The following is a 57671-nucleotide window of genomic DNA, read 5'->3' as shown; positions in this document are numbered from 1 at the left end:
GGATATTAAAATGCTGCTGTTCATGCTGGCGACGCCCGTCTTGCTCATGCTTATTTTGGGGACGGCGCTGTCCGGCAGTTTTCAAGCAACCGTGAAGGTGGAACCGATACGTGTTGTTTATAGCTTCAATGGAGCAAGTGGAGAGGTACAACAGAAGTGGGAGGCTTTGCTGCAGGATGGAGCAGCTTCCGGCATCGTCTTCGAGAAGGCAACGGATGGTAGGGAAGCAGACGTTAAAGACGATGTGCAAAACGGACTCTATACCGGTTATGCGACGATCTCTGAGGACGGCATCAGCTATTACGGCAACAGTAGCAGGGCCATGGAGAACGGCATCGTCCAAGGATTATTGACTCCGCTAACAGACCGTTACAAACTGTCGGTCGCCGAGAGCGGTATTTCTAGCTCAGACGGCAATTATGTAGCGGAGACGCCGATCGATACGGGGCTGCAGCCGAGTGGCTTGGACTATTTTGCGGTAGCCGTTACCACGATGATCATTCTGTACAGCGCCTTAACTGCGGGGCAGCTTATCGAGACGGAGCGAAGCGGGCATACCGATATCCGCCTGCTGGCATCTCCTGTGTCGAAGGGTGAAATTTTCGCTGGTAAAATCGCCGGATCGTTTGTGCTGAATGCGATTTTCGTCGTCATTGTCGTATTGCTTAGCAAATATATGTTTGGCGCCAACTGGGGCGGCCATCTGTGGGTTGTTTTCTTGGTCTTATTCAGCGAGATTGTGTTAGCGCTTAGCCTTGGGCTCGCCTTTGGTTACTTACTGAAGGGCAATGTGGCCGGCAGCGTCTTGATGATGATTATTCAAGTAGCGGCTTTCGTAGGCGGAGCGTATACCCCGGTCGAAAATACATCTGGACTCATGTATGCTCTCGCCGCGTATTCGCCGCTGCACTGGTCCAATGAGGCTATCCTGCAAATCATTTATGCGGGTGAGCTTGAGGCTTCGCTTCCAGCTATGCTGCTGAATACAGGCTGCTCGGTCTTGTTGCTTGCACTGGCTATCGTGTTGATGAGAAGGAGGGAGGGTCTGTAATGAAAGAGACGACATGGCTCGTTCGCCGCATGGCGCTAAGTACGGTCAAAAACTACAAAGTCATGCTCTTGTATTTATGTCTGCCGATCTTCGGCATCCTGTTATCCTCATCGATCTATGGCAGTTCCGATCAGGAACCATTAACGCTCGGGGTGGTCAATCTCGATAACGGTCAGGCGGCGTCCACGGATCTGGTTGCCTATATGAGCGAGCTCGATCAGGTAGAAGTGGTGGACATTCAGGCAGATGAGGCAGAAGACCTTTTGCGGGGAGGAGATATCGATACGGCACTGACGCTTCCGGAAGGCTTCGCGGTCAGTTTGCCGACAGGCGAACCGGCGAACGTCTCGCTGGCTTCCGTCAAGGGTTCGCAGGTTGCCCCTTATATCAAGTCGTATGTGAATGCCTACATCGGAAATCTGGCATCGATCGGACTGGCATCGGGAGGCGATCAAACGAAATTTGATGAGTTGTATAAAAGCTTTGTTCAAGCGAATTTTGAACTCTCCGTCGAGAAAGTAGAGGATCGCTCCTTGGAGCATCGCAAGTCTTCGCAAACGGTAGGTTATTTAATCATGCTAATGCTGTTCTCGGCAGTCAATCTGTCGGCGATGATTCTGAAGGAGAAGGAGAACCGGACGTTGTTCCGACTGTTCGCTGCACCGATCACGGGCCGAGCTTATGTAGGGGCCAATGTCATTGTGAACGTCATCGTCATGCTGATCCAGATCCTTGTGACGCTGACGGTGATGACCCGGCTATTCCATATGGAGTCCGGCATCCCGATTGTGCAGCTCTACCTGCTGCTGGGACTGTTCGCCATAGTAGCGGTAGGGCTGTCTTTAACCATTGTGGCCTTCTCTGCAAGCTCGATGGCGGCGAGCGGCATCCAAACGATGGTGATCATTCCGACAAGTCTGCTTGCCGGCTGTTTATTCCCGCTCGCGACCATGCCTTCATTCATGCAGCAGATCGCCCAGTTCTTGCCCCAATACTGGCTGCTAGATACGGTCAGCAAGCTTCAGCAGGGGGAAACAGTATCCGGTCTGGTGCTGAATCTAGCCATTCTAGCCGCATTCGCGCTCGTCCTGTGTTTAACCGCCGCATACAAGTTCGGAAGGAACAAGGAGCTGCATTCGTTTATATAACAGATAAGTTGATATAATTGGGAGCAAAAGAAAGATCGGCGCAGGGATTATCCCTGCGCCGATCTTTTTTATCAGCTATTTAAATTGGAGGAGTAGGAATAGGAGGAAAAGAAGGAATAGGAGGAAAAGAAGGAATAGGGATAGGAGTAGGAGTTGGTATGTAAGCTGCCACAACCGTTTGGCAATATTGCTGTGTGATGCTTACGTCATCCCCGTCGAACAATGCCCCTGATTTAAAGTTAACCCGCACTGTGTCGCCTACTAAAAAATCAGATTGAGGAATTTTAATATCAGCTCTTGGGAAGCCGTCTCCTTCATCAAGCCAGTTAAACGACATTAATTCCAAGTTAAACGGCTGTTCGCCATTTGGTGTAATAACGATGGAATCAATTAAATGACCAATATCTGTAATGGATGTAGTGGCGCTTCCAAGCTCCGTCTGGAACGTAATGGTGAGATCCTCTATATCATTGCCTGCATACAAAGTCGATAGGAAGGCTACATCTACTGCCGATTCCGGCGTTGAAGTAGGCGTCGGTTCAGGTGCTTGTGTCGGCGAAGGCGTCGGGGTAGCCGGCCTGCGCGTAGGCTGTGTCGTTGGTTCCGGCGTAGCCGTTGGCGTTGGAGTCGGCGACTCCGAAGGAGATGGTGTTGGTGTAGGGTTAAGCTTAACGAATTGGTCCTTCGCTTCATAAGCGCCCAGAACAAGCAGATCTCTTGTCGCATTGGTTTTGCCGCCGAAGTTTCCGTCTGCACCGTTTTCCAGAAGTTTCAATTGCAAGGCCAACGCTACATATCCTTTTGCCCAGTCGGACACGGTAGTGTCGTTTACACCTGTAGACTCTTGGGAATCCTTCTTAACTCCAAGGCCTTTGATAAGGAAAGTGGCTAATTGTTCTTTAGTGACTTTACCCGCAGGGTCGAATACACCATTGCCGTATCCTTCCGTAATACCTGCATTCTTGATGGCTTCGATATAAGGCAGAGCATAGCCGCCTGGGCCATCCTCGCTCACGTCCTTGAAGCTGGACTCTGTCAGGTTCGAATCTACCTTAAGATTGAAGATCAGGGCGGCTACCTTGGCGAACTGGGCGCGGTTCATCTCGTCCTTTAATCCAAATGTCCCTTCAGAGACGCCATCAAATACGCCCGCGCTGATCAGCGCGTCGAATTTGGCTTTCGTTGCTGCGTCCAGATCCTTTAGATCGCTGAAATCGGCCGAGGTTTTGGCATCGGCGTTCACATTGCCTATCGGGCTGGCGATCGCCGAGGAGAGCAGAATGGCGATAAGGCCGGCGGACGTCCATAACTTTTTCATAATAGAAAAATTCCTCCCTTTATAATGGATGACTAGATTATCGCTATCATAGCAAATTGAACCTTAACAAATATTGGTCATTAAGCGCGCGAAAAAACCGTAAAACCCTTGATAAATCAGGGTTTTACGGTTCGGGTCGTGTTAAATACCATTATTTTCAAGTCTGTCGAATTTACGAGGATTTCCGTCGAACGAGCCGAATATTGTCAATCCTTCAGAGGTAGAGAAGCGCCTTTACTTCTTCGCTGGGTTCCAGTCTGAAGTCGCGTTTCAGCGTACGCTTGAGCGCATCATACTGTTTCATGGCGGTTATGCGATCGTTGGTCGCCAAATGGGCGCTGATCAGCTTCGCATGAATGGCCTCGTTCCAAGGCGCATGCTTCAATGCCTTCTTTAAAATTTTAATGGCAGGGGGGTAGAGGCGTTCCCTCCAATAGTAATCGTTTATTTTGAGCAAAAAGGTTATGTATTCGTTCTCTAAATTTACCCGTTCCTGTGCGGCCCAGCTGTAATCGTTGTCTGCCAAGTAGCCGCCTGCGTACAGCTTTGCCATGCTTTCGTACACGCCTATATTTCCGCTATCAATAGGATCGGGAGCAGACAGAAATTGAACGAAGCTTAAGTAATCGCTCTCGATTCTATGAACCTCGATTCGGTAAAGCCCGCGGCTATGATGGAGCAGATCTTCGATTCCGGCACTCAGCAGATTTCTGCGCAGATAGTGGACAGTCGTATTGAAATAGGCTGCCGTTTTCCCGGAATTGCTGCCCCACAAGGCGTTCATAATCCGGTCTCTGTCTACGCTCGCGCCGCGGTGGTGAATGAGATAAGCCATTAGCTCTTCGGCTTTGGAGATGCGCCATTTCACTCCCGTACCTTCTCCAGCAACGACCTTGAAGCGTCCGAAGTTTTGGATTTTCACCCTGGGCTGCATCGCCATATTCCTCCTTCATCAATCTCCAACCAGCATGATTGCTTTTGCTTTACTCTGCTTTTCGTTTAGTTTAGCATCACTGCAAATCCTAGCCAAGAGTCAGTTAATATAATCAGCGGTGGTGATTAGCCCAAAGGCATGGTACGCTAACAAATGACAGGATATAATTGGATTATTTTACAACTACATTCGATGTAAAGGGGCTGCTATTGGTCATGCTAGGCAAATGTATAGGCGTGGGCTCGAGCTGCGAGGTGTATGAATGGGGCGGCGAGGAGAAGGTCGTTAAACTGTTCCATACCGGCACGTCAAGGGATGAGGTAGAACTCGAATACCGGAACAGCGCTTCGGCATGGGGCAACGGGCTTCCTGCTGCCCGCCCGTTCGAGCAAGTCGAGTGGGATAACCGACACGGTATCGTATTCGAGAAAGTGGACGGACCGACGTTCGTCAATCGGTTTTTCGAACAGCTGTATGCTTTTCAGGTCATCGATTACGATCATGAGGAAAGCGATTTGCGGAAGTTCGCGAGGGTGCTCCACGACATTCATAAGGAAGGCATCGACGGCGTCGTCACTGAGCAGAAGGAGCATTTGAAGGACATTATTGGCCGGCCTGCATTATTGTCGGATGACGATATAACTTCGCTTCATGCTTATATAGATCAATTGCCGGCGAAACGGCAGTTATGCCATGGCGACACGAACCCCAACAATCTCATTATGAGCGAAGGTGCGCCGGTCATGATCGATTGGATGCATGCCGCGATCGGGAACCCGGCTGCGGATGTTGCCGAAGTGTGCGTGACGATTTTGTATGCGGTGCTGCCGCCGGAAACGCCGCCGGACGTGCTTGCTTTTTTCGAGGATATGAGAGAGACTGCCTGCCGAATATTCGTTGATGAGTACGCCAAGCTTTCGGGTTTGACTGCAGCGGAAATTACGCCTTGGTACGTTCCGTCCGCCGCCCGCCAGCTTGCTTCAGGCGCGTTGTTGGACGATCAAGCGCTTAATCTCGCTAAGATGATTCGTGCTGAGCTTCATATCTTCAGCGGGCAATAACGACAACGAAGAGGGGTCACTAAACGGTGCCCCCTCTTCGTGCTGCGTATTAATGCTGCCGATACCAGCATCGTACCGAGAAGGCCGTGCACGAGTTTATGGATATCGGCGAGGCTGCCCGGCAGCTGGATCGCCGGGCGAAGGCTTTGGGTACGTTGCTGTACAAGCGCGGCGTTCGTTATTCGTTTTTTTATAAATGGCCATTATGAAGGAGGTTACGGCAATCGATATCGCGGAAAGAACAACTCCCTTTAAGCTGTAGCCGGCCAAGCTGATAAGCAATACGATGCAATCAAAGAGAAAGTTGGTTAAGCCCGGATTGATCCCGTATTTGCGATGAAGATAGAGTCCGAGGATATTGGAGCCGCCCAGCGAGGCGCCGTGACGGAACAAGAGGCATACGCCTGATCCAATGAGTACACTTCCGGCTATCGTACCGAACAGGGGAGGTACCGACGGGTAGGGAATGAAAGGGTACGCGGAGGAAAAAACGAAGAGAAGCGCGATAGCGGCTATCGTATGCACCGTGAACTTGCGTCCCATCGCCACATATGAGAACAGCAGGAACGGAGCATTGATCAGCAACAGCAAATAGTGAAACTTCATATGCCACATATGGGCAAGACTCAGGGATAGCCCGGCAGTTCCCCCCGTAAAAAGCCCCGCATGCTTAAGCATAATCAAACCCGCGGCCGTCCATAAACAACCGGTTGCAATTGGAAGCCATTTGCGACCCCGCGCCTTCATTCTGGTCACCATAATCCGTCTCATCTAAGATGCACCGCCTGTTGCTTGTTGTTCCTTTAAGCATACTGAACGGCCTTAGCTCGTTATATAAGTAAATGAATCGAATTCGTGTGAGAATTGGTAACAATGAACGGATTACCCTCATAAAATATGCAAAATGAAGGGTGGTGCGCGGCAATGGACAGATTGGACCGGGAGATGCTTCGAATGCTGCAGGAGGATGGGCGGATGACGGTAAGCGAACTGTCCAAACGGCTGGCGCTTAGTCGCCCGAGCATCTCGGAGCGATTGTTGCGGCTGCAAGAGAAGGGAGTCATTACCGGCTTCCGAGCACAAGTATCGCCGGCCGCAGTCGGAAGGTCGATGCTGCTCATGATTCAGATGAGCGAGCTGAAGGTATCGCCGACCGACTTCGAGAAGCGGATCGCAAGCGACGAGGCGATATTGGAGTGCCACCGCGTAACGGGCACGGTCAGTTATATGATGAAAGCGGCCGTTACGGGCATGGAGTCGTTAACCTTGCTGGTGGAGCGGCTCATGCCGTACGGCAATGTCAACACGTCGGTTATCCTGTCCTCGCCGGTGACGAGCCGTCTGGTTTTGCCGCATGAGGGGTGAATGAAAGCGAAGCTATGAAGCTGTCGCTCTAGTCTTATTTCTTGCGACAATATTACGTTCGATCTTGAACCTTTTCAATGCAAGCCTTGATTGCATCAATAACGAGCTTCGGCTCCGAAAACTGAGGAAAGTGGCCGCTTTTGTCTGCCGAAATATGCGTGCTGGATGGAGAAAATGCCAGAAGCTCAAGCTGATTGTGGAGCCGCTGCTTGCGGACGGCTTCCGGCATCATCGGATTTTGTTTGCCGCCGGTTATGACATATACCGGAACGGCAGGAAAGCGGTCAAGCGCATGAATCTGATCGACCGTTTGTTTCACATAATGAACCTCGTCGTATTTCTTATGCGGTGACAAGAAATCGAACATCGCTAGCAGCTTATTCATCGCCTTGACCGTCTTGCCTTGGTGTTGATCGAGGCTGATATCTCCAGGCGTGCTTGACTCCAGGAAGACAACGCCGGCAACCTCGTCCGGGTATTTCCGTGCATATAAGTTCGCATAGAGTCCGCCTAATGAATGACCTACGAGCACGAACGGAGGCTTCAATCCCGCAAGCTGCAATGCCTCGCGCAAATGCTCGACAATCGTAACTCCGTCTTGGGGATGCTGAGGCTTGTCGCTGCCTGCAACGCCCAAACGGTTATACGAAAATACGGTGGACGCCGCAGAGATGTCTGGCAATATTTTCATCCAGCCTTCAATCGGGCCCGAGCCTCCGTTGATCAGAACGAGAGTCGGTTTGCCATTGCCGCTGATCTGGTATAGCAGCTTACCTTTTGATGTATGTAATTCGGATTTCTTCATGACCAATCTCTCGCACCTCGCCTCGTAAGTAACGTCTTTCTTTCTTTAGTGTTACGTTCTGATCGCGAGTTGGAAACATTTTTATCCAAATTACGTTTATAGGTTTGAAGTCACTACGACGAATAAGGAGAGCCTATGAATAAACGATTGGTGTATACGGCGGTAATTTCGGGTCTGATCGTTGCGCTGTTGGCGCTGCCTGGAATAAATAGAAGCGGACAAGGCCCCGGTGCCGAAGGTGAGCCGGCTACGATGCCGACAAGTATGACGGAGGTTGAGACACCAAAGCCCGATGTTGAGGAAGTGCCGGAAAAGGAGCCCGTGCTTCAACCGGCAGTCGAAATAGATTGGTMAGAAGACGGATTCCGACTTGTCTTAGATGAGCATACATACGTCGACGGGATCGAAGGGCTCATGGTTGCCGATAAAATAGTGCATTTGCTTGCCCGCACGATCTATGCTGAAGGGGATACGGTCAGCAATAAGTATCGATACGATGCAGCAGTTGTTCAGCCTGATGGCCGCGAGCTGCAAACTTTCCCGCTTTATGAAGCCGAATTAACTACGCCGCCTTCACTTATGGCTTTTCGCAAGCTCGACGAACAGCATGTCATGTTCATTCGCCGATCGGAGGCCGGTGGAAGGCTTATTCATGATCTTGCCAGGCTGAACATTACGACGGGAGTAGTCGATGACATTGCTTCTCGGTTCTGGGAGGTCGAAGTGCCGCTTCATGAGCCGGCTGACGACTTCTTGCTAAGCGTCGTTCAACCGGCGAACGGAGCCGGCGGAAAAGTATTGCTGACAAGCTTTAAAGGAAAGACATGGCTTATCGATACGGAATCCGGAAACGTTCAATGGGAGGGAACGCAGCTGTACCCTGCTTACGGGGACATGGGGAGTAAGCCGCTGCGCGGACTTGTTTATCCTTCGCCTGATTTGAAGCGATTCGTGAATCAGGGAGTGGATGAAAACCAAATCCTGGTGACGAATCAATTCCGGATCATTGATGCTGATAATGGAAGCCTATTGCGTTCGTTTGATATTGATAATGCTATGGCTGTCATGGACGACGGGATAGGGTGGAACGGGGAGAGCAGCTATTTCTACTTGGAATATGCGGATCGGGACAAGCCGATGGGCGCAGGCTATGACAATGCCAGCTATGTTTTTGCGCAGCATATTTCGTTTTATAGCCGGGATGGGGAGCTTGTCCGCACGTTGTCTCAGCCGAACGGCTCAGTTGAACGGATGAGTGTATTTAATTGGGTTAACGAGAATCAGCTATTGATTGAAATGTATAAGCCTTACGAGGACCAAGAAGGATCCTGGTTGAAAGGGAGGATCTCCTATAAGCTGTATGATCTTCAGTCCGGGCGTCTGACGCCATACCGAACAACGGATTCGGCTAATCAGTTGGAAAATCCGGAGGCTGTCAGCCTGCATAACGCAATCGTGTACGATTCCAAGGCCTTTGTTATGGCAGATTATAAGCATAAGCGAATATGGGAACCTCAGTTGGAGGGACGGACGTTTCGTTCTAATGGTCAACTATATGCAAAAACCTGGGGAGGCGATCCTCCTGCTTTGTTCCGATGGGATGAGAAAAGACGCGGGCTGGAATGGGTCGCAGACGAGGGGGAATCAACCATCATCGCGCTCCAGGGGGATTGGTCTATTAGTCGGGAGAACAAGGGACATAGCGTCCTATATCAAAAGCTGATTTCCGAAGCCAAGCGCAATGACGATGGCCTGCCGATTGTTCAAACGCCATTCCCGGAGGAAACCGCCGGAGGCGAATGGTGGAAGACGCAAAGCGGCGTCGTTCCCGCCCAGGACGGCGAAACTGCACGCGTTGAGGGCAAGAGCCGATACGGCGACATTACGCTGCAACCGGAAGCAGGGGAAGTGACCTTGAAGATCGGGGAAAGCTACCGGTATTACGGAAACTATGTGGCTTGGTATACCGATTCGAACGGACGGAAGCGGTCGCTGCCAAGCTTGGACGGGCTCTCTCTGCATCAGGAGAAGGCCGTTGGCGAAATGCGCAGTTATTCGCTGGACGGTTATGATGTCGTTATATTCCAGCCGACCCAATACCGGTTCACGAAAGGCTTCGATGGCGGCATTAAGAAAGTGTTTGCTTACGTCATTACGGAGAAAGGGGAAGCTTTCCCGCTGCAATTCCAGTATGCCTCGACTAGCGGTATGACGCGTTCGGACATGATTACGATTCATGATCATGCGGCAATCGAGCTTCGGGATGGCGAGATCATTGTCCAGTCGGCATTGGCCGAAGGTCGATACGAGCTGGCTTGGACGCCTAGTCTGCGCGATCATACGCTCACTTTAACCGGCATGGTCGACAAAACGGCGCAATATACGTATTTGAACACCCTATTGGAACGTTATACGAATTACCTGGAGCAGGCGTTCGGACTAGAAGAAGGGTATACAGCCGAAGAAAAGTTGAACGAAGAACGGTTGCGGGCATTGTTCACGGAAGAGGCATGGAGCAGTCGGGGCTTTGAACAACTGAAGTCGAGGTTCGACTCTGAAGCTGCGGCCGCAGGCAGTTGGTCCCGAGCGTTTGCTTGGAGCCCGATCGATGCGCGGTTCGATGAATCCGGACGTATTCACGCCACCTTCACGATCAACCTATGGTATGCCATCGGTTTGGCTGCTCATCTTGATGCCGTGCTGAGCCTGGATGATGGGGAATGGCGTTTTCAAGACTTTGGAAAGCTGGAAGTGGAGAAGCTGGAGTTTTGGTGAATGCGCCGATTTGAAGTTTTATAGTTGCGGAGCGCGGCCGGGAAGGCCGCGCTCTTTGTTTGTTTTTGCATGTTTAGAACTTTGCGAGGTACGCGTCCAGTTGGTCGAACGTGCTGCCGAAGCCCTGCTGCATCGATTCGAACATGCCTTTATAGAAGGCATGCTCTGCTGGAGCAGCGTTCTGAGGTCCTCCTTGAAGAGTAAGGGTTGTTCTCCCGTCCTGTTCTTCGAAATGTACGATATTCAATATTTCAAGCGGAAACTCCGAGCTGAATGGAGGACGTATGGTATTGCCCTCTGCATCTGCGAAGGTGCTAATGTAAACGAGTTTGTGCGGCGCATCGATTTCTTGATAGATGAACTTGGCCCACATTTGACCGCCGTCAGGAGAGGTCATGCTAAAGTGGAAGATTCCGCCGGGACGAAGATCGAGCGTCTTTACTTCCAGTGCCATGCCTGTCGGTCCCCACCAGTGCTTCAAATGCTCGGACTCCGTCCATACTTTGAATACTAACTCGCGAGGGGCCTTTACCGTACGGGTAATGACGAGTTTTCCTTCTTCGGTGTTCACTTGATTGGCGTTAGCCGAGCGGCTGTCGGTCATGTTCATTCATTCCTCCAAATGTAATCGTAAATGGATGTGTTCCCGGTTGTCGCGGACATTGTCATAGCTTACCCTTAGGGTCTGTGCAACTGAACATCAAGAGTGGATTGCGTTGCTGTATTGCTTGGATTAAATATACTTAAACGAGAATATTCCTGTCAAGGAATATAAAAGCTGAAAATAAAGGATGCGCAGAAGACCTAAGATCTTCTGAGCATCCCATTCAGTGACAATTAGTAAACAACGACTTGTTTAAAAAATAATTTATTCGTTTTTTGGTCTAAATTGTAAATAAAATATACACCGAATCTGTCCTCGAATTCTCCGCCTACAGCATCCACGTAATACATCAAATCTCTGGAGTATGTATATTCTTCATATTCTGAATCTGCGGATAGTTGCTGTTTGTCTGCTTTTGCAACAACATCTTTAGCGATTGGTGTAATGGCGTCGACACCATAGCGGTCATGAAGCCCTTTTACAGTTTCTTGGATATCTCGAATACTGAATTCTGAAGAAGAGTAACCGGATGAATCTTGTTGAATATTATTTTTTATCCAAGTTTCAACGGCAGTTGTATCGCCAGTTTGCAGTGCTTTGCCGTAAAGGCTAATGAAATAAGCCGCTGCTGCTTTGTTATCTTCAAACATTTTAGATGCAGCTGTGCCTGCTTCGTAGAATTTCACTGCGTCTTTTGCGTTGGAAGTGCTTGGCGTCGTCGGAGTCGTCGGAGTCGTCGGAGTCGTCGGAGTCGGAACCGTCGTTCCTTTGCTATAGATTTCAATCGTTTGAGCGGCAGAGTTCCATACGACTGTTGCACCTAATTGTTTGGCTATAAGAGCGGCAGGCACGTAGTTGCTGCCTTCATAATTGAGTGGGGCTTGTCCGTTCAAATTAACGTTTTTGCCGTCTACCGAAATCTTAAGATTAGCATTCTGATAGGCGGTAACTTTCTTCAGTGCTGATGCGGCGAATGCAGTCGTACCTACGGTCATGACGAGGGATGCCGCTGTAATGATAGCTAACGTTTTTTTGCTAAAAGCCAATTTCATTTGTAAAACATCTCCTTTTTCTGTGTTGGCAATCAATCTTTCTCATTTAAATCTAAAATTTAATGATGTTAATACTTTCTAATATGATAATACACTTCCAAGTAAATGGGAAGATCTAATAGATACGGATATTTTATAAAGAATAATTTACCTATAGTTATGTGAGCGATATCAAAACAGCATTGCCGGCCTTTGATTGCAGGAGCAAGCGCTGTTCCTGAGCGACCGATCGGCGGCAAGTGCTTGTAGGAACAGCTCCTCCAAAAAGGTGAAACTTCCTAATAATTGGGTGCGTATTAAAGGCTTGGCACCTAAAACTTGGGAGGGATCAAGTGATAATGAACAAAGTCAAGTACAAGCCTAGAACCGCACTATGGATCAAATCATTTGCTGCAGCCTTATTGATCTTATGTCTGATGACCTCAACCGTCTATGGCGCGGCATCAGAGACGGAAGGCAATAGCCAAACAAAGGAACTGAACGCAGAGAGCGCAGTAGCCTTCCTCGATTCGTTCTTCGCCTCGGAAACAACCAAGCCTCATTACACAGGCGCTTCGGTCGTTGTGGTTAAGGACGGCAAGGTTATTGCCCAGAAGGGCTATGGTGTTTCGGACAAGGAAACGGGAAAGGCTGTTGATCCGGCATCCACTGTTTTCCGCATTGCCTCGGTATCGAAGACGTTTACCGCTGTGGCGGCCATGCAGCTTATTGAACAAGGGAAGCTTAGCTTAACGGATGATATTCTGAAGGTTTTGCCGAACTTAAAGCTTGTTAATCCGTTCAACACCCCTGTCACGATCGAGCAGTTGTTGACGCATACGACGGGATTCGAGATTCGCGATCCTAAACCGGAAGATCTTCATTTCGATTTCAACAAGATCGTCTCTATTGAAGAATATGTACAAGCCAACTTGCCGCCGGTTGTTCGCAAGCCTGGCAGCTCTTATATGTATGATAATTTCGCTTCTCTTCTGCTAGGACTAGTCGTGGAGAAAGCAAGCGGCGTACCTTTCGAAACGTATATGGAGCAAAATATTTTCAAACCGCTGGGCATGAACAATAGCGGCTTCAAGCTTGAAGGCAAACTGAAGGAACAGCTGGCTGCCGGATACAGCGCGGCAGGCCAGAAGGTTGAGCCGTACGCCGTTACGCCAACGATTATGCCGCATGGCGGCATGCTTTCGACTGCCGAAGACGTAGGCAAATTCATGATTGCCTTCCTGAATGGCGGAGCAACGGAATCCAGCCGTATTCTCGCGGAGAACACGGTAGATCAGATGGAAGTGTACCGCTCATCCATTCATCCGCTTCTGCCGGATACGACTTACGGCTTCGAAGCGCCGTTCCAAATTCCGGGGGCGGGAAGCAGCTCCAAGATTATTACGAAAGCTGGCGATCTGACTGATTTCAGCTCTTATTTATTCCTTATTCCGGAGCAGAATACCGGCGTGTTCTTGACGTATAACCAACAAGGCGTTCTGCGCAACCTGTTCTACCCGCAATTCATTCAGACATTTTTCCCGCAATATGCTGCGCCTGCACAGCTGCCGCAGTACTTGCCTGCTTCGGCAGACGAGTTGAACAAGTTCACCGGCTACTATGCGGATCTGCGGATCAGAAGCATAATTTCAGGTCTTAAGTCTGGAGAAGCTGGGCTGACCATTGCCGACGCATTCATCGGACCTCGCCAGCTGAAGCAAGTGGATGCCAACTTGTTTGTCGACGGACTGACAAATCAATTCACCGCCTTCAAGCTGGATGAGAACGGAAACGTTCTCTATATGAAAGAGCCTTATTTGAACCCGCTTGGTTATGCGAGCAAAGGTGTAAAGGCTGCTGGCTTTACGGATGTGACTGCCGAGCATGCGTATGCGGAGCAAATATTTGCTCTTCAGTCGCTTGGTTATTATGCGAACGATGCAAGCATTGCCTTCCAGCCTGAGCGGCAGGTGACTAGAGGGGAATACGTGCAATTTATTTTGGAATCAAGCAATCTGAAAGGAAGCGAAACGACCGAGCTAGCGTTCAACGACTTGACCGGCCATCCTTCGGCAGCTTTCATTCAGACGGCATATGAGCTTGGAATGGTGAAGGGAACCGGCAATGGCAAGTTCGATCCGAACCGTGTCATTACGCGCCAAGAAGCAGCAACTGTGTTATGGGGCTTGTACAGTCTCCAATACCCGCCGCAGCTGTTCGAGAGCGTGAAGCTTGCCGGGAAGACCGACGCTTGGGCAATACCAGCCGTTAAGATGATGGTCGCGCTCGGTATTCATGGACCGGAGGTTAAGCTTAATGCGGACGGAACAGCCGATTTCGGATCCAAGAACGTGCTGAAGAACCAAGAGTTGGCGGCTATTCTATACGCCTTGCTGACACAGCCGACGGATCAGATCGTAACCGCTCTCGCTAATCCAGGCGCGACTGCGAATCTCTTGCCGCAAGCTTCTTAAAGTCTAGCGTCGCGTCGATACATCCAAATAGCATCAAATATTAATGCAGAGCCTGCGATTACGTGAACCGGCAACGGAAGCGATAATGGCAGGCTTTTGTGTTTTTAAAATAAATGTTGTGCAGAATGGTGAGGTATACGAGTAGGTTAGTTAGGTTCATGCTATAATAGAATCCGCTAGTATGATATTCATCATTTGCCAATGGCGATGATTAAGGAGATTAAACGTTGAACAACAATCATATTGATGCTGTAACCGAACTGCCAGAAAACTTCGAGGAGCTTAAGAAAGCGGTCAATCGGACTGCGAGCTGGAGAGACCGTCTGAATGCCGTGAATGAACTCGGCCAATGGGACACGGCGCCTACCATTAAACTATTGCAGCATGTTATGGATGGCGATTCCGTATTCCAAGTGCGCGAGGCGGCATACCGCAAGCTAAAGCAATTGGGTGAAAATGTGCAAATGCCGGCAAAGAGCAAGGGCGAGCTGTATAAGGGACTTAACAAAATTTTGCTGCGCATCAAGAAGAGCCTGCCAGAGGGACATACGTTTGAGGAATTCAAGGAAAAGCTGCAAAAGACGCGTTCGGATATTTACGATACGTACGAGGGCGACAAAGGCGCAGAGTTTGATTCCTGGCTTCAAGCGATTTGGGAAACGCCGGCTAGAAAGTAGCGGCTGCTCATTTCAATAACAGGGGAAATATGCAAAAAGGGAGCGTGGACGTCTGTCCGCGCTCCCTTTTTGCATATTTTTGGTTCGGTTATTCATAAGTTGCCGCGGATTCTTTCACAATTCTTTTATTGGGGGTTGCTACCATGATAGAGAGGGGTACATGGTTACCTGTTTCTACGTTAAAAGTTGGTAGAGGAGAGATTAATAATGAGAAAATCTGCTTTATGTTTAATCATCGCATTAGCAGTCGGTTGGACAACGATATTTCAGGCACAATATGCTTATGCGGACGAGGACGGAGATTATACGTACATCATTGACGGGGGTACTGCCACGATTACGGATTACCCTAGAGGTGCTCCGGTGGACGTTATCATTCCAGACACGCTGGGAGGGGTGCCCGTCAGTGGAATAGGTGAAACAGCGTTTTATATTACCGATCTCACAAGCGTCACTTTCCCGGATAGCTTGACGAGCATCGGAGATGCTGCGTTCGGCTATAACTATCTCACAAGCGTGGAGATCCCGAACGGAGTAACCTATATCGGAATGAGAGCATTCGCGAATAACCAGTTGACCAGCGTTGTCATTCCAGACAGCGTAACGACAATGGAGCAGGAGGCTTTTAGGGATAATCAGCTTGCCAGCGTTGTTCTATCGAAAAGTTTGACAAGCATTAGCGACTTTGCTTTCAGAGGCAATCTGCTTACTAAAATCGTTATACCGGCGAGCGTAACGTCGATTGGCGGCTATTCCTTCCGTTATAACAGCCTGTCGAGCGTAGTCGTGCTGAATCGCTCCACCGCAATTGATCCACTATCGTTTAATAACAATCAAGCCGTACCTGCAAACTTGAAAATATTCGGTTTCGCGGGTTCGCCCGTACAAACCTATGCGATTGGCAAAGGTTTTACCTTTGTAGACGGATCATCTTTGTTCGGCGCTCTGGCAACGGCCAAGCAGTTATTGGAGCACTATGCTCCGGGCACGGCGATAGGAGAAGTGCCTGCGGGCATCTATGATGATCTAGCGGTCGCTCTCAGCGATGCCGAGCAGTTTATTGATGCGATTACCAATGCATCAGCAGCCTCTGATTTGGCTGCTGCCGCTGCCGAACTGAACGCGGTCATTCAGTCATTTAATGGGGCAATCGTTGAGGCGGGGGATGCCGCAGACTTGGTATCGTTGCTGGCGGATGCGGCGCAAATGCTAACCGATCATCCCGTAGGCGCGAACGTAGGCGAGACGACAGTGGCGGCAAGGGACGCTTTCCAAGCAGCTATTGAAGCGGCGCATCTAATCGCTGACGATGCCGAGAACTATACCCAGCTTCAATTGGATACGGCGGTTGCCGATTTGAATGAGGCTATCGCGATTTTTGAAGCCGCTTGGGTGGAATTGGTGCTGGAGGCTCCGACTGCCGGAGTATATGGCATTCATGACAGCCTTCGCTTTACGGTGAGCTACGGATACGGAGTAACCGTGACAGGGACGCCGACCATTCCGATAACCATCGGCAATCACGGTACGACAGTCGTCGTTCAGGCTGCGTATACGGGAACGCGCGATACTGCATTGACGGAGCTAACCTTTGAATACGAAGTGCCTGAGGGTTTCTTGGATGAAGACGGTATTGCTATTGCCGCGCAAATAAATGTTCCAAGCGGAGCGGGTATTACGCGGGCGGGCGGCGTTGCGGCCTCTCTTGCGTATGCAAGCGTGGACGTGAGCGGAATCCGCGTTGTATCGATCGCGCCGACGATTACGCTCGTCAGTGGCGGGGTTGTCGGCAATAAGGTTGGCGTTACGGTAACAGCCGATGTACAAGGGACTGCGACAGGAAACGCGTTGTCCAAGCTGGCTTGGATGAAAGGAAGTCATGGCACAACCGGTTTTGCCGGCGGCGCGGGGACGGATATTTTGACGGTCGGACAATTCCAAGTTTCGGCGAATGGCATCTATACGGTCTACGCTAAGGATGCCGCAGGCAATGAAGCGGTGAAAGAGATTTCCGTTACAGGGATCCAGACACCGTCCCCGGGGTCCGGCGGGAGCGGCTCCGGCAATCCTGATATTGAAATTCCGGCAACGGCAATCATTCTCGTGAACGGCATCCAGACGGAAGTAAGCGTGACGACCGAAATAACCTCCGACAAGCAGTCTGTTATCAAGCTTTCGCTGAAACCGGAGCAGTTAGCCCAATCTTTCGAATCTGGCCGAACGAATATGGTCATTACGGTCAATGGCATCGGCTCGTCCGTACAGGTGAACCTGCCTGTGCCGACGCTGCTGCGACTGCTGAAAGAACGGCCCGATGCCCGCGTTCAAGTGACCGTGAACGGAAATAGTTTGGATATTCCGCTTGCCGCGATCGAACAGCTATCGGCGATAACTACCTTTTCCCTGAGCGTAGCGGAGGCTTCCAATACAGCAAATGATGCTTTACAATCAGCGGTTGACATGCGGGGAGCCACTGCCCTCTTAGATCGCCCGCTTGTATTCGCCTTGGAGGCGGACGGCCGAATCGTGGACGATTGGCAAAGCATTAACGCTCATAAGACGATAAAGCTGACGGCGGCAGTCGACCCTGACAAAGCGACAGTCGTTTGGATGGGTGACGATAAGAAGCTTCATTTTGCGCCAGCGATATTCGCAAGCGACGGGACCGTAACCATTCATTCTCCGTATGAGGGCATGTATACGATTATTCGGTTGGACCGAAAGTTTACTGATCTGCTAGGACACTGGGCTCAAGTCGATATCGAGCGGCTCGCAAACAAGCTGATTGTGGACGGAAGACCGAACGGTTTGTTTGATCCGAACGCTACGATTACCCGGGCGGAGTTCGCTGCACTGCTTGTTCGAGCGCTTGGCTTGCCCGAGACGAGACCAGGGGAGCCCTTCACGGATGTGGATTCCGTGGATTGGTTCGCCGGGGCGGTGGGAGCTGCGAAGCAAGCCGGCTTAATAGGCGGATATGAGGATGGCTCATTCCGGCCGGAAGCGAACATTACCCGGGAGCAAATGGCGGTCATGATCGCCAACGCGCTGTCCTTCGCCGGTCGATCGCCGCAGATGGATAGCGCGATACCGACCTTCAGCGATGCCGCCGATATTTCAATCTGGGCGGCTGAGGCGACGAGACGGTTGGCAGGCTTAGGCATTATCCGCGGCGTTACCGATACGACATTCGTTCCGCAAGCGAATGCCACCCGGGCTCAAAGCGCCGTTATGATTACTCGGATGCTCGTTTACTTGCAATTCATTAATAAATAAAGGAATAGAAGCCCGCGCTGTCCTTTGGATGGCGCGGGCTTCTGTTTATATTCTATTTACCGTATGATCAACTAATTCGTTGTAACGCTTGGATGGGTCTTGCGGATACCGGCCACATATTCATCCAGCTGCTCCGCCGGCTTGAACACCGAGCTGCCATGGCAAACTTCCAATCTGGCAGGGCGCAGCTTGCTTACGATCGTACTGCTATTCAGCACTTCGCTCATATCCGGAGTAAAGAGGGGCTTGCGCAGCTTTCCGTTCTTGGACGAGAACAGGTCGCCTGCAAGCAGCACTTGATCCGCCTCATGAAAGTAGACCGTATGACCGGGGGAGTGTCCGGGCGTGAAGTAAGGCGTTAAGCCGCCGATCGGCTGCAGTTGGCCATGCCCGTTTTCCTGCAGCGCCTGCGTCGCTCCTTTCGGCAAGGTCGTCATTAGCTTCTTGCCCGAGTAGGGGAGCTCGCCCTCGATGAATGGAATTTCTTTGCGATGCGCGAAGACCGGTACATTATGCTTGCTTAGAATTGCCTTGAGCGACCCTACATGGTCCGAATGCCCATGTGTCAGAAGAATCCGTTTGAGAGGACCGGCTTGGAGCTGCTCGATGAATTTCATAATGCCTTTCGCCATTGTCGGGATGCCGGTGTCGATTAAAGTGACTCCATCCTCCTCGACGACAACCCACACCGTTATCGGGATGATTACCCAAGTTCTTAGACTCCACACTTGCTTCGAAATTTGCGTTGCTTTCATTGTTATCATCCTCCAATAGCTAATTTGGATTTAAATCCGATTAACAGAGAGTCGAAGGCTTCCTCGAAAGTGGAGTGAAGGCGCGCCATGATGTCGTCGAGAGGTTCATCGGTCTGCGAGTAAGTGGTGACGATGCCTTGCAGCATATAGAAAAAGATGCGGTTATAGGCTAGCAAACGTTCATCGTTGATTTGCAACTGCAAGCATTGTTGCAGCGTATGCCCGAATTGATTGAATAATTCGAGGCGAATTTTGTTGATGGCGAGCTCCGGCTCTTGATCCACTCGAGTTCCTTTCGTGATGAAAATAACCGAGTACATCGATTTATGCAGCAAGCAGACGCGGATGAAGGCGATGCTAATTTCTTGAAGTCTCGTTTCAGGCGGTAGCTCGCTTTGCGCGGCAATCGATATGAAACGTTCCTTAAGTTCGGTTAAAGGGTTCATGGAGAGCTCGTGCAGAAGCACCTCCTTGTCTTTAAAATAAATATAGATCGTTGTATGAGAGCAGCCAGCCTCCTTGGCGATCTCTCTCATCGTTACAACGTCGTAGCCTCGCTCGGAGAACATCTTGCCTGCAGCGGATAAGATCGCTTGCTTCGTCTCCTCGGAGCGAAGCCGTTGTCTTGTCGTCATGATGGAAAACCTCGTTTCAATGCGAATAAGTAACCGTTGGTTATAATATAACCGACGGTTACTTTAGTGTCAACAAATTCCTTAAAAGTGGTATAATCATCATTAGACGGAACATGAAGACAGAAGGAGAGAGGCTGTTATGGAGCAGAAGCCGGATGGATCATATTACGCGGTCATTTTTACGAGCAAGCGTACGGACGGGGATCAGGGCTATGGACATATGGCTGACCGGATGGAAGAGCTTGCGGGGAAGCAGCCGGGCTTCATTGGAGTCGAGAGCGTAAGAGATGCCGCAGGAGTCGGAATTACCGTTTCTTATTGGGATAGTCTTGAGTCAATCGGCAATTGGAAGAGAAATGAAGCCCATCAGGTTGCCCAGGAGAAGGGCAAGCAGGTTTGGTACGAGCATTACACGGTTCGAATCTGCAAGGTCGAGAGGGAGTACTCGTTCGGATTAGTTTAAATGGATGCACTGACATAGGAGGTAATGATAAATGAGATCAATCCTTTGTATTCCAGAATTAACGTTGGAGCAGCAGGAGATGGTGCGGAGCGCTGCGCCTGGTTTATCGATACAGTTCGGGGAAGCGTCGAAGAGCTTTGATGAGCACGACTACAAGGAAGCGGAAGTTATATTCGGCTGGAATGCGAAGGTGAAGACGGCAGCTTTGCAGGAGGGGACGAAGCTGAGATGGGTGCAGAGCTGGTCTTCGGGCATCGACAGTCTGCCGCTGACGGAGTTGGAGCAGCGCGGTATCTTACTCACCGATGCCAGCGGCGTACATGCAAGATCGGTATCGGAGACGGCTGTCGCCATGATGCTGGGGCTTGCCCGAGGCATTGCAACGGCCGTCCGCAATCAGCATACGGGCTTATGGGAAAGCCCGGCAACGCTGGCGGAGGTGAACGGAGGCGCGGTGGCGATTGTCGGCGCAGGGGAAATCGGCCGAGAGGTTGCCCGTATAGCGCGGGCGTTCGATATGCGCGTGATTGCCGTACGCCGATCGGGAGGCGCGATGGCGGAGGCCGACGTCGTCTACGAGACGGCAAGACTCGATGATGCGCTGAGGGAATCCGATTATGTCGTTAATATTTTACCTCTTACGAACGAGACGGAGCATATATTCAATGCGGAGCGTTTCGCCGTTATGAAGCGCGGCGCATACTTTATTAATGTTGGACGAGGTGGGACGGTACGTACGGAAGATTTGATTGAAGCGCTGAACAAGGGCGTAATTGCGGGTGCCGGCCTCGATGTGTTCGAACAAGAGCCGCTGCCTACGGACCATCCGCTGTGGTCGATGCCGAACGTCATTATAACACCGCATAATGCCGGCGGAATGACCGTGCGCAACACGGAGCGGCTAGTAAAGCTGTTCGTGGACAATCTGAAGATCTATTTATCCGGTGAGTCCGGAAGCTTGCGCAATCTGGTCGATTATAGCAAGAAGTACTAATAGATGAAGGAGGTGTCTCAAAAGCCATTGGCTTGAGGACACCTCCTTCTTTTCAATCGTTACACCGTCGCCGTCGTCTTATATACTTCACGGATCGCGTCTTCGACGTTGGGCTCCTTCACGCTTATATCTTGAATCGGAAGCTTCTGCGACAGCGCGGCGATCAGTTCGGAAGCGGATACGGTTTCCTTCTCGAATTGATACCAAATTTTGAGTCCCTCTTGTTTGATTACGGTGGCGTTAGGGGTGGAGAGATCGTCACACGGCTCTTGAAGCTCTACAACGAGCATGCGGTGCGGCGTCAGCTTGTGGATGATMGAGTCGATGGGCCCGTCCTCGACGATCTTCCCGTTATTCACGACAATGATTCGGCTGCATAGCTGCTCGACGTCGTCGAGGTCATGCGTCGTCAGAATAACCGTTACATTCCGTGTACGATTAATCTCCTTAATGAAATTGCGGATCGCGTGCTTGGCATCGGCATCAAGCCCGATTGTCGGTTCATCCAAAAACAGCACGGATGGAGAATGCAGCATCGCCGCCGCGATATCGCCGCGCATACGCTGGCCAAGCGAAAGCTGGCGAACGGGCGTATTGATGAAGTCCTGCAGCTTAAGAACATCGGTCAGCACGGCGAGATTTTCCTCATAGGCGGCTTGATCGATCTGATAGATTCTCCGCAACAGCTCGAACGATTCGCCAAGCCGCAAATCCCAGTAAAGCTGCGTGCGCTGTCCGAACACGACGCCAAGCTTGCGAACGACGGATTTGCGGTCCGCTTGCGGAGAAATGCCGCATACTTTAATCGTGCCGGCAGTCGGGTGGAGAATACCGGTAAGCATTTTGATGGTCGTACTTTTGCCGGCGCCGTTCGGGCCGATATAGCCGACAATTTCGCCGGGAGCGATAGAGAAGCTAATACCGTTTACGCCGTTAAATTTCGTTTTTTTAGGAAACAGCAAGCTTTTGAGCGAGCCGCGAAGTCCGCTTTCTTTTTTCACGATAATATATTCTTTTACGAGGTTCTTCACTTCAATAACGGCTTCCATTCTCGTAATGTCCCCCTATGAGCCTGCGCTCTCGTAGTTTTTCATGCCGTATCTAAAAATAACGCTCGCGAGCAAGAAGCATGCCAATCCGACCGCAGGCGTCCAAAGCGCAAAGCTAAGCGGTAGTTCAAGACCGCCGTTATCCGTGCCGAGAAACTCGGCAGCGGGGTAGAAGCTGATGAACCCGATCGGAATGACGAAAGTAAATAGCGCTTGCAGAAAATAAGGGTACATGCTGAGCGGGTACATTGTTGCGCGCTCAAGCATGGTAAGGGCAAAGCCTACCATGGAGCCGTTCCGCTTCGTCCAGAAAGCAATCGCGCCCAAGCTGGTGAACAGGGCGGCCCGAATCAGAATACCGCCGATCAGCACAAGAATGAGCTTGCCGACGTTGACCAGCGACCATTCGAAACCGGCTATTTCACAGCCATAGATGAATATAATAACGCCAGGAATGCAATCAATGAGTCCGATAAAGTTCACATAGCTTGCTATGAGCTGGAAGAACACGTTCATTGGCCGCAGCAGCAGACGATCGAAGCCGCCGTTAATGACCATTTGGTCGATACTCCATGTATTGATGAAGAAGACGACGAAGATGCCGTGGCTAATCAGTCCGAGTCCATACAGGAACGTAAGCTGGGGAAAATCCCATCCGTTCAGCGGTTGAAACCGGTCGACGATAATCTTCAGCATCCAAATGCCGGAGAAATATTGAATAGGGATCATAAGCAGCCAGCTGAACAAGAAAAGCGGGTACTCCAGCTGCCGCTGAACGGCCAGGCGAGCGAAGCAGGAAGCGACGGATACATAGTGCTTAATCGAGGAGACCATATCGGGTCATCATCCTCCTTGGATTAATGTTTTTTTCTTCGTGCGCGCCCATCCGGCAGCAAGGAAGAGATAGAGGATAACGACCCACACGCCTTGGACGGTCATAGCGACTAAAGCATCGCCTGCGTTCGTATTGCCGATATAAATGCCGAGCGGTGTCTGGTACGTGTATTGAAAGGGCAAAAACTTCGAGATGGTCTGGACGCTGTCGGGAAAAAACCATAGCGGTATGATGCTGCCGGATAATACGCGAACGATGCTGTCTTTGACCATCCCCATATTGCCGAGCTCCATGACCCAGAACGCGATCAGTCCGACGAGCGCGCTGAGCAGCCACAGAATGGCATAGCTTAGCAGACAGCTCGGGAGAAAGAGGAGGAAGCTTTGGAAGGAAGCGGGCCAAGGGATCCCGAAGAAGATGGAAGCAAATACGATGAGCGGAAGCGCTTTGTTCATGAATGAACTGAGCATATCGCCGATGTCGTCGGCGAGGTAGCAAGCTAGAAGCGGAATGGGGCGATAAAAGTCGGTGACGATCTGTCCTTCTCTTATTTTGTAATAAATCGTGTTCTGTACGTCGCAAACGAAGATGGTCGAGAGTGTAATCGCTAGAATGGTGTAAGTCGTTACATCCTGCAAGCTGAGCGTTTCGACGGCTCCGGTGCCGCCTTTGTAGGCGGTCTGCCATAGGAAAACGGATGCCAGCGTGAGAATGAGGTTGGTGGCTACAGCGGTGAATACTTCAAAACGATAAGTCAGATTGGTAAGAAGCCTCATCTTCGTTATGTACCAATAAGCTTGAAGCATATGAACCCCCTCGAATGCCGCGTAATAAGAAATTATAATGTTAATATATTAATATATGTAAAAGAATTAGGCTACGGATATTTTTATTATAATTATTTGTTATTGATTATTTACCATATAGGCGCCGCAAGTCCCCGATCGTGGGATTTGCGGTTTTTCTTTTTTCTAAGCGGTTCTCTTATTAGCCCATACTTTGTCCTTTCGTGTCGCATAGCATGTCATATCATAAGGACTCCGTTTCGTCAGGAGATGAGCGAAAGAGCAGAGGGGAATAATAATGACGCATTCATTGTTTATTGTTACGGGATTAAGCGGATCTGGAAAAACAACGACCGTACCGGTACTTAGAAGTATGATGGGAGCCGGATTCAATGTGTATGATATGGATTCCATCGTGGTGAAGGGCGACTATCAAGCCGCTTGCAACAACTGGATTAGAATAGCTTATTTTAATAGTTTAAGTGGACACTGTACTGTCTTATTCGGCGTCATCCCCCAAGCGTATAACCTTGAGCTGTGCGATTATTTCCATAGATTCGATTCCGTGCATTATTTGCTTCTGCATTGCAGCAATGCAGAACGGACGAAACGATTAACAGCTCGCAACGTGTGGACGGAAGAAGGCATTACAGCCGCAAACGATTTCGCCAGCAGGATGTTTGAAGAAGCGATGTTATCTTTGCAGCCTATAGTCGATACCACAGATACACCTACGCCGATCGTCGCGTTTCAAATCAAGGAGTGGGTGCTTAAACATTGGGTTGAGCGGAATTAACGCGGTTCATTGGCATCAAAGCAGGTTCATCGTGTAAAATGGTCATTCTACAGCTATAATTGAAATAGCTGGCGCTGACGCGCCGATTATTATGTGCATAGATAGGATGAATGGCCATGATGAGGCTACTAGGCAAAAGTATTCGTGATTTTCGCGCCTCGTACCCGAAATTGCTTCTTTTCGAGTATTTATATATGCTGCTGACGAGTTCGGTCATCATTCCCGTTATTACGTTTATTTTCAACCGGATATTGACGGTCGTCGGCTCAGGCTCGCTGCTCAATGGCGAGGTGTATCGGCTGGGAGTCAGCTATGAAGGTGTTCTTGGACTGATTCTGATTGGACTCGTCGCGTCCTTCGCCTTATTCATTGAACTATGCGTGCTTATCATTATGGTGCAGCAGAGGTACTTCGGCAGAGAAGTGGCGATTATGGATGCCTTTCTGACGACGCTTCGCCAGACGCCGCGCCTGTTCGGTTTCGGTATCGTGCAGCTGTTCGTCTTCCTGCTTGTTCTGATCCCTTTCATCGACTCGCCGTTGTCCGCGTCGTTTTACGCGCTGTTCAACGTGCCGATCTTCCTGCGCAGCAAAGTACTGTCGGCTTCATTCATAATGACCTTTGTTTATATTCTAGTGCTCCTGGCTGCCTTGTACACGGTGCTGCGCTGGATATTCGTACTGCATTTCATGATGCTGGAGGGCAAGACCATTACGGAGGCGATTCGAAGCAGTCTCGTGCTGACGCGGGGGAGAAGGCTGCAGCTTTTCTTCTCGTTATTTTTGCTGAATGCGGCTATCTTTGGATTGGGCTTTGTGTCGATCCGCTCGCTGTCGCTGTTGCCTTCATGGCTTGATATTAATGTGCTAAAAGTGTTCACCGCCCATTATTCGCTTACGGTTTCGACCATTCTTACATATATGCTGACGCTGCTGCTCTTGCCGATTAATATGATCTTTCTGACTCGGCTGTTCTATTCCTTCGGGCGTTCTAAGGGCGTAATGCCGTTGGATAAAGTTCGCGTATATCGGAGTCGGCTGGGAAGGTTGGAAGAACAAATATCTTCGTATATGCGGGAGAAGGGACGAAGCAAGACAAGGCTGATTTACTTGGTCGCCGCTGCTGTTTACTTGTGTGTGGCGTTATTTCTAGGCTTCAAGGCAAATGACAATCTCGTCTATGCCAAGTGGAGCGTACTGATCTCCGCCCATCGAGGGGATACGGAGGATGCGCCGGAAAACTCAATTCCATCGATTACATCGGCGATTGATAAAGGCATCCAATCGGTAGAGATCGACGTGCAGCTGACGAAGGATGGCGTACCGGTTCTGAATCATGATTATAATTTGAAGCGAGTGTCTGGCGTGGAGAGACGCGTATCCGAGCTTACCTATGTGGAGCTGAGCGAAATTGCGATCGGCAGAGATGAGAACGGGGACGTTATTCACATTCCGACGCTTAGCGAAGCGCTCGCCGAGGGGCAGGGACGGATTAAGCTGCTGCTGGATCTGAAGCCTTACGGTCCGAGCGAGGAGCTGGTGAGAAGCGTTGTAGGTCTCGTGAAATATTTTGGCATGGAAGAGGACGTCTATATTCAATCGTTCGACAGCCATACCTTGCAGCAAATTCGAGCGATTGCACCCGGTATTAAGATCGGGCAAATCTTATATTTTGCGTTAGGCGACTTGTCGGCGCTGGACGTTGATTTCTATACGATCGAGAAAGTCATGCTGACGGAGCAGCTCGTCGAGCGGGTGCATGGCGCGGGGCGCGAGCTATGGATTTGGACGGTGAACAGCAGGAGCAATATGAAGGAAGTGCTCAAATTCCAAATCGACGGAATCATAACCGATTACCCGGTTCGAGCCCAGTCAATCGTCGAGCTTAACCTATAATGGATTCAAGTGTTATATCAAAAGAACCGCAGCTCTCCGTGAAGAGGCTTGCGGTTCTTTTGTTCATTAAAGGTCGGCGTTGAGACGGAGCAGGCTCCAGTCCGACCTATTCAGGCCATAAAAGACGAGATCCTCATATTGCTCCCATTTCTTAATATGCTGCGGGAAAGTGCCTTCATACTTCATGCCGGCCTTTATCATTACATTATAGGATGCGGGATTTCTCGTCATGGCAGCGGCGTGGATACGGTTCAACGCCAGCTCTTCGAAGCCGAATTGCACAACTCTGCGTGCCGCCTCCGTCGCATAACCTAGTCCCCAGTACGGCTTACCCATCCAGTAGGCAAGCTCCGCTCGATTATGATGCTTAGTGATGCCAAGGGTCATATTGCCGAGCAGGACATAATCTTCTTGACGAACAATGGCGAAGACATGACGGTCTCCCTGAACGGACGCTTGCCGAGAAGCTTCAATCCATTGCTCCGCGGCTTCATCCGGGTAGGGGTGAGGGATGGCCAGCGTTGTGCTGGCTACATCTTTGTCGCCTGCCAGCAGCTGTACTTGCTTGGCGTCGGCTCCTTCGAAGGGCCGCAGCAGCAAACGATCCGTCTGTAGTGTAAGTATCAAAGCTATCCCTCCCGTTCAGTTAAACATTTCATAAATTATACTAATATTTGGATAGGCCGTCTACTATGCTTTTGCTAGATAACACTGTTTGCCCCGTGTACGCCGAGCAGCTCTAGTGCTGATTTTACACTGGCATCGTTCGCTTTATCAGTCAGATAACTTGCATAACGCCGGCTTGCGTCAGGCTTACATTGCGGTTGTCTCGAAGAAACAACGGTTTCCCGACAGCGCTCTCCAGCGCTTTGATCCGGGCCGTAACGGCGGATTGAGAAATATGCAAGTGCTCCGAGGCTTTGGTGAAATTAAGCGTTTGGCTAACCGCCAGAAAAGCTTCCAACTGTGACATGTCCATCTTGCACACCTCTATTATTCAAAATATCGATTATTGTAATAAGAAAGATTCGTTATACAAATTATAATCACGGATTTATGATCTTTCTATACGTTTCGAAGAGAGGGGATTGCATATGGAAGTTACATTTGAACAGGTCATGCAAATCGAGGACATTCTGGAGGAGCTGTCTATCCTGCTTAAAGCAGTCGTAGAGGATGGAGCGTCGCTGGGCTTCTTACCGCCGCTTGCCGATAAGGAGGCGGTAGACTATTGGAGAAACGTACTCCGGCCGGACGTAAGGCTCTTCATTGCCAAGCACGACCAACGAATCGTCGGTACGGTACAGCTCCATCTATGTACGAAGCCGAACGGACTCCATCGCGCCGAAATCGCGAAGCTGATGACAGATCCCGATTATAGGCGCAAGGGGATTGGCCGTAAGCTGATGCAGACAGCAGAGCAGCGCGCCATACAGGAAGAGAGATCGCTGCTCGTTCTCGATACGAGGGAGGGTGATCTGACGAACTTGCTCTATCGTTCGCTTAATTACGTACAGGCCGGAATCATCCCGCATTACGCGAGATCGGCGAGCGGTGGTCTGGATGCAACCGTTATGTATTACAAGCTGTTCAGTTAGGCATCATCATAGCTGGGTAATAAAGCAAGGAACGCTTTCGAAGCAGACGATAGCGGCACGCCATGGAGTGAAGCGACGCCAATGCTTCGCTCAGGCAGCGGCGGAAGGAGCGGCAGCTCGAAGAGCTCGCCGCGCTTTAACCGTTCTTGAATGAATTCGCGAATAACGAATGCAAGTCCGAAGCCGCGAAGGGCGAACTGAACAAGCAGATCGATGCTGCCGAGCTCAATCTCGGGGCTGAGCCTTATGCCATTCGCTACGGCAAACTCATCGATATAGGTCCGTGTGCTTGAGCCCGGTTCAAGCATCAGCAATGGATACTGGCCTATGTTATCTAAGCCGAGAGGCGTGCCGGCCAAATGTTCGTAGCCTTTGCCGGCGACAAGACAATCGTGAATCGTTGCGGTTCTGCGAAAATGGATTTGCTTATCCGGAGCGGGCGAGCCGACAATGCCGAAGTCGATTTTCCCTTGTCTAAGCAGCGACAGCGTCTCAGGCGTCGTCCGATTCGTGATATGAATGCGGATATGGGGATGTCTCTCATGGAATTGCTCCAGATACGGCAACAAATAATAGTTGCACAGCGTATCGCTCGCTCCGATATGAATTTCTCCGCTATGAAGCTGATTCATCTCCGCAATGGCGCGTTCACCGCTCTCGATATTCAGGAAAGCTTGTTCGATATACCGAAGCAGAACATCGCCTTCAGTTGTTAGCCTTATGCCTTTGGACGTACGGAAGAATAGAGCCCCTCCCATTCGCTCCTCTAATTGTTTAATGGTATGGCTCACCGCCGGTTGCGTAATATGAAGTTTTTCCGCTGCCGCAGTTAAGCTGCCAGTCTTAGCGACCCGGTAGAATACGCGATACCATTCCAAATTAACGTCCATGTCATTACCTCACCTTATATCATATATTACTAATATTAATTTTATTTATGTAATAAGCGTAATTATAATGGGGGATGTAACCAAATACAAGCGCGTCGTTGACGCGGCGGAGGCGGATTCCATGGCGGTAACGGCAATCGTAGGAGCTAACTGGGGAGACGAAGGGAAAGGAAAAATCACGGATATGCTGGCGGCGCAATCCGGGTATGTCGTTCGCTATCAGGGAGGCAGCAACGCGGGGCATACGATTATTAACCACTACGGAAAGTTTGCTCTGCATATGCTGCCTTCCGGGGTGTTCTACCCTGGAGTCCATAACGTGCTAGGACCGGGAGTTGCGCTGGATATTGGCAAGCTGAGGGAAGAGTACGAGGCGCTTATCGGGCGAGGCGTGCCGAAGCCAAGCCTGCATGTATCGGAGCGGGCGCAGGTCGTGCTTTCCGTTCACCGGCTGTTCGACGAGCTGGAGGAGGAGCGGCTAGGGCGACGAGGATTCGGCTCGACGAAGCGAGGTATAGCGCCTTTCTACGCGGATAAGTTCGCGAAGCTGGGTATCCAAGTTGCTGACCTATTCGAGCCGGTTAGATTACGGGAGAAGCTTGAGCAATCCTTAGCTGCGAAAAATGTACTGCTCCAGCATTTATATGGAGTTGAGCCCATTGAAGAAGAAGCTTTGCTGGACGGCTTGCAGCAGGAGGCGGAATGGATTCGGCCCTTCGTCTGCGATACGACTGACATGCTGCAGGAGGCTTGCAGGAATGGGGAGCATATCCTGCTGGAGGGGCAGCTCGGCGCGCTTCGTGATCCCGATCACGGCATTTATCCGTATTCAACCTCCTCTTCGACGATTGCGGGCTACGGTCCGGTTGGCAGCGGCATACCTGTACGAGCCGTAACGGATGTGATCGCCGTTGTTAAGGCATATTCCAGCTGTGCCGGGGCAGGTCCTTTCATATCCGAGATTGAGGGAGAGGAAGCGGACGAGCTCAGACGCCGCGGCGGCGACGCTGGCGAATATGGCGTAACAACAGGACGTCCGAGGCGCATGGGATGGTTCGATGTCGTTGCTACAAGGTACGGCTGTATGATACAAGGGGCTACAGAGGCGGCACTTACTAATCTCGATGTGCTTGGCTACCTCGACACGATTCCTGTATGTACGGCATACGAGTTGAAGGACGGTACAGTTACAGACAAGTTTCCGTCTACGGGCAAGCTGCAAGGAGCGAAGCCAATCCTGCAGCATTTGGCAGGCTGGCGAAGTGATCTATCGGGCGTACGGAGTTTCGACGAGCTGCCGGAAGCGGCTAAAGCGTACGTTCTATTTATCGAGGAGAACATCAGGGTTAAGGTTACGACGGTGTCCATCGGCCCGGGGCGGGAACAGGTTATTATTCGCTAAGGGACGCAGGCGCGGGATAATAGATGGAGAAACTCCCGTTAATATCTATATCGAACCTTGAATTTAAGCAATAACGGGAAAAACTCCTGTTAATTGGACTGATTATACGAGTTTATCGCAATCAGGCCTGTATTAACGGGAGTAATTCCAACTATTTGAATGTGAAGGGCAATATCTCTATTAATAACGGGAAAAATTCCAGTTAATATGACTAGCTTGCGTTTCCTAGATGCGTCTTATGAACGAGGCTAGCTCTCTGCCGAATGTGCGGCATGCGTCACGCGGTTTCTTCCGCCGGCTTTGGACTGATAGAGAGCCAAGTCGGCTTGATGAAGCAACGTTTGCTCGGTATCTGTATCCGTTACGGTCGATATGCCGATGCTAATGGTGATCTGGTAATTGTCCAAAGGGGTCTTAGCTACCGTACGGCAAATATTGTCCGCGATAACTATCGCTTCGTCTTGCTCCACGCCCGGCAATAGGGCTACGAATTCCTCGCCGCCGAAACGGGCCAGAACATCCCCTTCGCGCGACAAGCGCTGCAACAGGCGAGCCAAACCCGACAGCACCAAGTCGCCAACCGGGTGGCCGTATGTATCGTTAATATGTTTAAAATGATCAATGTCGATAATGAGCAGCGATAACGGCTGCCGTGTCTCTTGATATTCAGCAATGAGCTTCTGCAGGCTCTCTTGGAAGTATCGGCGGTTCCGCAGCCCGGTCAGCGGATCAGTCGACGCCTTAACCTCGAGCTCATGGTTGATCCGCATTAATTCCTGCTGCTTGGTCTCATACTCTTCATGCAGCCGTTCGAGCTGCTTGTTCGCCTCGTTGGTCGCCTGGTACAGGTGTTCCAGCCTTTCCTTCGTCTGCAGAACGTCCTTCTCATGCTCAATCCGCTTACGCATCATAACGACAACGCAATCGATGACGGTCTGTCCGCCACGTTCTTGGCGAACGCCGTTTAGCAGCACGGGTACTTCCTGGTTGTCGCTTGTTCGGAATGACAAGTACATCTCATTCACATGTCCATTGATCTGAATGTATGGATAGAAGTAAGTGTGAAAAAAAAGCTTGTTCGTGACGGACATCGTTGTTTCAATATGACGGCCGAGCAGCTCGTCACGCTTCAGCAGGAGCATATTGAGCAGCGTTTGATTAACGGATTGAACGATTCCCGTGTCCAAGATCGAGAAATAGCCGCAAGGGGCTGTTTCTAATTGAATATCCATGTTAACGTTCCTCCACGTATTTCCGCTACGCACTGGCCAAATACTGCTTAATGAACTGAATCGTTTCCTCAGGATGACTTAGTTGAGGATAATGGCCCTTGGCAGTCATTAGCCGAAGCGTGCTGTGCTTGAGATGCGCGTGCAAGTATTGACCTACTTCAACCGGTGAGATGCTGTCGTCCGCGCACTGGAGAATAAGTGACGGAATCGAAGCGAGCTCAAGCTGGGTACGGCAATCGGAGAGGAAGGTTACTTCCGCGAACTGCCGGGCAATATGAGGGTCTCTCGAGCAGAAGCTCTGCTCCAGCTCTTCGGAAAGCTCGCGCCGTTCCGGATTCTGCATCACGATGGGTGCCAAGTAGCTGGCCCAACCGATGAAGTTCAGCTGCATCATGCTCAGCAATTCGTCAATATCGCTGCGTTCGAAGCCTCCATAATAATCGGGCAGGTCGTTGACATAGCGAGGAGAAGGTCCAAGCATGACGATTTGCTCGAAATATTCGGGATTCCGGATGGAAGCTAACATGCCGATCATGCCGCTTACGGAATGGCCGACAAAGATCGTATCTCGCAGCTCGAGCCTGTCCATAATGTCCAGTACATCTTGGGCATAGCCTTGCAAATCGTTATATTTGGTCGAATCATAATCGTTAATTTGGGATTTGCCCGAGCCTACATAATCGAATAGGACGACGCGATAATTCTGTTCGAAGGCAGGGACGATATAGCGCCACATGTGTTGGTCGCAGCCAAAGCCGTGGGCAAACACGATGGTTCGGCTTCCTTCTCCTAATACTTTCACGTTGTTACGTACGAGAACATCTAAAGTCATAGTAGTAGTCTCCCTCTTTCCTGAGGTAGTTGCTTCTCTCACATTATAGCGGAAAAACACGAATAATGGAGAAGATTCTCCATTCATCTCCATTAGATTTATCGGCATAACCGTCAAATCTAAAAATAATATAGCATGATATATCATTATGTGATAAAACTAATATATAAGGAAAAACGAGAGCAGGACAGGGAGTTTGGAGGTATAGGAATGGCGAACGACACTTCATCGAAGCCGATGTACGAGAAAATTTTTGAAACGGTGAAAAACCAAATATTAAGCAAGGAATATGGGGCTGGCGAACGAATACCGTCGGAGAAGGAACTGGCCGATGAGTACAGCGTCAGCCGTATTACGAGCAAGAAGGCGCTTGAGATGCTGGCTGGCGAGAAGCTTATCGTCAGAATACCCGGCCGAGGCTCGTTCGTGCTGGATCCATCTGGAGAGACGGGGGCTGCAGATTCCGAACCTTCTGCAAGCCAACTGCCGAGAAATGCGGGCAGTACCGCGAATAGGGACGATTGCACGACGATCGGGCTTGTCATTACCGACTTTGGCAACAGCTATGGAACGGGCTTGATCTACGGCATGGAACAGGCGTCCAGGGATAATGACTGTTTCCTGGTGCTGCGTCGTTCGTTCGGCATTCCCGACAATGAAGAAGAATCGATACAGAAGCTGCTTAAGATGGGCGTAGACGGACTAATCGTGTTCCCGGCACAGGGCGAATATTTCAACGCGGAGATTCTGAAGCTGGTTATTGCCAAGTTTCCGCTTGTGCTCGTCGATCGCCATCTGAAAGGGGTTGCCGCTGCTTCTATCAGCACGGACAACGTGACGGCAGCCCGCGTGGCGACCGAGTATTTATTCGGTCTCGGCCATCGGCATATCGCTTTCCTCTGTCCTCCGCCAACCGACACGTCGGCCGTTGAGGACCGAATCGAGGGCTTCATTCAGGCGCATGCGGAGCAGGGCATTATGGTGGACAAGGAGCTGTGGGTAGCCGATTTGTTCTCTACGCTGCCCGATTCCTTCCGCGATGACGATAATGTAGAGCGTGACGTGCTAAGGTTAATGGAGCATCTGCGGAACAATCCATCCATTACGGCTGTATTCGCTATTGAGTACAATATTGCGCTGCTGGCCAGAGCGGCAATCGAGCGGTTAGGTATGCGCATTCCGCAACATATTTCCGTTATTTGCTTCGACAGTCCGCCTACCGATCTCGGGGGAACCTATGCGTTCACACATATGCGGCAGAACGAAGAGGAGATGGGGAGGCTGGCGATTGAGCATGTCCTTAGGATTAAGGAGGGGCAAGCGGTCACCAATAACAAAGTCACCTTGGACGCCAAGCTTGTTATTGGGCAATCGACAGGCGAGGCGCCTAACCGGATATAGACAGAGCTTGATTGTTATACCCTCATCGCATCGCGGTGGGGGTTTTCTTTTTAATCGCATTAATATATTAGCATACTAATTCACGATAAAAAATCAGTTATTGACATACCATTAACATACTAATATACTAGCTACATGAAAGCGGTTTATTATACAGTGCAGAACGGAGGAGCAAGATGGAGATGACGACCGAGAAGCGGTTGCCCGAATCGGTGAAGGCTTTAATTGCAACCGTAAGGGAGAAGCTGCCGCATCGCGAACGGATTGCGGCCATGTTCGAGCAATGCTTATCCAATACGTGGAATACAACCATCAGACGCGAGGAGGACGGCACCACATTCGTTATAACAGGTGATATTCCAGCTATGTGGCTGCGTGATTCAGCTGCTCAAGTGCGGCCGTTCTTGCTCGCTGCCGCTGGGGAGAAAGAGATTGCCGATATGATCGAAGGTTTGGTAGAAAGGCAATTCCGGTACGTAATTCACGATCCGTATGCGAATGCTTTCAATGAAGAGGCAAGCGGCAAGGGACATCATGGGGATAAGACGAAGATGACCCCTTGGATATGGGAGCGGAAATACGAGATCGATTCCTTATGTTATCCGATTCAATTGAGTTACCTGTTATGGAAAAACACGGACCGAACCTCCCAATTCGGACAGTCTTTCCGGAATGGGGCAGAGGAAATCCTAAAGCTGTGGACGCTTGAACAGAATCATGAGAACGCTTCCAATTATTCGTTTGAACGATTCGGATGTCCCGCCTCCGATACGCTTCCGCGTGAGGGCAGAGGGACGCCGGTTGCTCTAACGGGAATGACCTGGTCGGGATTTCGTCCAAGCGACGATGCTTGTCAATTCGGCTATTTGATTCCATCCAACATGTTCGCTGTTGTTTCTCTTCGCCAGTTGGCAGAGATCGCGCGGCATGTGATGAATGACAATGAGTTGGCGGAACGCGCCGAGAAGCTTGCCGACGAGATCCATCAAGGGATTGAACAATACGCAAAGGTGGAACACCCGTCGTTCGGTACGATTTACGCTTACGAAACGGACGGCCTCGGTCAATACAACTTGATGGATGACGCCAATGTTCCAAGCTTGCTCTCTATTCCATACATCGGTTATGCCTCGGCGGACGATCCGATCTATGAAAATACGCGCAGGTTTGTCCTAAGCGCGAATAACCCTTACTACTATGAGGGAACGGCCGCGTCAGGCATCGGAAGTCCGCATACGCCGGAGAGGTACATATGGCCGATTGCGCTGGCGATGCAGGGATTAACGGCTAAGGAGCAAGCGGAGAAGGAAAGACTGCTCGATCTTATGGCGCATACCGATGCTGGAACGGGCTTTATGCATGAAGGCTTTCACGCCGATGACCCGGCTGCCTATACCCGGCCTTGGTTCTCGTGGGCAAACATGATGTTTTGCGAGCTTGTGCTTGACGTATGCGGGATTCGTGTACGCAAGTAACGACGGTTAGACGGGGAGCAATCCTCTTATAACATAAATAAATGAGAGAACGAAAACCATTAGAGATTCAAGGGAGGCTAGTTCTAATGAAGAAGTGGTTCAAGATGGGGACGATCGCTTTGGCAACGACGGCCGTGCTTGCCGGCTGCAGCGGCAATAACGCAGGTTCGAACAATTCGGGAAGCGGCAATGAGACAGAGAAGCCGGCAGGAGACAGCGGGAGCAAAGGCGCGGTGGAGTTAACGTTCTGGGGCGACTGGGGCGGCGAAGGACAGATCCAGTTCGAGACGATGGTTGACGCGTTCAACAAATCGCAAGACAAGATCAAGGTCAAGTACGTGCTGCAGCAGGATATGATCACGAAATTTCTAACGGCAGCGACTTCCGGCGGCTCGCCGGACATTCTGTTCTGGGATAGATGGCGCACATCGCTGTACGCACCGAAGAACGTCCTGCATCCGATCGACGAATTCATGGAGAAGGACGGTCTGGCTCGCGGCGAGTTTTACGAAGAATCACTCAAAGAGCTCTCATATGGAGATAAATTATACGGTTTGCCTCTAACGGTTGATGCTCGCGCTTTATTTTATAATAAGAAGCTTCTAGCGGAAGCGGGCGTTGAGCCTCCCACAACATGGGCAGAGCTTGAAGCTGCTGCGGCTAAGCTGACCAAGTGGAACGGCAACAAGCTTGAAGTATCGGGCTTCTCCCTAGGGGATAACGGTCTGTTCAACATGTATCTGCAGCAAGCGGGCGGCCAAATGCTCACGGAGGACGGCAAGACGAACTTCAACAATGAGCAAGGGAAGCAGGTACTAGAGCTGTGGGATCGCTTGCTGAACAAGGATAAAGTGTATAAAGTCGGCTTCGAGCAAGGGCTTGGCGAAGGCACGGACGCTTTCGTAACAGGGAAGCTGGCGATGCAGTATACAGGACCATGGATGCTGAGCACCTACAAGAAATACGGCAAAGATCTCGACTTCGGCATCGTGCCGCCTCCTGCGGGACCGAATGGCGACAAGGCAAGCGTCATGGGCGGCTTCGGCCTCGTTATTCCGGAGGGCTCCAAGCATCAAGCGGAAGCTTGGGAGTTCATCAAGTGGTGGACGGCGAACAAAGAGAATGCGCTGCTATGGGCAAAAACAAGCTACAACATCCCGGGCTTCAAGCCGGCGCTTGAAGATCCGTTCTTCCAGGACGATCCGTTCTGGAAGCCAATCTTAGAAACGCTGGAGTTCGCGAAGATTCGTCCGCAGCATCCAGGATACTCCGTCATGGAGGGCGATGCATTGACGCCGAACCTGCAGCTGCTTCAACAAAATAAGCAAAGTATCGAGGATACGCTGTCCAAAGCGCAGTCGCAAGGCGATAAGCTGCTCAAGGATAACGAAGTGAAATAATCGGCGTGGAAGAAGAGGGGGAGGAGGTCCTCCCTTTCTTCGTTCCGCTAAGAAGGAGGTATTCCCCATGGCTTCCATGAAAAAGCTTGAACGGCATCAAGCGCGAACGGCTTATCTATTCATTACGCCAACGATGCTGCTGTTCATCGTATTCACGGTCATTCCCGTCTTCATGGCGCTTTATCTTAGCTTTACGAATTATGACGTTATTAGCAAAAAAGATTGGGTAGGCCTCGACAACTACAAACGGCTGATCGATGACACTCTGTTATGGACGACTTTCAAAAACGTGCTTATTTACTCCGTCATATTCGTCCCGCTGAACATTATAATCTCGTTGTCGCTTGCGATGCTGATGAATCGCGCTTGGCGGGGCGTCAAGCTGTTCCGGACGCTTAATTATTTGCCGACCTTAACATCCGCGGTGGCTGCGGCTACCGTATGGATCTGGCTGCTTCATCCCGAATACGGGCTCGTCAACGGGCTGCTGTCTTCTATCGGCATAACCGGTCCTGCATGGGTAGCGCAGACCGAAACGGCGATGATGTCGATCATTATGCTGACGTTATGGCAATCCGTCGGCTCGAACATGATTATTTATTTGGCAGGGCTGCAAGGCGTGCCGGAATACTTATACGAATCGGCCAAACTGGACGGAGCTACGAAATGGGATAGCTTCCGTTACATTACATGGCCGCAGCTGAGACCGACGACTTTCCTCGTCAGCACGATGTCCATCATCGGAGCGCTGCAGTTGTTCGATCAAGCATTCGTGTTGACGCAGGGCGGTCCCGCGAACGTCACGAAGACGCCTGTCTATCTGATTTATCAGCAAGGATTCAATCAGCTTCAGATGGGTTACGCTTCGGCGCAGGCATTCGTGCTTGCCATGGCTATCCTTATTTTCTCGCTTATTAATATGAAAATCAGCAAGGCAGAAGAGTCTGTCGTATAAGGAGGAGAAGCGATGGATACCATCGGAAGTACGGCAACCCTGCGAGTGGCCCGCAAGCTCGCTTATTACATCCTTTGTATCGGTATTGCGGTCGTCATGTTCCTGCCATTCTATTGGAGCGTCCTGACGTCGATCAAGCCGGATTCGGATATATTCTCGATGCCGATCAAGTGGTTCCCGACGGACATTACGTTCGAGCATTATGTCAAAGCGTTCACGACTGTACCCTTCGGGTTGTTCTTCTCGAACTCGCTCATTCTTGCCGCATCGGGCGTGCTTATGAATTTGTTCTTCGGGTCGCTGGCGGGCTTCGCGTTCGCGAAGCTGAAGTTCAAGCTGAGTCAGCCTTTGTTCCGCGTGCTGCTGGCCGCCATGATGATTCCGGGCATCGTTACGATGATACCGAGCGTCTACGTGCTGAAGCATCTGCCGTTGTTCGGCGGCAACGACTTGTTCGGAGCCGGAGGCAACGGGCTGCTGAATTCGTTCTGGGGCATTATTTTGCCGGGTGCGTCCGGTTCGTTTGCAGTGTTCTTCATGAGGCAGTTTTTCCTTACGCTGCCAAGCGACATGATGGAAATGGCGCGCATTGAAGGGGCTGGCGAGTTCAGGATATTTTGGCGCATCTATTTGCCGCTGACGAAACCCGCCTTGGCTACGCTAGGCATCTTCACCTTCCAAGCGGGCTGGAACAGTTTCTTATGGCCGATGATCGTTCTTAACGATCCCGCCAAAGCGACGATTCAGATGGGGCTGCAGGCTTTCTCGTACAACTATCAGACCGATTACGGTCCGATGATGGCGGGGGCGCTCGTCGCTATTTTTCCGATACTCATTATGTTCCTGCTACTGCAGCGTTACTTCATTCAAGGGATCGCGTTCAGCGGAATCAAGGGATAGGGGGATAACACGGCTATGGCTTCACGGAAAGTTGTTCTCCTAACCGCATCCTGTCTTGTTCTGGTCGCTCTGCTAGCTGGAGGAAGCCTATGGGCGGCGGGAGTATGGAAGCCGTTCGGCGGCGGCACCGCGGATGGCGTATGGCAGGAGAGGGTCGATCTCGCGCAAGCGGAGCTGGCGGATTCGTTCTGGAATGAGAGCCGAGGTTTGTATGACAATGTCTCTCCGTGCATCGCGCAGTTATGTACCGACCCTTTCAACTATTGGTGGCAGGCGCATGCCGTTGATGTGCTGGTTGACGGATATGAACGCACAGGCGATGAGCGGTACGCGAAGCTGCTAAGCGGAATGTATGACGGCATTGCGGAGCGGAATGCCGGCGTCTATCCGAACGATTATTACGACGATATGGAATGGATGGCGCTTGCGTGGCTTCGCGCCTACGATGCGACGAAGGATGAAAGATACATGGAGGTTGCGAAGCTGCTGTGGGAGGATATCAAAACCGGCTGGAACGAGGAGCAGGGCGGCGGCATCGCTTGGCGCAAGGAGCAGTTGAATTATAAGAATACGCCTGCGAATGCGCCTGCGGCTATTTTGGCAACGAGATTATATGAGCATACGAACGATAAGGAAGAGCTGGACTTCGCGACTCGCATCTATGAATGGCAGAAAGAGACGCTGGTCGATCCCGATACCGGATTCGTGTGGGACGGTATTAATCGACAGGGTGACGGGTTAGTCGATAAAGATTGGAAGTTTACTTACAGTCAAGGCGTCTATATAGGCGCGGCGGTCGAGCTGTACAAGGCGACGGGCGATGAACGTTACTTGCAGGATGCGAAGAAGACGGCTGCTGCTGCGATTAACGAGCTCACCAGTCAGGCTACGGGCATGCTGCCTTCGGAAGGCGACGGCGACGGAGGATTGTTCAAAGGCATATTCGTTCGTTATTTAGGAGAGCTCATTCAAGTGGACGACGAGCCGGAGGCGTGGATAGAGCTGCTGGAGACCAATGCGGCAAGCTTATGGGAATATGGCAAGGATAGCGAGAAGGCACGCTTCAGTAATTCGTGGGCGCAAACACCCGAGAAAGCTGTACAACTTAGCACGCAACTAAGCGCCGTTATGCTGCTGGAGCAACGGGCGCGACTGGAGGAGAGAGAGAAATGAATCAGGCAGAGCATGGGATTTGGGAGAATCGGGCGGATGATGCGCAGGCAGCGCTGGAGCGATTATTTTGGAACGAATCGATACGGATGTACAATATCGAGACGCCGTGTCCGGACGGCGCATGCAACACGATCTTTCATTACTGGTGGATGGCGCATGCCGCGGACGTCCTGACGGATGGTTATCTTCGCACGGGCCAGGAGGCATATGCCGAGAGGTTGAGCGTATTTTTTGATGGGTTGCTGGCACGCAATGGCGGCGAATGGCCGAATGAGCTGTACGATGACATGGAATGGATGGCGCTTGCATGGCTGCGCGCGTATCAAGCGACGGGAGCCGCGAAGTACAAGGAAGCCGCGCTCCTGCTTTGGGAGGATATCAAGACGGGTTGGAATGAGCATATGGGAGGCGGCATCGCATGGCAGAAGTCGCAGCTTGATTATAAAAATACGCCTGCGAACGCTCCGGCGGCAATCCTCGCCGCGCGGCTGCATCAAGCGTTCGGATTAGAGTCGGATTTGGCATGGGCCGTCAAGATTTACGAATGGCAGAAAGCCAATCTCGTAGATCCGGCCACCGGCTTCGTATGGGATGGGATGAATCGACTCGGCGACGGACAGATCGATAAGCATTGGAAGTTCACGTATTGCCAAGGCGTGTTCATCGGAGCTGCCGTTGAATTATACCGGATCACGAGCGATGATCGGTATTTGGCCGATGCATCGCGTTCCGCTTCGGCATCCCTTGCCGAACTTGCGCACCCATCGACGAAGCTGTTGCCGGATGAGGAAACAGGCGACGGCGGGCTGTTCAAAGGTATCTACGTCCGCTATTTGACGGAGCTTGCGCTTGAGAGCCGCGGAGGGGATCAGGCGGTTGCCGATACATTAGCTGCTAACGCCAAGCTGTTGTGGGAGCAGGGCAGAACGGGCGAGCCGGTGTTGTTCTCGCCGGACTGGTCGGCGAAGCCAGAGGGCATTGTAACGCTGAGCGTCCAGCTTAGCGCGGTGAAGCTTCTCGAGGCGGCGACGAGACTGAACGCTGCCGGTCTTATTGGGGAGGAGGCGCTCGCCTAATGGAATTGTCCGATCCATTGGTTTCGGCTTGGAATGACTTGGCGAATGAGGCGCAGGCTGCCTTGAGAGACCGGTACTGGAACGATGAGCTAGCGATGATGAATCAGTGGTACCCGCCTGTCAAAGCTTTCGGGGAAGAGAACTTCTATTATTGGTGGCAGGCGCATGTCATGGATGTTCTAATTGACGGCTTGGAGCGAACGGGAGAAGCGGCGTACAGGGAACTGCTGAGTAAGCTGGCGGAAGGGGTTCATGCCTATAACGGCGACACCTTCAAACACAATTACTACGACGATATGGAGTGGACGGCGCTCGCCCTATTGCGCGCCTATGAAGCAACTGGTGAAGAGCCGTATTTGGCAAACGTGCTGGAGCTGTGGGAGGATATCAAGACGGCTTGGAACGGCCATATGGGCGGAGGCATGGCGTGGAAGAAGGACCAACTCGATTACAAAAACACTCCAGCCAACGCGCCTGCCGCCATCCTTGCCGCTAGACTGTATCGTGCCTATGGCAAAGAAGAAGACCTGGCGTGGGCGGAGCGAATCTATAAGTGGAATCGCGATAACTTGGTAGACCCCGCCAGCGGTTTCGTATGGGACGGGATGAACCGGCTTGGCGACGGACAGATCGATAAGGATTGGAAGTTCACCTATTGCCAAGGCGTCTTCATCGGAGCGGGCGTGKAGCTATATCTGGCAACGCGCGATGAGACGTATTTGCAGGAAGCTTGCCGTACGACGAGAGCCTGCTTTGCGGAACTTTGCGATGCCGGGACGCTGCTGCTGCCGGATGAAGGCATTGACGACACGGGATTGTTCAAAGGCATCTTGATCCGTTACCTCATGCAGATGGCCGAGGTAGCTCCGCCAACAGAACGCGATGCCATCATCGCGGTCATTGAAGCGAATGCCGCATCACTGCGGGATCGGGGGCTTAATCGCGAGTTGAAACTGTGCGGCCCATCATGGTCGACTCCTCCGTTGCTGCCAATCCAATTGAGCGTCCAGCTAAGCGGCATCATGCTCCTCGAAGCGATGGCGGAGTTAGCAAAACAATAGGCGTAAATCTAGTACTCTTCGAATAGGTATAGTGTATACCGAAATGAAAGAGGAGGATTGCGATTATATGGATTCCGCAACGCGCACGCATGGCGATAGAGTAGAGACGGTGCTGACCTACGACAAAGAGACTGGCGAAATACGGATTATTGCCGCCACCATTGGTGACGACAATAACCTTACCGCTGAGAATGAAATTGTGCTCGATCGCGACAAAGCACTCAAATTGTACTTGTTCCTTAGCAATATTTTCGCTGAGAGCGATTGTCCTAATTGAGTTTATTGGTATATGTATAGATCAATGCGGGACTTTCCGTTCGAGGCGGGAAGTCTTTTTTTGCGGTACGAGAACGAGAATACGCCCGTTGCACATTATGCAACAGAATGCGTCCTTAGAGCGTCCGTTGGGAGGCCTCGTTGCAGGGAATGCAATGGATGAACGGTTAACACTCCTCATTAAGTGCGTTTCTCTCGAATCAGTTGCATTTACTGCAACGAACACTAGCTGAAATATGGATTGAAGGGATTCTGTTGCACTAACTGCAACGAGCGATCCGATACTTTCGCCAGAAGGTGGAATCGTGGAAGTAAGAAGCAAAAAAATAGTTCTTGACGCCAATTTATGTCAGTGCTAATATTTCGTTATATACAAGTTAACTCATCGGATTAATTATATATTTGACGCTACCGGACCACCGGAGGTCTCTCTAATCGCACTGAAGGTGCGGGTGGGGAGACCTTTGTCTATTTATAACGATTCGATTAGAAACGAAGACGAGAGGGGTTTGGGATGATGAAGAAAAAGTGGGGGACTTCAAAGTTTGTGGCGGCGGCACTGCTTGCATTAACGATGGTGGTGACGGCATGCGGCAATAACGGGGAGAAAGCAAATGAAGGGGCATCGGGCAAGGAGACTAGAGATATTACGATCAAGATCGGTTATCAGAAGTACGGAACGATTAACATTTTGAAGGCAGACGGAGCGCTTGATAAGCGCTTGAGCGAGGAGCGCAACATTAAGATCGAATGGATTGAGTTTCCCGGTGGGCCTCAATTGCTCGAAGCGCTTAATGTAGGCAGTCTCGATCTGGGACATACGGGAGAGGCGCCGCCGATCTTCGCGCAGGCTGCAGGTGCACCGCTCGTCTACTTGGCGCATGAACCGGCTAGTCCGCAGAGCGAGGGTATTATCGTTCCGAAGGATTCGCCAATTAAGTCAGTTGCCGATCTGAAAGGCAAGACCGTTGTGCTGAACAAAGGCTCGAACGTGCACTACTTGCTTGTGAAGCAGCTCGAGAAAGCTGGAGTCGATTATAAGGATGTTGATGTGAAGTTTCTGCCGCCGGCAGATGCACGGGCTGCATTCGAGAAGGGCAGCGTAGACGCATGGGTCATTTGGGATCCGTTCCTCGCTGCGGCACAGACGGCTACAGGCGGCACGATATTAGCTGACGGCAAGGATGTCGTATCGAATCACGAATTCTATCTTGCCACTCGTACGTTTGCTGAGAAATATCCAGATATCGTTGACATCCTCTTAGAGGAAGCGGACAAAATCGATGCTTGGTCGAAGGATCATCCGCAGGAGCTGGCTGAGAAGCTGTCGCCACAGCTTGGTATTGATGTAGAGTCGCTGCTGCTTGCAGCAGGCCGTCGCAATTACGGCGTGCAGCCGATCGATGAAGAGCTGATTAAGGCGCAGCAGGCCATTGCCGATACGTTCTTCAATCTGGAGCTCATTCCAGAGAAACTGGATATTAACGATGCCATTCTTAAATAACCAAATACAAGTAGAAACGGCTATGTAGAAAACTTATAAATTCTTATAATTTACAAAAAGGTGAAGGTGATTATGATGAATGTATTTTGGTTTATACCTACGCATGGAGATGGTCGCTATCTCGGCACGAGCCAAGGCGCTCGTGCTGTGGATGCCGATTACATGCAGCAGATCGCTGTTGCCGCAGATCGACTTGGCTATGAAGGCGTATTGCTTCCGACCGGTACTTCTTGCGAGGATCCTTGGATTATAGCGTCCTCGCTTGTACCGGCGACGAAACGTCTGAAGTTTCTCGTTGCCGTACGTCCAGGCTTGATGTCGCCAACACTGGCGGCTCGAATGGCCGCATCGCTGGATCGCATATCCGGCGGCAGGCTGCTCATTAACGTGGTAGCAGGAGGGGACCCGGTTGAATTGGCCGGCGATGGACTATTCCTGAACCATACGGATCGATACCACCTCACAAACGAGTTTCTCCAAATATGGCGGAGGGAGCTTTCGGGTGAGAATGTGGATTTCGAAGGTGACTATCTGCATGTGAAGGGCGGTCATGTGCTTTATCCGCCGATTCAGCAGCCGTATCCGCCGCTCTGGTTCGGAGGTTCCTCGGAGGTAGCGCAGGGAATCGCGGCGGAGCAGGTCGATGTGTACTTGACTTGGGGCGAGCCGCCAGCCGACGTTGCTGCCAAGATCGCGGAGATGCGGAAGCTTGCAGAGGCGCAAGGCCGCACACTCCGGTTCGGCATCCGGCTGCACGTCATCGTAAGGGAGACGGAGGAGGAAGCATGGCAAGCGGCAGAAAAGCTGATTAAGCACGTCGACGATCAGACGATAGCCGAAGCGCAGCGCATCTTCAGCCGCTTCGACTCGGTCGGTCAGAAGCGGATGGCGAAGCTGCATGAAGGAAGCCGCGAGCAGTTGGAGATTAGCCCTAACCTTTGGGCGGGAATCGGGCTTGTACGCGGCGGAGCGGGTACTGCGCTCGTCGGCAGTCCGGAGATTGTCGCGGAACGGATGCGGGAATATGAGGCGCTCGGGATCGAAACGTTTATTTTCTCCGGCTATCCGCATCTAGAGGAAGCTTATCGGGTGGCGGAGCTGCTGTTCCCATTATTGTCGCTGGATCGGAAGCCGATAGCCGGCCCGACGTCTATTAGTCCTTTTGGCGAAATAATCGCAAATGCTGTCAAGCCCACACCTAGAGCTTCGGCTCATTAATGGAGAGGGTTAAAATGAGACATTCTGCTAGCAAGTTCACAACAATCGCGTTGCCGTGGTATATACCCGTACTCATTGTAATCGTATGGCAAGTGTTAAGCAGTGCTGGCGTGATCTCCACGAGAACATTACCGTCGCCGGATCAGGTCGTCAGAGCCGCGTACGAGCTGCTGGCTAATGGAAAGCTTATTGAGGCGCTCGCCGTTAGCACCTGGAGAGCCGCAATTGGTTTCGCAATTGGGGCGGGGATTGGGTTCGTTCTTGGCTTATTAAACGGTGTGATTGGGTTATCCGACAAACTGACGGATTCGACGCTGCAGATGATTCGGAATGTTCCCCATCTCGCTATGATTCCCCTCGTCATTGCCTGGTTCGGGATTGGTGAAACGGCGAAAATATTTCTAGTCGCGCTCGGCGTTATGTTCCCGATCTACCTAAACACGCTTCACGGGATCAGATCCGTCGATACCGGCCTTATCGAGATGGGCAACGTTTACGGACTAAACAGATGGCAGCTCTATCGCCGAGTGATTTTGCCTGGAGCGATGCCTTCGATTCTCGTCGGTCTTCGCTTCGCGCTCGGCATCATGTGGCTGACGCTCATTGTCGCCGAGACGATCGCGGCTGATTCCGGTATCGGCTATATGGCCATGAATGCACGGGAGTTTTTCCAATTGGATGTCGTCGTTCTAGCAATTATTTTGTATGCGCTGTTGGGTAAGCTGTCTGATTTAATGGCCAAGTGGCTGGAGAGGAGATGGCTGCAATGGCATCCCCATTTCGCAAAAGCAGCGCCGCAGTCGAAGAGCTCGAACTAGAGAGGAAGACGGCGCAAAAATCGCAGGTTGCTAGTATTAAGCAACCCCTAGCGGTTGCTCCGGTTGTTTCCGGCGAAGCAGCGACACACGGCGTATCAATCGAGCTGAAAGGCGTTTCCAAACGGTTCGGCGAGAAGAAGGTACTAAGCGACCTTAATCTATCTATCGAACCGGGCAAATTCATTGCGATTGTCGGCCGGAGCGGCTGCGGCAAGAGCACGCTGCTAAGGCTGCTCGCCGGCTTGGATGCAATCTCCTCCGGTTCGCTGACGAGACAGGATGAACCGGTGTCCGGCATTAACCAAGATACGAGGTTTATGTTTCAAGATGCAAGGCTGCTGCCATGGCAGACTGTTCTTGATAATGTGAAGATTGGACTGGCGGGAGACAAGTCGGCCGATGCGGAGCGGAAGGCATATGCCGCGCTTCAATTAGTCGGTCTTTCGGATCGGGCTAAGGAGTGGCCATCGGTCCTATCCGGCGGTCAGCGCCAGCGCGTTGCGCTTGCGAGAGCGTTAGTCGGCCATCCTCATTTGCTGCTGTTCGATGAGCCCTTAGGCGCGCTAGATGCGTTGACCCGGATTGACATGCAGCGGCTGATTGAACGGTTATGGCAGACACGCGGTTTCACGGCTGTTCTTGTCACCCATGATGTCAGCGAAGCGGTTGCTCTAGCGGATCGGGTCATTCTAATCGACGAAGGGCAGGTAGCGCTCGATATACCGATTACGCTTGCCCGCCCGCGGGTGAAGGACAGCGGATTCGCATATTTCGAGAAGCTCATTCTCGACCGGGTGCTTACGCCGGCTGAGCAGTCTGTCATAGATCAGAGCGAATCTGTGTTTGACATCTAATCTATTAAAATAAGTCGAAAGATCGCATAGGGATCGCCAATAGGCGCGCTACTGCGATCTTTTTATTTGAGTCATTATCCAGTATTATGAAGAAGTATGTTGGCGGAAATTTATAGCTATCGTTGTCGATTCTGAGTCAATCTGTTCGTCGTCTATATGGAGGCTGAAAAATAATGAAGTCTCACATGATATCGAGGGTAGGTTATGAATAATGCGATTTATGATGATTGTCAAAGCAAGCAAGGATTCAGAGGCGGGGACGATGCCCAGCCAAGAGCTGATCGAGGCTATGCAGCGCTATAACGAGGAGCTGGTCAAAGCCGGCGTGTTGCTTGCGGCAGATGGCTTGCATGCGAGCTCCGGTGGTATTCGCATCTCGTATCCGGAGCCGGGCGGCAAGCCGAAGATAACGGACGGGCCGTTCACGGAAGCGAAGGAGATCATTGCCGGCTATACGCTGATAGAAGTTAAGTCGAGGGAAGAAGCGATCGAGTGGGCGCTTCGCATGCCGGATCCGCACGGTTTCGGCGAAGGGCAGATCGAGCTTAGGCAGGTTATCGATCTGCATGATCTGATGGAAGATCCGGAGACGCTGGCCAAGGAGCTTGTACTTCGCGAACAGATTGAGAGGTCTAAATCATAATGACCGATTCTTTGGCGGGGCGTACGATAGACGCAATCTGGCGCATTGAATCGGCGAGGCTTATCGCCGGATTGGCGCGGATGGTTCGCGATGTAAGCCTCGCCGAAGACTTGGCTCAGGATGCGCTTGTGATTGCGCTGGAGAAGTGGCCCGAGTCGGGAATTCCCGATAATCCAGGTGCGTGGCTCATGACGACAGCGAAAAGGCGCGCAATTGATTACCTGCGCAGAAGCAAGCTGCGCGATCAGAAATATGAAGAGATCGGACGAGGAAGCGAGCTGTATTCCGAGGATGACGTGAACAAAGCTGTGGATGGAGAGGTTGGCGACGACCTTCTCCGTCTTATTTTTACTTCCTGCCATCCGGTGTTGTCGCGAGAGGCGAGGGTCGCTCTTACATTGCGGCTGCTTGGCGGTCTAACGACCGATGAGATTGCGCGAGCCTTTCTCGTTCCCGAGCCTACCGTGGCACAGCGAATCGTTCGGGCGAAGAAAACGTTAAGCGCGGAGCGGGTCGGGTTCGAGGCGCCGTCGGGCGAGGCGTTGAAGGAACGCCTGGCGGCGGTTCTAGAAGTTATCTACTTAATGTTCAACGAAGGTTATTCGGCAACATCGGGAAGCGAGTGGCTTCGTCCGACCTTATGTCTCGAAGCGCTGAGGCTTGGCCGGATTCTCGCCGAGATAGCGCCGGGCGAGTCGGAGGTTCATGGGCTTGTTGCGCTTATGGAACTGCAATCCTCCCGATTCAGAACCCGCGTAGGCGCGAGCGGCGAGCCAATTCTTCTAATGGATCAGAACCGTGCAAAGTGGGATCATCTGTTGATCCGTCGCGGCTTAGCTGCACTGGAGCGAGCCCGTGCGTTTGGAGGACTGCTTGGTCCTTATGCGCTTCAAGCTTCCATCTCTGCCTGTCATGCTCAGGCGACGGTCGCGGCAAGTACCGATTGGGTACGCATTGCCGCTCTCTACGAAGCGCTGTCGCGCGTTCAACCGTCTGCGATTGTGGAGCTGAACCGAGCGGTCGCGATTGCTATGGCTTTTGGCCCTGCGTTCGGACTGCAGCTGGTCGAAGAGCTAGCCTCAGAGCCTGCGCTTGCGACCTATTATTTGCTGCCGAGCGTAAGAGGAGATCTGCTCGTCAAGCTGGGACGAGCTGCCGAGGCGCGCGAGCAGTTCGAGATGGCTGCCTCGCTGACGCGCAATGAACGCGAACGCGAGCTGCTCTTGAGACGGGCCGAGGAATGCGGTTAACCGAGTCGAAATATTTTTTTGTGAAGCGTGTAGATTTCATTCCTTTCCATTCGTCGTCTTAGTAGAAAGCCAAGTTCCAACTACTAAGAAATGAGAAAGGTTGATGAGAAAATGAACGTGTTACTAACCCCTTACCTAATGTCGGAGGATGCTAGAACGCAAGCGGAGTTCTATAAGCAAGCGCTTGGAGGAGAGATCATATCTGTCATGATGCATGCTCATACGCCTGGTATTCCAGAGGCATTCAAGGACAAGGTGATGCATTTGGCAATGTCGGTTGCAGGCGGCAACACGCTGTTCATGTCGGATTCCTTCGAGCCAGTGGCCGGCTCTCGATGCTTGAGTCTATCGCTAAGCTTTGAGAGCGAAGCCGAAGCGAAGGGAGTTTTCGCCAAGCTGAGCGAGGGCGGGGTCGTGAAGTATCCTCTCGAGAAGCAGCCATGGGGTGCTTCATACGGAGAGTTGCAGGACAAATTCGGCGTAACTTGGATGATCGTGAACGAGACGAAATAGGATGTGTGACTAACGATAGCAGAGGAGAATAGAGAAATGAATCAAGAAGTAACTGACTTTATTGATGCATTGCCGGAGTCGTGGCACGCCGAGCTTAGCGCTGCTCTGCGCGATGTTGTTCATCGCGCTATTCCGGATGTTCAGGAGCGTATCCAATATAAGAAGCCTCATTTTCTCAAAAACGGCAAGTACGCAGCTGCTATATCGACGTCGAAGGATGCGGTAAGCTTCATTATTTTCAATACAACGGGTCTAACGCTGCCAGATGGGCTATTCGAAGGTCCGCCTGAACGCAAGACGATCAAGCTTAAGCGAGGCCAATCTGTTGATGCTGACTTGCTTATCCCGCTTGTAAGCGAGGCTTCTAGGGCGTTATAGAGTGAAGCGAAGGGGCTGTCCTGAACGAACATGGTCTTAAGGCATGTTCGTTTGGGACAGCCCTTTTTTATTGATCTCAATTTATACGATTTTTCACACAAGGCCAGTTAAACAAGATGTAAACTGTAAAAACTTATACGATTTATTATACAAAAGTGGTCAATCTATCCACGCAGTCGATGATTTTGTACGATTTTTCGATCAAAAACCCAGATTTGACCTATCCGTAAGGTTGGTTTATACGATATATCGTACAACGGTAGGCAGAACAAGTACCTTTGAATGGAAATCATACAGCCTAATTCGCCCATTAGCCTATATGAAATCCATTCACCTCCTAATAGCTAAAGACTTGCGGCCTTTTCCTTTTCACTGCAGGCTATTTCCTTTAGCTTCAGTCTCCATATCGCAGTGTAAGAAGATTGATTATTTTTCCAATCACTGGTATAATTATAAGAACATATGTTCTATTTATTTTACTGGGGAAAGGAATGGTTCTGTGKGGCGGCATGATGGGCAACTGCTGAAGTTGGAAGACCGAATGAGGCGGAGCAACGTTCCGGGCATTGGAGTAGCGGTCATTCGAGATGGTTATGTGGAGTGGTCGGAGAGTTGGGGCGTATTGGAAGCGGGAGGGCTTCGACCGATCGATGCGGACAGCCTCTTTCATGCATGCTCCATGAGCAAAATGGTGACGGCAATAGGAGTGCTGCGATTAGTACAGGACGGATTGCTTGATGCGGAATCTGACGTCAATCGGTATTTGACATCGTGGCAGGTTCCTGACAATACATATACGGACCAGGAGAAGGTAACTGTAGCGAGTCTGCTTGCTCACCACGCGGGTATCGTAGATCCTGACGGAAGCTTCGATGTTCATAATGGGGAGGATGACTTTCCTTCGCCAAAGCGGCTACTATCGGGACATACAGCGTATAATCCGGATCCAGTAGAGGTAAGACAAGTACCGAGCAGCCGGTTCTCTTATTCGGATGCTGGCTATACCGTTCTGGAGCAGCTCATTGAGGACATTACGGGCGAGTCTTTCGCAAGTGCAATGAGCAGGCTGGTTATAGAACCACTGGAATTAAAACGTACCTTATTTTGGAATGGCGAAACAGTAGATGGGGAATATGCTAATGCGCGCTTTGTGGAGAATGCAGCAGCAGGGCATGACAAGAACGGCTGCCTAGTTGTAGGGAAGAAGTGGCACTATCCCAATCTGTCGGGGGCAGGCCTATGGACGACGCCAGCTGAATTCGCTGCGTTGACCTTGGAGATTATTCGCGCTTGGGAAGGAAGCGTTGCGTCAATATTGCGCCCTGATCTAGCGCGAGCAATGTTGACGAGCTATGGTCTGGCGCCGGGAGTGGGGCTAGGTGTTTTCCTTCCTGATGCCGCTGGCATGCCTTGTTTCTTTTCGCAAGGTTGGGGCGTCGGGTATCAATGCAAGATGGTGTCATTTTCGAGTCTTAAGAGCGGTATTGTCGTCATGATGAACGCAGAACCGGGGAAACACCAGGATGAATCGTTAGTCGGTGAAGTCATTAGAGAAGTGAGCGAGGAGTATGGCTGGCCAATTATTTAAGCCGAGGAACGAGACAACCGCCGATTGCTCGGCGGTTGTCAGGCATTACAGATGCAGCTTGCGGATGATTTCTTGCTCGGACTGGTCGGCGATAACGAATCCGAGAGATGCATATAAGCGGGCTGCCCGCTCGTTGCCTTGTCGATGACCGAGCATGATACTGCTGCAACCGTGCTTCTCTTTTATATAACGAATGAGCTCAAGCATGCCGGATTTCCCGAAGCGCTTATTTTGAAAGTTGTGATCAATCATATAAGCCATAATCCAGTAAGCGCCATCGTCGGGATCAATGGCATAAACGGTAAAGCCGATTAATTGTTCGCCCGCATAAATAGCCAGCGGAGTGAATCCGCAATAAGCGGATTCTGCCAGCCAATAGACGGCGGGGCTGGGAAATACGCTTCGCTGTTCTTCTGTTACCTCAAGCGAGGAGCAGGCGTACCAATTGGTATGGTCGATTGGCGCGAGTCTGACTGCCGGGCTATATCTTTCGCGAATTTGACCGCATATCCGCAACAGCTTATCTCGCAGCGCAGTGGCCCATTCGGGTGATGTCGCATCGTCCATTCCCTCGATGCTGCGCAGCAGCCTGGCGAATGAATAGAGATCGGAGAACTTCTGAAACAGGGGAATTCGTTCTATATAAAATTCATCCAATGGTTTAATTGATCTGTATCCAGCAAGGAACAAGTCTAATTGTCGTTTTGCTTCTTCACTATCTTGTTCGAGAAGATCGGATACAGCGGACGCCACGTCCATCATGAACCAATGAACCATCGCGTCATCGAAATCAATGGCGTAATATAGCGCCTCATCAGACGAATAAAACATATTATCGGTCTCGAAATCATAGTGAATAAGTCCGGTATGTCCCTCACCGATTGGCAGCGCTCGGAGTTGTTCGTGCAAGCTTGAGAGTTCATGCTTAAGCGCGGTCTCTTCGGGGTAACGCTGCAAGACCGATGCAACGAAATGCAGCGCGTCGTCCCAACTCTTTCGCGAATTTGTGTCTGGGCAGTACGTTTCGGATAAATGATGCAGCGACGCTAGAGCCTTTCCCCAGCTAGTCAGGTGTTCGTCGGACATTTTCTCGAGAGGAATATACGAGCCTTTGGCCTGTTCGAATACCGTTCCGAAATAACGCCCATGATCGGTCGATATAGTCTCTAACCATTGCCCGTTCTTCGAACGGACCGGGGCGGCGGCCGGATAACCTTGTGCGATCAAATAAAGGATGAAGTCAAGTTCGGCCCCAATTTGCTGGGGCGTATTATCTTCTTCGTGGATAAAACGGAGGAAATATCGTGTTCCGCTGCGCTCGAAGATATAAACAAAGTTGCTGCTAGCTCTCCAAAACTTCAGCGTACCTGCATCGTGCTCCCATAATTCAAGCAATTGCTCGGACGGAATAGGGCTTACCTTACCCCGAATCATATTTCTTAAATACATCATTGCCTGCTTGCCTCCCATTGCCTAATGAGAGGTGTGTTTTAAAAATGCGCGATACGACCTCTCATTGGCTCTTGTCTATTAAGGATCTTGTTCAAACACCATCACTCCTTCAAGTTGTCGTAGGGAGGCGACTGGAACTGCGTTTGCCATTGTACTCATTCCCTCGTTACACATTGTCAGCCAGTTTGCCCTGTGACATCAAGGTACAATTCAGATTAAAGCGATTGTTACCGTCGCAGGAGGTAGGCATAGGAAGCCGAATACTTCATATGAGTGGATTTGCAGCAATAACCATAAGCGAGGTGAGCTTTGTGGAAGAAAGTCGGGAAGAGTATGACGCTTTGAAAAAGCTGATGGGCCCATTAGTCGTTCCTGACCAGGACTGGGATATATTCGTGAAGGGGACAATGGTCAGAAGGTTGAAACGGGACTATTTTGCAGTGCGGGCAGGGGAAACGGTTCATTGCGCATACTTCTGCATAAAGGGATTATTTCGTTTTTTCTATACGTTGGACGATGGCAAGGAGTTCACGAAGAGCTTCGCGATAGAAGGGGATTTCGTTACGTCCTATGGGGCGATGATTAGCGGTGAGCCTTCCTATTTCTCCATACAGGCGCTAGAGGAAGCGCTCGTCATTGAAATTCCGTATGGGCTGCTGCTGGAACTTGCGGACCGGAGTCGTTATTGGGAACGCTTCTTGCGTCATAGTGTGGAGCAGCTATACCGAAAGAAAGAAGAGCGAGAGCGGGAGTTGCTCTACTTGAGCGCGGCAGAGCGTCTGGAAGCGTTTAAGATGAAGTACCCAGGACTCGAAGCGCGCATTCCGCAGTATTTTATCGCATCCTATTTGGGTATTAGTCCGGTTTCGCTAAGCCGAATCGTCCATCAATCGAAAACTTAACCTATGTTAATGAAGCTCGCTGCGGGTGAAGCTACAATAAGCTCATATTTCACTGCGATACGACTGCTTCTTGCCTCCAAAGGCAGGTAGCAGTCGTGTACGTATGAATAATGAGGGAGTGGGCGGATTGAGGTTGACGGGCCATACAGTGTTGATTACGGGCGGCGGATCTGGGATCGGGTTGGCGGTTGCGAAAAAGCTTGTTCGAATGGGGAATAAAGTGATTATCGTTGGACGGGATGTGAGCAAGCTAGAAAGTGCCCAAAAAGCTATTCCTGAGCTGGCCATTCATGCTTGCGATATTGGTGTGGAGGAGCAGCGGGTATTGCTTGCGGAGTGGCTGAAGGCGGAGTATCCGGAGCTTTCGGTGCTAATTAATAATGCGGGTATTCAATACCATGCGCGCTTCGATCAGGATCCGCCTTCCCTGGATGCTATTCATCATGAACTGGAGATTAACTTTGTAGCGGTTGTAAGGTTATGCTCGTTGTTGATTCCTATGCTTTCATTGCGCTCGGAAGCGGCCATCATTAATCTATCGTCGGGACTGGCGATCGCTCCGAAATCGGGAGCGGCAATTTATTGTGCGACCAAGGCTGCTGTTTCCACATTTACCAGATCGCTTAGGTATCAGTTGGAACAATCATCAATACAAGTATTTGAAGTGTTGCCGCCGCTTGTGGACACGGATATGGTGCGAGGAAGAGGCAAAGGCAAGATTAGTGCCGATGCTTTCGCTGATCAGATGATTGCGGGAGTGATCAAAGGACGACTTGTGCTGCATGTAGGCAAGACGAAGCTGCTCTATTATTTGCATCGTTTTATGCCAAAGGTGGCCTATCGGATTATGAAGCACGGTTTGTGAATCTAGAATGATGAATGGTTCAGGCGTTATAAGGTTGACATAATGGAGGGGCAGTGCGGGATGAACAGTCCTGTGTTGCTCCTTTTATGCGTGGAATTGAGGGCCTTGGTAGACGAACCTATGCTCTTTTATAGAAGTTTTTGTGTGTAATACAGATGAGAGTACAATCACTAGATGAAAAGAATCCATTAACTAATCATATGTGGGTTTCGGGAGTGTTGGGGAAATTGGATGCGGGATGACGACTATTGTGACGGGGGCCCAGAAGGTCTATGAATATGTATTGCAGCAATCCCAAATGTAAGGCGGGCAGCTCATGCGCAGGCGGGTTAAGTTGTGATGGACTTAAGCCTAAAAAAGGAATAACGGGAGCAACGGGGGCTACAGGAGCAACAGGTGCAACGGGTGGGACTGGTGCTACAGGTGCGATAGGTTTAATGGGAGCTACAGGTCCAACCGGTCCAACGGGTGAAGTCGGTGCAATCGGGTCGACAGGTCCAACAGGAGCGACAGGCCTGACGGGTGAGACAGGAGCGACTGGTTCAACCGGGGTGACGGGCTCGACTGGAGTTACAGGAGTTACCGGTCTGACGGGTGCAACTGGGTTAACAGGTCCAACCGGAGCAACGGGTGCGACTGGTCTAACTGGTATTACAGGCCCAACTGGTCCAACGGGTGAAACTGGAGCGACTGGGGCAACCGGGGTGATAGGTCCGACTGGGGTTACAGGTCCAACAGGAGTTACAGGTCCAACCGGTTCAATAGGAGCAACTGGTCCAACAGGTCTAACAGGAGCGACAGGTCCAACCGGTCCGACAGGAGCGACAGGTCTAACAGGAGCTACAGGCCCGACGGGTGCAACTGGGTTAACAGGTTCGACTGGGCTTACAGGTCCAACAGGAGCAACAGGAGCAACAGGAGCAATAGGAGCGACGGGTCCAACAGGAGCAACAGGAGTAACAGGAGCAACAGGAGCAATGGGAGCAACAGGAGCGACAGGACCTAACTTCGCGGCTCAAGGATTTTCAGCTTTCTTGTCGACCGTTACGCTGGCTGCATCTGCGCAGCTTACGAACTGGTCGACTGCCAGTCCTTATTACGGCAATGCTAACTTCAATGCCGTGACAGGAAATTACACCATTCCTAACACAGGCAGATATACGATCCTTGCAACGATTAACTACGCGATGACAGCGGCGCTTAATGTTAGCCTTGGGGCAGGGGTTAATCCTTATTTTCAAGTACAAAGATCTTCCCCGACCACAACCTCCCTTATTACAGGCCTGCTGCCGGTGTTGAACGTGAGTATTGTTCTCTTATTAACGCTAAGAGCGGTGCTTGGAAGCGGGGAAGTGACGTTAGCTGGAGAAGTGACGTTGAACGCAGGTGATGTTATCGGGCTGTATTATGTAGCTAATGGACTTACCGTTAACGTGAATATCGGTGGAGGACCGCCGAACGGGATTGTATGGTCTGTGCATGAGATCACGTAACCGTACAATTCTGTTACCAAGGCTAGACGCCTATTAAGAACTAGGCATTCTACTATTATTCGCTCTACGTCCTAAGAGTTGTTAACCATACCTGCAATAAATACATTTACTATAAGATGTGGCGTTCATATGCGAGCGAAGGGAGAGGATTACGTGTGATCAAAAAGTACAGAAGAAAAAGACGATTGTTCACCATACCCTTTTCTCTTCGTATGAATCCCTACAAATGTAGAAAAAGATGTCGCCGCAAATGTAGAACAAAGCATAGATGCTGTAGAAAAAAAGACTGTTGCCATCACGAACGCTGCTGCAAGCCGCATCCGCACCCTCCAATCCCGCCGTGGCCGCCTATTCCTCCCGTTCCGCCAATTCCGCCCACAAGATGCGAGCAACTTATTGATAAGGAGTGCTGCGGAAGCATACTTGTTCAAGGCGTCCAGCCCTCGTTTCAAATATGGCAGTCGGGTGTGGAGTGTTATGCCAATATTATCCAAGTCAGCGTGTATTCTTCGGGCAATAGTACGAATCCATTAATCGTAGACATTGTCGGCGAGGAGGATAGACAATTCGTGATTCAGCCAGGAAATACCGTTAATTTTATCGGAAGATCGATCCATATCGTACGAGTATCTGTCCAGAATGCTAACGAGTTTTCATATGTAGAGGGGAAATACGTTGTCTCGACCTCGCTGCACACTCATAATCCTTACATTGCCAGTTAATAAACAGCATGCAAAAATAGGTGGTTCTCCAACTCAACCGAGCGGAGCAACCACCTTTGCTAGTTATAGGGGATAACGGACTGTGATGCAGAACTCGCCTTGACCGGCTGCTGTTGCGACAAGGGCAATCGTATCGAACCTTGCGACGGTGAACGTTGCGCTGCTGCTAGGGGTGATGACGATTTGTTGAATAGGGGTAACTACACCGGTTCTTATGAAGTTAACGGTAACGATTCCCGCGCCGCTCTCGAATTTGACATAGCCGGATGCATTAATATTTTGGGATAGATTATTTGTAAAAACCGTTTGGCTGCCCCCAGCAGTAAATTGCCAGTTGATACAAACTTTATCTTGCACGAAAGTTTTGTCTGAGCAACAAGTTAGCGTCGTATTTGCGCACATCGTTTTCTCATGCCTCCCTCTAGAGTTGCTTTCTACCCCTTACTAAATGGAATAACGAGTTGTTATGCAGAATTCGCCTTGATAAGTACCGGCGCTTGCGCCTGGCAGTATGATTTGAATCTCGCTAAAGCGGCGATAAGTGAAAGCCATGCTCGTTCCCGGCGTTAAAGTGAAGGGGGTAGGGTTAATTGCATTGCCTGCGCTATCGAGAAAGTTGACTGTTATAGCAGCAGGTCCTACATCGTACTGTACATAACCTGTGCCTACAATATTTTGATTGATGTTATTGGTGAATACGACGATTTCAACATCGGTTGCGACAACCGTTCCGCTCCATGGCGCGCATACTTTATCTTGAACGAAGTTTTTTTCCGTACAGCAGGTTAGGGCCGCCGAGCTATTGTTGCAAGACATAGACAAGTACCTCCCCATATATGGTATCTACCTATTAAATGCAGGCGATAGCTTGCATGCTTGGATACTAGCCGTTATGTCCCCTCAAAATTAAAAAAAGGCCGACCGCTAATGATATGCTCCCCTTTAGGTAGACAGGTGAAATAATAAAAACCTGTTTATCAAGGGGAGTTTTTTCATGTCTCAAATAAATGAGTACTGCGGGGAAGAGAAATTAGCCATTCTGAAGGAGTATGAAGCAGGACGGGGATCACGAAG

At 50.8% G+C, this 57671-nt stretch carries 53 protein-coding genes and 1 pseudogene (1 of these 54 running past the window's edge); 35 read left to right on the top strand and 19 right to left on the bottom strand.

The features are described from left to right. Positions 1-1051 carry the 3' portion of an ABC transporter permease gene (locus tag AC1DF0_RS29470; RefSeq protein ID WP_477576958.1) on the top strand. Its footprint begins 44 nt before the window's first position, so only the last 1051 of its 1095 coding nucleotides appear in the window; the start codon falls outside the window, past its left edge; it ends in the stop codon at positions 1049-1051. Continuing rightward, on the top strand, positions 1051-2199 hold the full coding sequence (locus AC1DF0_RS29465; protein ID WP_477576956.1) for an ABC transporter permease: 1149 nt from the start codon (positions 1051-1053) through the stop codon (positions 2197-2199). The genes AC1DF0_RS29470 and AC1DF0_RS29465 overlap by 1 nt, the downstream gene beginning before the upstream one ends. 79 nt (positions 2200-2278) lie before the next feature. Here the strand turns inward: AC1DF0_RS29465 and AC1DF0_RS29460 are convergent, their stop codons facing one another. Both AC1DF0_RS29460 and AC1DF0_RS29455 read right to left on the bottom strand, forming a co-directional pair. Beyond that, positions 2279-3517 carry an S-layer homology domain-containing protein gene (locus AC1DF0_RS29460; RefSeq protein ID WP_477576954.1) on the bottom strand — a complete coding sequence of 413 codons (1239 nt, stop codon included), beginning with the start codon at positions 3515-3517 and terminating at the stop codon, positions 2279-2281. Between the two features lie 214 nt (positions 3518-3731). Then, a complete protein-coding gene (locus tag AC1DF0_RS29455; protein WP_477576952.1) occupies positions 3732-4451 on the bottom strand; it encodes an AfsR/SARP family transcriptional regulator in 720 nt (239 codons plus the stop codon). A 215-nt stretch (positions 4452-4666) separates the two neighbouring features. On the opposite strand from AC1DF0_RS29455, the gene AC1DF0_RS29450 reads away from it, so the two are divergent. Next, on the top strand, positions 4667-5512 hold the full coding sequence (locus AC1DF0_RS29450; protein ID WP_477576950.1) for a phosphotransferase family protein: 846 nt from the start codon (positions 4667-4669) through the stop codon (positions 5510-5512). A 96-nt stretch (positions 5513-5608) separates the two neighbouring features. Here AC1DF0_RS29450 and AC1DF0_RS29445 read toward each other — a convergent pair whose 3' ends face one another. Further along, positions 5609-6283, bottom strand: a complete 675-nt coding sequence (locus AC1DF0_RS29445) for a YitT family protein (protein WP_477576948.1) — start codon at positions 6281-6283, stop codon at positions 5609-5611. Between the two features lie 153 nt (positions 6284-6436). Between AC1DF0_RS29445 and AC1DF0_RS29440 the strand changes: the two genes are divergently transcribed. Then, a complete protein-coding gene (locus tag AC1DF0_RS29440; RefSeq protein ID WP_475822067.1) occupies positions 6437-6877 on the top strand; it encodes a winged helix-turn-helix transcriptional regulator in 441 nt (146 codons plus the stop codon). Positions 6878-6929: 52 nt separating this feature from the next. Here AC1DF0_RS29440 and AC1DF0_RS29435 read toward each other — a convergent pair whose 3' ends face one another. After that, the gene (locus AC1DF0_RS29435; protein WP_477576946.1) at positions 6930-7682 is read right to left on the bottom strand and encodes an alpha/beta fold hydrolase; all 753 of its coding nucleotides are present in this window, start codon (positions 7680-7682) and stop codon (positions 6930-6932) included. Positions 7683-7817: 135 nt separating this feature from the next. Between AC1DF0_RS29435 and AC1DF0_RS29430 the strand changes: the two genes are divergently transcribed. Further along, entirely contained in the window at positions 7818-10457 is a 2640-nt protein-coding gene (locus tag AC1DF0_RS29430) for a hypothetical protein (protein ID WP_477576945.1), read from the top strand. 73 nt (positions 10458-10530) lie between these two features. Here the strand turns inward: AC1DF0_RS29430 and AC1DF0_RS29425 are convergent, their stop codons facing one another. Together AC1DF0_RS29425 and AC1DF0_RS29420 are read right to left on the bottom strand one after the other, a co-directional pair. Continuing rightward, on the bottom strand, positions 10531-11061 hold the full coding sequence (locus AC1DF0_RS29425; RefSeq protein ID WP_477576943.1) for an SRPBCC family protein: 531 nt from the start codon (positions 11059-11061) through the stop codon (positions 10531-10533). Between the two features lie 233 nt (positions 11062-11294). Continuing rightward, complete coding sequence (locus AC1DF0_RS29420) at positions 11295-12113, bottom strand: stalk domain-containing protein (protein ID WP_477576941.1); 819 nt, start codon at positions 12111-12113, stop codon at positions 11295-11297. Between the two features lie 338 nt (positions 12114-12451). Between AC1DF0_RS29420 and AC1DF0_RS29415 the strand changes: the two genes are divergently transcribed. The 3 genes from AC1DF0_RS29415 (at position 12452) to AC1DF0_RS29405 (ending at position 18519) form a co-directional block, all read left to right on the top strand. After that, positions 12452-14566, top strand: coding sequence for a serine hydrolase (locus AC1DF0_RS29415; protein ID WP_477576939.1), 2115 nt, complete (start codon positions 12452-12454; stop codon positions 14564-14566). A 227-nt stretch (positions 14567-14793) separates the two neighbouring features. Continuing rightward, positions 14794-15243, top strand: a complete 450-nt coding sequence (locus AC1DF0_RS29410; RefSeq protein WP_477576937.1) for a HEAT repeat domain-containing protein — start codon at positions 14794-14796, stop codon at positions 15241-15243. A gap of 207 nt (positions 15244-15450) precedes the next feature. Then, positions 15451-18519, top strand: a complete 3069-nt coding sequence (locus AC1DF0_RS29405; protein ID WP_477576935.1) for an S-layer homology domain-containing protein — start codon at positions 15451-15453, stop codon at positions 18517-18519. Positions 18520-18590: 71 nt separating this feature from the next. Here AC1DF0_RS29405 and AC1DF0_RS29400 read toward each other — a convergent pair whose 3' ends face one another. Together AC1DF0_RS29400 and AC1DF0_RS29395 are read right to left on the bottom strand one after the other, a co-directional pair. Beyond that, positions 18591-19274 carry an MBL fold metallo-hydrolase gene (locus AC1DF0_RS29400; protein ID WP_442051051.1) on the bottom strand — a complete coding sequence of 228 codons (684 nt, stop codon included), beginning with the start codon at positions 19272-19274 and terminating at the stop codon, positions 18591-18593. A gap of 5 nt (positions 19275-19279) precedes the next feature. Then, positions 19280-19909, bottom strand: coding sequence for a TetR/AcrR family transcriptional regulator (locus AC1DF0_RS29395; RefSeq protein ID WP_477576933.1), 630 nt, complete (start codon positions 19907-19909; stop codon positions 19280-19282). 139 nt (positions 19910-20048) lie between these two features. Between AC1DF0_RS29395 and AC1DF0_RS29390 the strand changes: the two genes are divergently transcribed. Beyond that, the gene (locus AC1DF0_RS29390) at positions 20049-20372 is read left to right on the top strand and encodes an antibiotic biosynthesis monooxygenase family protein (RefSeq protein ID WP_477576931.1); all 324 of its coding nucleotides are present in this window, start codon (positions 20049-20051) and stop codon (positions 20370-20372) included. Positions 20373-20403: 31 nt separating this feature from the next. Then, entirely contained in the window at positions 20404-21366 is a 963-nt protein-coding gene (locus AC1DF0_RS29385; protein WP_477576929.1) for a D-2-hydroxyacid dehydrogenase, read from the top strand. A 59-nt stretch (positions 21367-21425) separates the two neighbouring features. Here the strand turns inward: AC1DF0_RS29385 and AC1DF0_RS29380 are convergent, their stop codons facing one another. From AC1DF0_RS29380 to AC1DF0_RS29370, 3 genes are read right to left on the bottom strand one after another with little or no spacing between them, the layout of a single operon-like run. Further along, positions 21426-22415 (bottom strand): ABC transporter ATP-binding protein, encoded by a 990-nt coding sequence (locus AC1DF0_RS29380; RefSeq protein ID WP_477576927.1) that lies wholly within the window; start codon positions 22413-22415, stop codon positions 21426-21428. A 15-nt stretch (positions 22416-22430) separates the two neighbouring features. Beyond that, positions 22431-23249 carry an ABC transporter permease gene (locus AC1DF0_RS29375; protein ID WP_442051046.1) on the bottom strand — a complete coding sequence of 273 codons (819 nt, stop codon included), beginning with the start codon at positions 23247-23249 and terminating at the stop codon, positions 22431-22433. 9 nt (positions 23250-23258) lie between these two features. After that, entirely contained in the window at positions 23259-24056 is a 798-nt protein-coding gene (locus AC1DF0_RS29370) for an ABC transporter permease (RefSeq protein ID WP_442051045.1), read from the bottom strand. Between the two features lie 277 nt (positions 24057-24333). On the opposite strand from AC1DF0_RS29370, the gene AC1DF0_RS29365 reads away from it, so the two are divergent. Then, positions 24334-24831 carry an AAA family ATPase gene (locus AC1DF0_RS29365; protein ID WP_442051044.1) on the top strand — a complete coding sequence of 166 codons (498 nt, stop codon included), beginning with the start codon at positions 24334-24336 and terminating at the stop codon, positions 24829-24831. 116 nt (positions 24832-24947) lie between these two features. Beyond that, positions 24948-26726, top strand: a complete 1779-nt coding sequence (locus AC1DF0_RS29360) for a glycerophosphoryl diester phosphodiesterase membrane domain-containing protein (protein WP_477576924.1) — start codon at positions 24948-24950, stop codon at positions 26724-26726. Positions 26727-26792: 66 nt separating this feature from the next. Here AC1DF0_RS29360 and AC1DF0_RS29355 read toward each other — a convergent pair whose 3' ends face one another. Both AC1DF0_RS29355 and AC1DF0_RS29350 read right to left on the bottom strand, forming a co-directional pair. Then, the gene (locus AC1DF0_RS29355; protein WP_477576981.1) at positions 26793-27359 is read right to left on the bottom strand and encodes a GNAT family N-acetyltransferase; all 567 of its coding nucleotides are present in this window, start codon (positions 27357-27359) and stop codon (positions 26793-26795) included. Positions 27360-27504: 145 nt separating this feature from the next. Next, positions 27505-27705 carry a LysR family transcriptional regulator gene (locus AC1DF0_RS29350; RefSeq protein WP_442051042.1) on the bottom strand — a complete coding sequence of 67 codons (201 nt, stop codon included), beginning with the start codon at positions 27703-27705 and terminating at the stop codon, positions 27505-27507. 115 nt (positions 27706-27820) lie between these two features. On the opposite strand from AC1DF0_RS29350, the gene AC1DF0_RS29345 reads away from it, so the two are divergent. Further along, the gene (locus AC1DF0_RS29345; protein ID WP_442051041.1) at positions 27821-28324 is read left to right on the top strand and encodes a GNAT family N-acetyltransferase; all 504 of its coding nucleotides are present in this window, start codon (positions 27821-27823) and stop codon (positions 28322-28324) included. Here AC1DF0_RS29345 and AC1DF0_RS29340 read toward each other — a convergent pair. Next, positions 28321-29214 (bottom strand): LysR family transcriptional regulator, encoded by an 894-nt coding sequence (locus tag AC1DF0_RS29340; RefSeq protein ID WP_477576921.1) that lies wholly within the window; start codon positions 29212-29214, stop codon positions 28321-28323. The two genes, AC1DF0_RS29345 and AC1DF0_RS29340, sit on opposite strands and share 4 nt — an antisense overlap. A gap of 121 nt (positions 29215-29335) precedes the next feature. On the opposite strand from AC1DF0_RS29340, the gene AC1DF0_RS29335 reads away from it, so the two are divergent. Then, the gene (locus tag AC1DF0_RS29335; protein ID WP_442051078.1) at positions 29336-30616 is read left to right on the top strand and encodes an adenylosuccinate synthase; all 1281 of its coding nucleotides are present in this window, start codon (positions 29336-29338) and stop codon (positions 30614-30616) included. 248 nt (positions 30617-30864) lie between these two features. Here the strand turns inward: AC1DF0_RS29335 and AC1DF0_RS29330 are convergent, their stop codons facing one another. Next, positions 30865-31848, bottom strand: a complete 984-nt coding sequence (locus tag AC1DF0_RS29330; RefSeq protein WP_442051039.1) for a sensor domain-containing diguanylate cyclase — start codon at positions 31846-31848, stop codon at positions 30865-30867. 25 nt (positions 31849-31873) lie between these two features. Beyond that, a complete protein-coding gene (locus AC1DF0_RS29325; RefSeq protein WP_442051038.1) occupies positions 31874-32680 on the bottom strand; it encodes an alpha/beta fold hydrolase in 807 nt (268 codons plus the stop codon). Positions 32681-32890: 210 nt separating this feature from the next. Here AC1DF0_RS29325 and AC1DF0_RS29320 point away from each other — a divergent pair, with 210 nt between their 5' ends. The 18 genes from AC1DF0_RS29320 (at position 32891) to AC1DF0_RS29235 (ending at position 51163) form a co-directional block, all read left to right on the top strand. Then, a complete protein-coding gene (locus AC1DF0_RS29320; protein WP_442051037.1) occupies positions 32891-34081 on the top strand; it encodes a GntR family transcriptional regulator in 1191 nt (396 codons plus the stop codon). Between the two features lie 182 nt (positions 34082-34263). After that, positions 34264-35556 carry a glycoside hydrolase family 125 protein gene (locus tag AC1DF0_RS29315; protein WP_477576979.1) on the top strand — a complete coding sequence of 431 codons (1293 nt, stop codon included), beginning with the start codon at positions 34264-34266 and terminating at the stop codon, positions 35554-35556. A gap of 86 nt (positions 35557-35642) precedes the next feature. Then, positions 35643-36956: an ABC transporter substrate-binding protein gene (locus tag AC1DF0_RS29310; protein ID WP_442051036.1), complete on the top strand. Its 1314-nt coding sequence runs from the start codon at positions 35643-35645 to the stop codon at positions 36954-36956. 67 nt (positions 36957-37023) lie between these two features. After that, positions 37024-37911: a carbohydrate ABC transporter permease gene (locus AC1DF0_RS29305; protein WP_442051035.1), complete on the top strand. Its 888-nt coding sequence runs from the start codon at positions 37024-37026 to the stop codon at positions 37909-37911. A gap of 12 nt (positions 37912-37923) precedes the next feature. After that, complete coding sequence (locus AC1DF0_RS29300) at positions 37924-38811, top strand: carbohydrate ABC transporter permease (RefSeq protein WP_442051034.1); 888 nt, start codon at positions 37924-37926, stop codon at positions 38809-38811. A 15-nt stretch (positions 38812-38826) separates the two neighbouring features. After that, positions 38827-39984, top strand: coding sequence for a glycoside hydrolase family 76 protein (locus tag AC1DF0_RS29295; protein WP_442051033.1), 1158 nt, complete (start codon positions 38827-38829; stop codon positions 39982-39984). Then, positions 39981-41060 (top strand): glycoside hydrolase family 76 protein, encoded by a 1080-nt coding sequence (locus tag AC1DF0_RS29290; RefSeq protein ID WP_477576915.1) that lies wholly within the window; start codon positions 39981-39983, stop codon positions 41058-41060. Before AC1DF0_RS29295 ends, AC1DF0_RS29290 begins: the two co-directional genes overlap by 4 nt. Continuing rightward, a complete protein-coding gene (locus tag AC1DF0_RS29285; protein WP_477576913.1) occupies positions 41060-42121 on the top strand; it encodes a glycoside hydrolase family 76 protein in 1062 nt (353 codons plus the stop codon). Before AC1DF0_RS29290 ends, AC1DF0_RS29285 begins: the two co-directional genes overlap by 1 nt. A 67-nt stretch (positions 42122-42188) precedes the next feature. Continuing rightward, complete coding sequence (locus AC1DF0_RS29280) at positions 42189-42398, top strand: hypothetical protein (RefSeq protein ID WP_442051030.1); 210 nt, start codon at positions 42189-42191, stop codon at positions 42396-42398. 516 nt (positions 42399-42914) lie between these two features. After that, positions 42915-43901, top strand: coding sequence for a sulfonate ABC transporter substrate-binding protein (locus tag AC1DF0_RS29275; protein WP_442051076.1), 987 nt, complete (start codon positions 42915-42917; stop codon positions 43899-43901). Positions 43902-43976: 75 nt separating this feature from the next. Beyond that, on the top strand, positions 43977-45119 hold the full coding sequence (gene ssuD / locus AC1DF0_RS29270) for an FMNH2-dependent alkanesulfonate monooxygenase (RefSeq protein WP_442051075.1): 1143 nt from the start codon (positions 43977-43979) through the stop codon (positions 45117-45119). Between the two features lie 14 nt (positions 45120-45133). After that, positions 45134-45937: an aliphatic sulfonate ABC transporter permease SsuC gene (ssuC, locus tag AC1DF0_RS29265; protein ID WP_442051029.1), complete on the top strand. Its 804-nt coding sequence runs from the start codon at positions 45134-45136 to the stop codon at positions 45935-45937. Next, the gene (locus tag AC1DF0_RS29260; protein WP_477576910.1) at positions 45886-46791 is read left to right on the top strand and encodes an ATP-binding cassette domain-containing protein; all 906 of its coding nucleotides are present in this window, start codon (positions 45886-45888) and stop codon (positions 46789-46791) included. Before ssuC ends, AC1DF0_RS29260 begins: the two co-directional genes overlap by 52 nt. Positions 46792-47002: 211 nt before the next feature. Next, positions 47003-47434, top strand: a complete 432-nt coding sequence (locus AC1DF0_RS29255) for a YciI family protein (protein ID WP_442051027.1) — start codon at positions 47003-47005, stop codon at positions 47432-47434. After that, positions 47434-48684, top strand: coding sequence for an RNA polymerase sigma factor (locus AC1DF0_RS29250; protein WP_442051026.1), 1251 nt, complete (start codon positions 47434-47436; stop codon positions 48682-48684). Before AC1DF0_RS29255 ends, AC1DF0_RS29250 begins: the two co-directional genes overlap by 1 nt. Positions 48685-48795: 111 nt before the next feature. Continuing rightward, entirely contained in the window at positions 48796-49197 is a 402-nt protein-coding gene (locus AC1DF0_RS29245; RefSeq protein ID WP_442051025.1) for a VOC family protein, read from the top strand. A gap of 36 nt (positions 49198-49233) precedes the next feature. After that, on the top strand, positions 49234-49575 hold the full coding sequence (locus AC1DF0_RS29240; protein ID WP_477576907.1) for a DUF1801 domain-containing protein: 342 nt from the start codon (positions 49234-49236) through the stop codon (positions 49573-49575). Between the two features lie 499 nt (positions 49576-50074). Then, positions 50075-51163 carry a serine hydrolase domain-containing protein gene (locus AC1DF0_RS29235; protein ID WP_477576905.1) on the top strand — a complete coding sequence of 363 codons (1089 nt, stop codon included), beginning with the start codon at positions 50075-50077 and terminating at the stop codon, positions 51161-51163. 45 nt (positions 51164-51208) lie between these two features. Here the strand turns inward: AC1DF0_RS29235 and AC1DF0_RS29230 are convergent, their stop codons facing one another. Continuing rightward, a complete protein-coding gene (locus AC1DF0_RS29230; protein WP_477576903.1) occupies positions 51209-52615 on the bottom strand; it encodes a GNAT family N-acetyltransferase in 1407 nt (468 codons plus the stop codon). A 311-nt stretch (positions 52616-52926) separates the two neighbouring features. On the opposite strand from AC1DF0_RS29230, the gene AC1DF0_RS29225 reads away from it, so the two are divergent. The 3 genes and pseudogenes from AC1DF0_RS29225 to AC1DF0_RS29215 all read left to right on the top strand — a co-directional run. Next, a complete protein-coding gene (locus AC1DF0_RS29225; RefSeq protein ID WP_442049697.1) occupies positions 52927-53517 on the top strand; it encodes a Crp/Fnr family transcriptional regulator in 591 nt (196 codons plus the stop codon). Between the two features lie 103 nt (positions 53518-53620). Then, positions 53621-54382 carry an SDR family oxidoreductase gene (locus tag AC1DF0_RS29220; RefSeq protein WP_477576900.1) on the top strand — a complete coding sequence of 254 codons (762 nt, stop codon included), beginning with the start codon at positions 53621-53623 and terminating at the stop codon, positions 54380-54382. A gap of 272 nt (positions 54383-54654) precedes the next feature. After that, positions 54655-55344, top strand: a pseudogene (locus tag AC1DF0_RS29215) (hypothetical protein); the annotation flags it as partial. A gap of 1316 nt (positions 55345-56660) precedes the next feature. Here AC1DF0_RS29215 and AC1DF0_RS29210 read toward each other — a convergent pair. Both AC1DF0_RS29210 and AC1DF0_RS29205 read right to left on the bottom strand, forming a co-directional pair. Continuing rightward, a complete protein-coding gene (locus tag AC1DF0_RS29210) occupies positions 56661-56999 on the bottom strand; it encodes a DUF3992 domain-containing protein (RefSeq protein ID WP_477576898.1) in 339 nt (112 codons plus the stop codon). A 42-nt stretch (positions 57000-57041) separates the two neighbouring features. After that, positions 57042-57413, bottom strand: a complete 372-nt coding sequence (locus AC1DF0_RS29205) for a DUF3992 domain-containing protein (protein ID WP_442049693.1) — start codon at positions 57411-57413, stop codon at positions 57042-57044. Between the last annotated feature and the right edge of the window lie 258 nt (positions 57414-57671).

It is taken from the genome of Paenibacillus sp. 05T425 (genome assembly GCF_056396205.1).
This window is presented reverse-complemented; position numbering and strand designations above follow the sequence as displayed.

Coding starts and splice junctions, on each gene's coding strand:
- AC1DF0_RS29255 (WP_442051027.1), top strand. CDS start 47,003: ATGCGATTTATGATGATTGTCAAAGCAAGCAAGGATTCAGAGGCGGGG.
- AC1DF0_RS29325 (WP_442051038.1), bottom strand. CDS start 32,680: ATGACTTTAGATGTTCTCGTACGTAACAACGTGAAAGTATTAGGAGAA.
- AC1DF0_RS29300 (WP_442051034.1), top strand. CDS start 37,924: ATGGATACCATCGGAAGTACGGCAACCCTGCGAGTGGCCCGCAAGCTC.
- AC1DF0_RS29295 (WP_442051033.1), top strand. CDS start 38,827: ATGGCTTCACGGAAAGTTGTTCTCCTAACCGCATCCTGTCTTGTTCTG.
- AC1DF0_RS29315 (WP_477576979.1), top strand. CDS start 34,264: ATGACGACCGAGAAGCGGTTGCCCGAATCGGTGAAGGCTTTAATTGCA.
- AC1DF0_RS29230 (WP_477576903.1), bottom strand. CDS start 52,615: ATGATGTATTTAAGAAATATGATTCGGGGTAAGGTAAGCCCTATTCCG.
- AC1DF0_RS29350 (WP_442051042.1), bottom strand. CDS start 27,705: ATGGACATGTCACAGTTGGAAGCTTTTCTGGCGGTTAGCCAAACGCTT.
- AC1DF0_RS29395 (WP_477576933.1), bottom strand. CDS start 19,909: ATGACGACAAGACAACGGCTTCGCTCCGAGGAGACGAAGCAAGCGATC.
- AC1DF0_RS29435 (WP_477576946.1), bottom strand. CDS start 7,682: ATGAAGAAATCCGAATTACATACATCAAAAGGTAAGCTGCTATACCAG.
- AC1DF0_RS29340 (WP_477576921.1), bottom strand. CDS start 29,214: ATGGACGTTAATTTGGAATGGTATCGCGTATTCTACCGGGTCGCTAAG.
- AC1DF0_RS29465 (WP_477576956.1), top strand. CDS start 1,051: ATGAAAGAGACGACATGGCTCGTTCGCCGCATGGCGCTAAGTACGGTC.
- AC1DF0_RS29335 (WP_442051078.1), top strand. CDS start 29,336: ATGGCGGTAACGGCAATCGTAGGAGCTAACTGGGGAGACGAAGGGAAA.
- AC1DF0_RS29365 (WP_442051044.1), top strand. CDS start 24,334: ATGACGCATTCATTGTTTATTGTTACGGGATTAAGCGGATCTGGAAAA.
- AC1DF0_RS29260 (WP_477576910.1), top strand. CDS start 45,886: ATGGCATCCCCATTTCGCAAAAGCAGCGCCGCAGTCGAAGAGCTCGAA.
- AC1DF0_RS29330 (WP_442051039.1), bottom strand. CDS start 31,848: ATGGATATTCAATTAGAAACAGCCCCTTGCGGCTATTTCTCGATCTTG.
- AC1DF0_RS29415 (WP_477576939.1), top strand. CDS start 12,452: ATGAACAAAGTCAAGTACAAGCCTAGAACCGCACTATGGATCAAATCA.
- AC1DF0_RS29460 (WP_477576954.1), bottom strand. CDS start 3,517: ATGAAAAAGTTATGGACGTCCGCCGGCCTTATCGCCATTCTGCTCTCC.
- AC1DF0_RS29360 (WP_477576924.1), top strand. CDS start 24,948: ATGATGAGGCTACTAGGCAAAAGTATTCGTGATTTTCGCGCCTCGTAC.
- AC1DF0_RS29345 (WP_442051041.1), top strand. CDS start 27,821: ATGGAAGTTACATTTGAACAGGTCATGCAAATCGAGGACATTCTGGAG.
- AC1DF0_RS29405 (WP_477576935.1), top strand. CDS start 15,451: ATGAGAAAATCTGCTTTATGTTTAATCATCGCATTAGCAGTCGGTTGG.
- AC1DF0_RS29205 (WP_442049693.1), bottom strand. CDS start 57,413: ATGTCTTGCAACAATAGCTCGGCGGCCCTAACCTGCTGTACGGAAAAA.
- AC1DF0_RS29320 (WP_442051037.1), top strand. CDS start 32,891: ATGGCGAACGACACTTCATCGAAGCCGATGTACGAGAAAATTTTTGAA.
- AC1DF0_RS29245 (WP_442051025.1), top strand. CDS start 48,796: ATGAACGTGTTACTAACCCCTTACCTAATGTCGGAGGATGCTAGAACG.
- AC1DF0_RS29450 (WP_477576950.1), top strand. CDS start 4,667: ATGCTAGGCAAATGTATAGGCGTGGGCTCGAGCTGCGAGGTGTATGAA.
- AC1DF0_RS29250 (WP_442051026.1), top strand. CDS start 47,434: ATGACCGATTCTTTGGCGGGGCGTACGATAGACGCAATCTGGCGCATT.
- AC1DF0_RS29390 (WP_477576931.1), top strand. CDS start 20,049: ATGGAGCAGAAGCCGGATGGATCATATTACGCGGTCATTTTTACGAGC.
- AC1DF0_RS29385 (WP_477576929.1), top strand. CDS start 20,404: ATGAGATCAATCCTTTGTATTCCAGAATTAACGTTGGAGCAGCAGGAG.
- AC1DF0_RS29310 (WP_442051036.1), top strand. CDS start 35,643: ATGAAGAAGTGGTTCAAGATGGGGACGATCGCTTTGGCAACGACGGCC.
- AC1DF0_RS29375 (WP_442051046.1), bottom strand. CDS start 23,249: ATGGTCTCCTCGATTAAGCACTATGTATCCGTCGCTTCCTGCTTCGCT.
- AC1DF0_RS29445 (WP_477576948.1), bottom strand. CDS start 6,283: ATGAGACGGATTATGGTGACCAGAATGAAGGCGCGGGGTCGCAAATGG.
- AC1DF0_RS29425 (WP_477576943.1), bottom strand. CDS start 11,061: ATGACCGACAGCCGCTCGGCTAACGCCAATCAAGTGAACACCGAAGAA.
- AC1DF0_RS29400 (WP_442051051.1), bottom strand. CDS start 19,274: ATGAAAGCAACGCAAATTTCGAAGCAAGTGTGGAGTCTAAGAACTTGG.
- AC1DF0_RS29370 (WP_442051045.1), bottom strand. CDS start 24,056: ATGCTTCAAGCTTATTGGTACATAACGAAGATGAGGCTTCTTACCAAT.
- AC1DF0_RS29305 (WP_442051035.1), top strand. CDS start 37,024: ATGGCTTCCATGAAAAAGCTTGAACGGCATCAAGCGCGAACGGCTTAT.
- AC1DF0_RS29210 (WP_477576898.1), bottom strand. CDS start 56,999: ATGTGCGCAAATACGACGCTAACTTGTTGCTCAGACAAAACTTTCGTG.
- ssuD (WP_442051075.1), top strand. CDS start 43,977: ATGAATGTATTTTGGTTTATACCTACGCATGGAGATGGTCGCTATCTC.
- AC1DF0_RS29290 (WP_477576915.1), top strand. CDS start 39,981: ATGAATCAGGCAGAGCATGGGATTTGGGAGAATCGGGCGGATGATGCG.
- AC1DF0_RS29280 (WP_442051030.1), top strand. CDS start 42,189: ATGGATTCCGCAACGCGCACGCATGGCGATAGAGTAGAGACGGTGCTG.
- AC1DF0_RS29440 (WP_475822067.1), top strand. CDS start 6,437: ATGGACAGATTGGACCGGGAGATGCTTCGAATGCTGCAGGAGGATGGG.
- AC1DF0_RS29240 (WP_477576907.1), top strand. CDS start 49,234: ATGAATCAAGAAGTAACTGACTTTATTGATGCATTGCCGGAGTCGTGG.
- ssuC (WP_442051029.1), top strand. CDS start 45,134: ATGAGACATTCTGCTAGCAAGTTCACAACAATCGCGTTGCCGTGGTAT.
- AC1DF0_RS29220 (WP_477576900.1), top strand. CDS start 53,621: ATGAATAATGAGGGAGTGGGCGGATTGAGGTTGACGGGCCATACAGTG.
- AC1DF0_RS29275 (WP_442051076.1), top strand. CDS start 42,915: ATGAAGAAAAAGTGGGGGACTTCAAAGTTTGTGGCGGCGGCACTGCTT.
- AC1DF0_RS29420 (WP_477576941.1), bottom strand. CDS start 12,113: ATGAAATTGGCTTTTAGCAAAAAAACGTTAGCTATCATTACAGCGGCA.
- AC1DF0_RS29455 (WP_477576952.1), bottom strand. CDS start 4,451: ATGCAGCCCAGGGTGAAAATCCAAAACTTCGGACGCTTCAAGGTCGTT.